The sequence below is a fragment of the Kribbella sp. NPDC050124 genome (assembly GCF_044460355.1).
In the GTDB taxonomy this organism is placed as follows: Bacteria; Actinomycetota; Actinomycetes; order Propionibacteriales; family Kribbellaceae; genus Kribbella.
In genome coordinates this window covers 1-57,126 of sequence record NZ_JBITJU010000033.1, presented here as the reverse complement: position 1 = coordinate 57,126, position 57,126 = coordinate 1, and the positions used below count along the sequence as shown (strand labels likewise).

Below are 57,126 nucleotides of genomic sequence, written 5' to 3'. Positions count from 1 at the left end.
TGGCGACGGTCATGCTGGCCGCGGTGGCCTGCGGCAGCCCGTCGTCGAACAACAACAGTGACGCCAACACGGGCGACGCGGGCACGGCCCAGGAGAAGGCCACCGACGCGACGGCCAAGGGCCCGGCGAAGGAGCTCGAGGGCGCGAAGAAGGGCGGCACCATCACGGTCCTGTCCGACGTCACGCCGGACACGCTGGACCCGACGAACATCTACTTCACCGACGGGAACCAGATCGGCAAGCTGATGTACCGCGCGCTGACGCAGTACAAGCTGGACGAGAAGACCCAGAAGCCGACCCTGGTCCCGGACCTCGCCGAGGACCTCGGCACCAAGTCCGCCGACGGCCTGACCTGGACGTTCAAGCTCAAGCCGGGCATCAAGTACATGGACGGCACGCCGGTCAAGGCGGCCGACTACGCGTACGCGATCAAGCGCTCCTTCGCGCACGACCTGTACGACGCCGGACCGACGTACCAGAACGAGTACTTCAAGGACGGCAAGACCTACAAGGGCCCGTACGCCAGCGGTGACAACTACGCCGGGGTCGAGACGCCGGACGACACCACCCTGATCATCAAGCTGGCGAAGAAGTTCGACGACCTGCCGTTCTACGCCGCCTTCCCGATGTTCACGCCGATCCCGAAGGCGAAGGACACCAAGAAGAGCTACGACCTGAAGCCGATGGCGACCGGTCCGTACATGGTGGACCTGTACAACCCGGGCACCGAGCTGAAGCTCAAGAAGAACCCGCACTGGGACCCGAACACCGACCCGGTGCGCTACGCATACCCGGACGCCTGGGACTTCAAGTTCGGCCAGGACACCCTGAAGGTGCAGCGCCAGGTGCTGGCCAGCTCCGGTCCGGACGCGAACGCGATGAACTACTCCGACCTGGACGCCAGCCTCATCCCGGAGCTCAAGGACAAGACCCAGATCGTCACCGGCGCCCAGCCGTGCACCCAGGTCTGGGGCCTGGACACCCGGAAGATCCCGATGGACGTCCGGCAGCTGATCGCCAAGGCCTACCCGTTCGACACCTACCGCAAGGTGGCCGGCCTGAGCCCGGAGAGCGCGATTCCGGCCTCGACCATCCTGCCGCCGGCGGTTCCCGGCCACGAGAAGTACGAGCTGCCGGGCCTGACCGGTAAGGGCAAGGGCGCGGAGGACCCGGCGGTCGCCGAGGAGATCAAGGCCAAGCTGAAGGAGCTCGGCAAGGAGAACTTCGAGCTCAGCTGGTACTACTCCAACGACGACAAGATCGCCACCCAGGTCAACCAGCTGCGCACCCAGGTCTACACCGCGGCCGGCTTCAAGGTGAACGCGATCGGCGTCCCGAAGGCCAAGATCCGGACCATGCGCAACGACCCGGCCGCGCCGGTGAACATCGGCCAGGGCCCGTCGGGCTGGTGCTCGGACTGGCCGTCCGGCGGTAGCTGGTTCCCGGTCCTGTTCCGTTCCGACGCCGTCGAGCTGAGCAACAGCATCGGCATGATCCAGGACAAGGCCCTGGACACCGAGATCGACCGCGTCAACGGGCTGGCTCCGGACCAGCAGCTCAAGGAGTGGCCGAAGATCGACAAGATGATCATGGAGAAGTACCTGCCGCTGATCCCGCTGTACTACGCGGCCAGCTACTACCCGATCGGCAAGAACCTCGGGCACGTCGTCAACGACCCGACCCAGGGCCTGCCGGAGTTCACCTCGATGTACCTGAAGCAGCCCTGATCCGGACTGCCGTAGTACCTGCAGTCTGATCATCTGATGGTGGGGTGGTGACCGGGCCCCGGTCCGGTCACCACCCCGATCGGTGAGGAGAAACCCTCGTGCTCTACTTCGTGGCGCGCCGGCTGGTGAGCGCGCTCAGCGTCGTGCTGGTCACGCTGATCGCGACCTTCACGCTGTTCTTCGTCGCCCCGACCGACCCGGCCGCGGCGATCTGTGGTGATCGCAACTGCACCCAGGAGCGATACAACGAAATCAAGGAAAACCTGCACCTCGACCGGCCCAAGGTGCAGCAGTTCGCCGAGTACACGGTGGGCATCGTCGCCGGGCGGACCTTCGAGACGGCCGGCGTGAAGCAGGAATGCAACGTGCCCTGCCTGGGCTTCTCCTTCAAGAACGACCGGCCGGTCACGCAGATGCTGAAGGACCGGCTGCCGGTCACGGTCTCACTGGTGCTCGGGTACGCGGTGATGGTCCTGACCATTGGTGTCTTCGTGGGCTCGATGGCTGCGAAGAGACGTGGCACCCTCGGCGACCGCGCGCTGATGAGCAGCACGCTGATCCTGAGCTCGGTGCCGTACTACATCGTCGCCCTGATGGTCTCGCTCTACCTGACGATCCTCTACCCGATCCTGCCGCGCGGCGGCTACACGCCGTTCGGCGACAACCCGGGCGCCTGGTTCGCCGGTCTGCTCACCCCCTGGCTGGTGCTCGGCGTCTACAACTGCACGCAGTACGCGCGCTACTCCCGCGGCTCGATGGTCGAGGCGCTCAGCGAGGACTACATCCGGACCGCCCGGGCCAAGGGCCTGTCGGACCGGCAGGTGACCTACAAGCACGCGCTGCGCTCCGGGATGATCCCGGTGATCACGATCTTCGGCCTGGACATCGCCGGCAGCCTGGCCGGCGCGATCTTCACCGAGCGGATCTTCGATCTGCCGGGGCTGGGCAACCTCGTGCTGGAGAGCCTGAACAACTACGACCTGCCGGTGATCATGGGCACCGTGCTGGTCGCCTCGGTCATCCTCGTCGCGATGAACTTCCTCGTCGACGTCGGCTACAGCTTGATCGACCCCCGAGTGAGGCTGTCATGAGCATGCAGGATGACCTGAAGAGGCCGTCGGTCGTCACCCGCGAACGCCGTGAGGGGTCGATCAACCCGAGCGGCGAGACGCCGTACCTGGTGGTCAAGGAGCTGACCGTGAAGTTCCCGACCGCCGACGGCGTGGTCAGCGCGGTGAACGGGTTGAGCTACTCGGTCCCGCTCGGCCGCACGCTGGCGATCGTCGGTGAGTCCGGCTCCGGCAAGTCGGTGTCGAGTATGGCCGTGATGGGCCTGCACGATCGCCGGCGGACCCAGATCACCGGTTCGATCACGCTCGGCGGCGACGAGATCGTCGGCCTGTCCGAGAGCGACCTGATGAAGGTCCGCGGCGACGCGGTCGCGATGGTCTTCCAGGACCCGCAGTCCTCGCTGCACCCGCTGTATCCGGTCGGCAACCAGATCGTCGAGGCCTACCGGGTGCACCACAAGGTGAGCAAGGAGGTCGCGAAGAAGCGCGCGATCGAGATGCTCGACCTCGTCGGCATCCCGAACCCGCAGCGCCGGTTCGCGCAGTACCCGCACGAGTTCTCCGGCGGTATGCGGCAGCGTGCGATGATCGCGATGGGCCTGGTCAACGACCCGAAGCTGGTGATCGCCGACGAGCCGACCACCGCGCTCGACGTGACCGTGCAGGCGCAGATCCTGGACCTGCTGAACAACCTGCAGAAGGAGTTCGGCTCCGCGATCGTGCTGATCACCCACGACCTGGGTGTGGTCGCCGAGATGGCCGACGACGTGCTGGTGATGTACGCCGGCCGCTGCGTCGAGTACGGCACCGCCGAGGACGTGCTGGCCCGGCCGCGGATGCCCTACACCTGGGGTCTGCTGGAGTCGATCCCGACCGTGTCGGCGGCGAACGAGCGGCTGCGCCCGATCAAGGGTCTGCCGCCGAGCCTGCTGAACCTGCCCACCGGCTGCTCGTTCAACCCGCGCTGTCCGTACAAGGACCGGGTCAAGGGCGAGCGCTGCACCACCGACCTGCCCGAGCTGATGCCGGTCGACGGCGCCGGCGCCCACACGTCCCGTTGTCATCTGCACGACAAGGCCTCGGTTTACGAGGCCGAGGTCGCGCCGAGACTGGGCTGACGGGGGCTGAGGAGAGAGATGAGCGACAACGTGCGTACGGTCGACGCCGTACCGGCAGCCGCGGGAGCACCGCTGCTGCAGGTCCGCGACCTGAAGATGCACTTCCCGATCAAGGAAGCGGCCGGGCTGGGCCGGACCAGGAAGCTGGTCCAGGCCGTCGACGGTGTCAGCTTCGACCTGAAGGCCGGCGAGAGCCTCGGCCTGGTCGGCGAGTCCGGCTGCGGCAAGTCGACCACCGGCCGGATGATCACCCGGCTGCTGACCCCGACCGCGGGGCAGATCATGTTCAAGGGCACCGACATCGCGCAGCTGAAGGAGCGGGACCTGCGCCCGTTCCGCCGCCAGCTGCAGATCGTCTTCCAGGACCCGTACAGCTCGCTGAACCCGCGGCAGACGGTCAGCAACATCATCAGCACCCCGCTGCGCGTGCACAACCTGGTCCCGCGCGGCAGGGAGCTCGACCGGGTCCAGGAGCTGCTGGAGCGGGTCGGCCTGAACCCCGAGCACCACAACCGGTACCCGAACGAGTTCTCCGGCGGCCAGCGGCAGCGGATCGGCATCGCCCGGGCGCTCGCGGTGGAGCCGGAGGTGATCATCGCCGACGAGCCGGTGTCCGCGCTGGACGTGTCCATCCAGGCCCAGGTGATGAACCTGCTGGAGGACCTGCGCCGCGACCTCGGGATCGCGTTCGTGTTCATCGCCCACGACCTCGGCGTGGTCCGGCACTTCTGTGACCAGGTCGCGGTGATGTACCTGGGCAAGATCGTGGAGCAGGGCCCACGGGAGCAGATCTACGGCGCTCCGCAGCACCCGTACACGCAGGCGCTGCTGTCCGCCGCTCCCGACCTGGGCACCATTCGCGGTGTCCCGCCGAAGGAGCGGATCCGGCTGGTCGGCGACGTACCCTCGCCGATCGACCCGCCGAGCGGCTGCCGGTTCCGGACCCGGTGCTGGAAGGCCGAGGACATCTGCGCGACCCACGAGCCGCCGCTCGAGGCGAAGCCGCAGTCCCCGGCGGGCCACACCGCCGCCTGCCACTTCGCCGAGCCGAAGGTGGACCTGACGGCCGCCACTGCCTGAAAGAGGCCCCCGCCCTGCGGGGGCCTTCTTTAGGTGTGCTGTTCGCCGTGCTTCAGTTCGTCGCGTTCCTGGGCGAAGCGGATCGACTCGAAGGCGACCAACCCGGCCAGCAGAACGGTGAGTACGGCGAGCTGCCCGAGCGCCGGCACCTTCGTGATCAGCGGTACGGCGATCAACGCGAGCGCCGCCGTGACGAGCCGGGACATGCTGAGCCGGTGCATCGTCCGCCACTTGAAGCCGACATGTCCCAGCAGATAAAGGATCACGCCGGCGAACAACGCCCAGAGGCCGATGCCCTTCAGCGGGTCGTCGAGGTGGTGATGCTCGGTGTCGCCGACGTACTCGAGGACCTTCTTCAGGCCGAGGGCGAGCAGGATGATTCCGGCGATCATCGGGAAGTGCAGGAAGGTGTACGCGTCACGGGCGAGGGCGGTCCGGCTGTCCTCCGGCTCGGATGCGAGCGCATGCTCGCCGTACAACACGGTCGCGTCGAAGTAGATCCACCACAGCGCGGACGACACCATCAGGCCGAGCACGGAGGCGATCAGGATCGGCCAGGAGATCGGCAGGTCGGTCACGCCGACACCGATCGCCACGATCGACTCGCCGAGCGCGATGATGATGATCAGCCCGTGCCGCTCGGCGAAGTGCGACGCCGAGTGGAACCGCCAGCCGTGCGCGTCGATCAGGTACGTGCCGCCGTAGTCGCCGGCCAGTGCGGCGGCCCACAGCAACGTCTGCGTGCGGCCGTCGTACTGCGAAGCGACCAAGAGCAGCGCACTGGCACCGAGCATCGACAACGAGAAGCGGACGAGGGTACGGCGTAGCTGCTGGTCGCCCTCGGCAATCAGCCAGAAGAGCACCAGATGGAGCGTGCGGAAAATGAGGTAAGCGCCGGCGATGACCACCGGGCCGGGCAGACCGCCCGGCAGGTCGTCGAACGCCTCCGGAATGGCGAGCGCGATCAGGAACAGCGCGGCCATCGAGGCCAGCAGCACCCCGCGGACCGCGCCCTCGTCCGCTTTCACCAGGTTGCACAGCCAGGAGTAACCGATCCAGCTCCACCACAGCAGCCCGGTCAGCAGGAGACCGCGCACCACGCCGTGCCAGGTGAGGTCGTGCGCCATCAGCGCGGTGATCTGGGTCAGCGCGAACACGAACACCAGGTCGAAGAACAGTTCCAGCGTCGTGACGGTGTGTCCCTCGCTGGTCTGCTCCGCCTTGATGGGTCTTCTGGACTTCATGCGGCACATCCTGCCATCACAACAGGCTGCCGGAATGGAAACGGCGGGCTCCCTCCTCGCAGGGTCAGGGGAGAGCCCGCCGTGCTCTAGGCGCGACCGTGCGCTTGCCTGCTGCGGCGGCTCAGGGAGTCGATGGTGACGGCGATCAGCAGGACGCCGGCGGTCACCATGTAGCGGACGCTGGAGTCGAGGCTGAGCAGGGCGAGACCGTTCGAGATCGACATGATCACCAGCGCCCCGAGGAGCGCGGAGTACGCCGAACCACGGCCGCCGAACAGGCTGGTGCCGCCGATCACCGCGGCCGCGATCGCGTTCAGGTTGGTGTCCGCGCCACCGCTGCTCTGGTTCACCGCGACCAGCCGGGCGGCGGCCAGCAGACCGCCGACCGCGGCGAAGGTGGAGCAGGCGGCGAACACCGACAGGTAGATCATCCGGACGTTGATACCGGCCCGCCGGGCGGCTTCCACGTTGCCGCCGACCGCGACGACCGAGCGCCCCCAGCGGGTCCGCCGTACGGCGAAGTCCGTGGCCACGACCAGGCCGAGGAAGAGCAGGAACATCGACGACACCCCGCGGTCGCCGTTCAGGATGACGACCGGGATCAGCAGTACGACGGCGAGCGCGCCGGCCTTGATCGCGATGATCGAGTTCGGCGCCGCCGACAACCCGGCCGCGACGCGGGCGCCTCTGCCGCGCAGTCTGGTCAGGACGTACACGGCGACGACCACCGCGACCAGCCCGTAGGCGAGCGCGGGGGAGAGGAAGCTGCGGGTGGCGAACCCGACGAGCGCGGAGTCGAAGGGCAGGTTCAGCGAACCCTCCTTGCCCAGCACCAGCAGTTGCAGACCGAGGAAACCGAGCAGACCGGCCAGCGTGATCACGAAACTCGGCACCCCGAACCTCGTGTAGAGCGCGCCGTAGAACAGTCCGATCGCCAGCCCGAGCGCGACCCCGACCAGCAGCGACAGCGCCAGCGGCCACCCCTTGTTCACGAACGTGACCCCGAGTACGGCGGCCGACAGCCCGCTGACCGAACCGACCGAGAGGTCGATCTCGCCCAGCAGCAGCACCAGGACGATGCCGATGGCAATCACCCCGACCGACGTGGTCTGCAGGGTGAGGTTGACCAGGTTGCGGCTGGACAGGAACGAGCTGTTCGCGATCTGGAAGACCGCCCAGATGATGATCAGGCCGACCACCACCGGGACCGAGCCGAGGTCACCGGAGCGCAGCCGCGCGGTGAAGGCCGACACGGCGCCGCTGATGCCATGGCTGGCGATCAGCCGCTCGTCCTGCAGGTCGGCGGGCAGCTCGGCGCTGCCCCCACTCCCGTTGCCGTTCCCGCTGTTGGGGCGCGGGGCGTCCTGGGGCCGGATCTCGGATCCGTGCAGCGTCATGATGCGGTCCCCTCCTCACGGGTCCGGCGCGCTGCGCGCTCGGAGACCGCGTTGTCCGTGGCGCCGGTGATGGCGGCGATGATGTCCTGGGTCTTGGTCTCGCTGACCACGAAGACGCCGTTGTTCCGGCCGAGCCGCAGGACGGCGACCCGGTCCGCGACCGCCATCACGTCGGCCATGTTGTGGCTGATCAGGATCACCGCGAGGCCCCGTTCGCGCAGCCGTTCGACCAGGTTGAGGACCTCGGCGGTCTGAGCCACGCCGAGAGCCGCGGTCGGCTCGTCCAGCATCACGACCTTGGGCTGGCCGAGCAGTGAGCGGGCGATCGCGACGGTCTGCCGCTGGCCGCCGGACAGGCTGGCCACCGGGATCCGGACCGACGGGATCTTCGCCGACAACTGCCGGAGCAGCTCCCACGACGAGCGTTCCATCTCGACCTCGTCGAGCACCTTGCCCTTGCGCAGTTCGCGGCCGAGGTACAGGTTCGCGACCACGTCGAGGTTGTCGCACAGGGCCAGGTCCTGGAAGACCGTGGCGATCCCGAGCTGCTGCGCCTCGGCCGGACTGCCGACCCGCACCTCCCGCCCGTCGAACACCATCGTGCCGTCGTCGGCGGTGTAGACGCCGGCGATCGTCTTCACCAGCGTCGACTTGCCGGCGCCGTTGTCGCCGACCAGGGCCAGCACCTCACCGGCCCGGACGTCCAGCTCGATGTTCTTCAGGGCCTGCACCGCGCCGAAGCGCTTGGAGATGCCCCGCAGGGACAGCACCGTGCTGGTGCCGACCGGGGCCGGTGTGGGGGTGAGAGTCACTCGATCAGCCTCCTGGGGCTTTGTCTTCAGGCCATGATCCCGGCGATCCGGCGGCCGGGACACCCTTTCCGGTTCCGGAACGGGTGTCCCGCGGGGGTCAGCTGAGGCCGGCGGCGGTGCAGGCGGTGGCGAACGACGCGGTGCAGATGTCGGTCACCTTGTAGATGTTGTCCTGCACCACGGTGTCCTTGATGTTGGCCTTGGTGACCGCGACCGGGTCGAGGATCGTCGACGGTACGCCGTTCTTGTCCGTCGTCGACTCGGGCTTGCCGCCGTTCGCCAGCGCCACCGCGCCCTTGGCGGCGGCCTCGGCCTGCGGCTTGACCGCCTTGTAGATGGTCATCGCCTGGTCGCCGGCGACGATCCGCTGGATCGCGGCCAGCTCGGAGTCCTGGCCGGTGACCGGCGGCAGCGGGGTGACGCCGCCACCCTTGAGCGCCGCGATCGCGCCGCCCGCCGTACCGTCGTTGGCGGCGTACACGCCGACCAGGCCGTTCTTGATCGCGCTGAGCTGACCTTCCATCCAGGCCTGCGCCTTGTCCGGGCTCCAGTCCGGGGTGTCGAACTCGGCGGCGACCTTGAAGCCGCTGGCGTCGAGCACGCTGTGCGCGCCCTTCTTGAAGTCGGCCGCGTTCGGGTCGGTCGGCGAGCCGTTGATCATGGCCAGGTTGCCGGACGTCTTGCCGGCCGCCTTCAGGGTGTCGACCAGGGTCTGGGCCTGCAGCTTGCCGACGGCCTCGTTCTCGAACGAGACGTAGTAGTCGGCGTTCTCGATGAACCGGTCGTAGGCGATCACCGGGACGTTCTGGCCCTTCGCGGAGGCGACCACCGCGGCGGCAGCCTTGCCGTCGACCGGGTCCAGCACCAGGACGTTCGCGCCCTGGGTCAGAGCCGCCTCGGCCTGCTGTTGCTGCTTGGCCGCGTCCTGGTCGGCGTTGCTGTAGATCAGCTCGCAGTTGGCGCACGCCGCCTTGAGAGCCTCGGTGAACAGCGGCCGGTCCAGTGCCTCGTAGCGGGTGGTCTTCGACTCGGGCAGCAGCAGCGCGATCTTCTTGGCCTCGCCGGAGCCTCCGGCGGCGGGTTCGTCCGACCCACAAGCCACCAGGGAGACGGCGAGGGCCGAGACGGTCAGGCCGAGCCCGACGAGACGGGATGGAGAGACGAACATGTGGCGGCTCCTTGACGTGATGGCCCGAGTAGGCCTGACCGAAGTCAAGCGGCGCCAAGCCTTGTCGTCAAGACTTGAATTCAAGAAATAGACATATTCCCGTCACAAACAGCCCCCAGCGCGCCGCAACCGGCGCCCCCGCCGCGCCGATGGCGGGTCGTTGCACGACTGGCGGGTTACAGCAGGCCATCGGCGAAACAACCTGCCAGCGAGGCGGGTTGAGGGCGGCGAGGCGGGGGGCAGGCCAGCGAGGCGGGGGTTAGGCGAAGGACTTGGTGGCTTTGGTGTGGCTTAGGACGGAGGCGAGGTGGATGGCGCCTTGGATGTCGGCTTCGTCGCCGAGTTCGGCGCGGCGGAGCTCGACGGTGGCGGCGGCGCTGGGGATGGCGCAGCGGTCCAGGGCCTCGCGGAGCGGGTTGAGGATCAGGTCGCCGGCTTCGGCCATCAGGCCGCCGACGACGATCACCTCGGGGTTGAGCAGATTCACCAGGCCTGCCACCGCGACGCCGACCCGGCGGCCCGCATCCTCGATCACCCGGCGGCAGCCGAGGTCGTTCTGCAGCGCGCGGGAGACGATGTCCTTCAGCCGGAGCGGGCCGTGCGACGCGGCCAGGCTGGTGATGAGCGCCCGCGACCCGACGAACGTGTCCAGGCAGCCGCGGTTCCCGCACCGGCAGATCGGCCCGTTCTCGTCGATGGTGACGTGCCCGATCTCGCCCGCCGTACCGGCCGAGCCCCGGAACACCTCGCCGTCCAGCACGATTCCGGCGCCGACGCCGTACGAGAACTTCAGATAGCAGCCGTGCCGGACGCCGCGCAGCGCGCCGTTGCGGAGCTCGCCGAGCGCGGCCAGGTTGGCGGTGTTGTCGAGCGCGACCGGCGCGCGCAGGTGGCCGGCCATCGCCTCGGTGACGTTGACGCCACGCCAGCCCGGCAGTACGGCGTCCGAGCCGGCCTCCCCGCTGACCGAGTCGACCGGCGCGGGCAGGCCGAACCCGATCGCGGCGATGTCCTCGACCCCGGAGCTGACCGTCTCGGCCAGGTCGGCGAGCAGCCGGGCGGCGCGTTCCATCCCGTCGTCGGCGACGTGGTCGGCCTGCAGCGGCATCAGTTGCTGGGCGAGGATCTCGCGGGACTCGTTGGCGATCGCGACCCGGACGTCCCGCTCGCCGAACGCCACCCCGGCGAGCAGCCCGCCGCCGGACGCGAGAGACACCAGTACGGCGCGACGGCCGTTGCGGATGCTGCGGGACAGGCCGACCATGCCGGCCTGGTCGAGCTCGCGGACCATGTTCGACACGGTGGCGGCGGACAGGCCGGAGGCGGCGGCGATCTCGACCTGGGTCAGGGGCCCGTGCTGCCGGACGACCCCCAGAACGCGCTCGCGGTTGGCTTCGCGCAGCGAAGCCTGCGACCCAGGCGCCGGGCGGGTTGCGTTCATTACATAAACATAACGGATCGCGAGGCCTTCGTTGCCAACCGCCGCTGAACAACCCTCAACATCGCCATCCGACCTCGCCAATCACTGCCCCACAACTGCGTCCCCGGTGACAGTAATGCACACCTCCCCACCACCACCGCCAAGACCCGCCGGGCCGGCATCTGCCTAGCTCGCCAGCGAACTGCCGGGTTTGCCACCCGTACTCACGGTGGCGAACCCATCACTTGGTGGGTCCGCCAGGCAAATGGGTCAGGCGGTGAGGGCGAGGGTGAGGAGAGTGACGGGGAGGGCCAGCTCGACGGTGGCGCCGAGGACGTCGCCGGTGACACCGCCGAGGGCTCTCCGTGCCCGGCGGGCGACAAGAATGCTGACCACGACAGCGAGCAGTACGGCGCCCGCGCTCCCGGCCAGCCGCGCGCCGTCAAACCCAGCGAGGGCGAGCGCCCCGGCCAGTACGACGACTGTCGCGACGACAGCCGCGATCGGTCGGACGGTCGCCGCGACCATCGCGCCGAGACCACCGGGGCGGGCTGACGGGATCGTCGTACGGCAGGTCCACGGGAGCGTCAGGCGGCTCGCGGTGACGGCGATGAGCGCGGCCTGCCAGCCGAAGCCGGCCTGGATGCAGGCCGTGAGGGCGGCGACGTCGAGCAGCAGGACCATCACGATCGCCACGACCCCGAACGGCCCGATGTCGCTCTGCTTCATGATCCGAAGCATCGTCTCGCGAGCCCGCCGGCTCCCCAGCGCATCCGCAAAATCCGCCAGCCCGTCCAGATGCAGCGCCCCGGACACCACCACAACCACCAGCACCCCAAGCACAGCCGCAAGCAGCTCAGCATCCGGCCGCAACGCCTGAGCCACCGCCACCACCCCAGCCGAGATCCCCCCGACCACCATGCCGACCAGCGGCGCTACCACCATGGCCCGGCCACCAACGACCCGATCCACCCGCGAAGGCATCCGCGCAGGCAACACCGTGAGCGTCCCCAGCGCCAACCAGGCGCCGTCCACCCATCCACCCCGCCCGTCCCCGGTCGGACCCTCGTCGGGGCCGGGCCGATGCCCGTCCCGGCCGATGCCCGAGCTGTCCCGGTTGGCGGGGTGGTTGTTTTCTGGTGGGGGTGTGCTCATGTGAGGGGGAGGGTTCGGCCGGCTACGGTCCAGAGGACTGTGGTGGAGTTCAGAGAGATGGTGGTGTTCAGGCGGCCCATCAGGTCGCGGAACAGGCGGGTGCCGGCGTCGGCCGGCACGACCCCGGAGCCTACGTCGTTGCTGACGGCAACCACCGGGCGGGCGGCGCTCGACCAGGCTTCGGCGAGGGTCTCGATCGCTTGCTCGACCAGCCCGGCGCGGGTCAGGTCGGACCAGATGTCGAGGGCGTCCATCGTCCGGGACAGCCACAGCGTCAGGCAGTCGATCAGCAGCGGCGGACCGGGGGCGGCGAGCAGCGGGACCAGGTCGATCGTCTCGGCCAGACCCCAGGACGCCGGCCGGCGGGCGCGGTGCTTGGTGATCCGCTCGGCCCACTCCGGGTCCGACGAGCCGTCTCCGCCGGTGGCGACGTACAGGACCTCGGGCTCGCTACTCAGCAGCCGCTCGGCGGCGATCGACTTGCCGGACCGGGCGCCACCCAGGATCAACGTGCGCTGCTCAGCCATCAGCCCTCCTCGACTCGAAAACCACCGGTACGTCGAAGGCAGCCTTGCGCGCCGTACGACGGAATGCCGCCAGCACCGGCCGACCCAGCAGCAGAACCATCACTGCGGACAGCACTCCACGCGGAATGTCCCACCCGAGCGACGTCGCCACCACGAAAAGCAGGTACCTGTGCAGGTTCTCCGCCAGCGCGTCACCAGGGACGAACGAGAAGTCGCTGCCGAACGTCGCGTACGGCCAGAACCACAGGTTCATCAGCACGCCGTACAGCACCCCGGACACCAGCGCGTACGCGCCCAGCACGAGCAACTCGAGCCGGCCGCCGACCCGTGGCAGCAACCCGGCCAGGCACCCCACCCACGCGCAAGCGAACATCTGGAACGGCATCCACGGCCCGACCCCACCACTGATCAGCGCCCCGCCCAGCAACGACACAGCCCCCAGCACGAACCCGAACCCGGCGCCGAACGCCCGGCCCGCCAGCACCAGCAGGAAGAACCCAGGCTCCAGTCCAGCCGTGCCGGGACCGAGTGCCCGCAGCGCAGCTCCTACAGCGGCCAGCATGCCGAGCAGCGAGATCACCTTGGCGTCGATGCCTGACTCGGACAGCTCCGCCAGTACGACGGCCACCAGCAACGGCAGCAGCAACACGAACAACCACGGCGCATCGGTGGTGTGCCCGATCGCCGACTCACCCGCCTGGTCGGTGATGTACAACAGCGGCCACCCAAAGGCCAACAACCCGACCAGGGAGGCGATCAGCAGGGCAGCAGTGCTGCGCGGCTTCAAACGAACAAGCTTCATGATGCCCGTTCCAGGGCTGTGGCGACCTCGCCGACTGTCAGGAACGGCAACGGTGCAAGGATCTTCGCCACCTGCGGTGCAAAGGCCGGCGATCCGGCGATCACCGTGGCCGTCTCGCCGTCACTCACCAGCTCACCCTCAGCCAGCACCAGCACCCGCGTAGCGACCTCAGCCACCATCTCGACGTCATGCGTGGACAGCACGACGGCATGACCCGCAGCAGCAAGCTCCCGCAGGATCTCCACCAACCGTCGCTTGGCCCCGTAGTCCAGTCCGCGCGTCGGCTCGTCCAACAGCAACAGCGGAGGAGCACCACACAGTACGACGGCCAGCGCAAGACACAGCCGTTGTCCCTCGGACAGGTCCCGCGGATGCATCGACTCGTCAACGTTCGGAGCCAGCCGCTTCAGCAGCGCCCGGCAGCTACCCGCCGGCACACCGAAGTCCTCGTCGGCTCCCGCGCACTCGCCGGCGACCGTCGCCGCATAGAGCAGGTCAGCCGGCTCCTGCGGGACCAGCCCAACCGCCTTCACCAGTTGGGAGGGCCGCGTACGGCGCGGGTCCGCGCCAGCCGCCACGACCGTCCCGGACCGCGGCGGCACGATCCCCACCAACGCGTTGAGCAGCGTGGACTTGCCGGCACCGTTACGGCCCATCAGCGCGACGATCTCACCGGCTTGGATGCTCAGCGACACCCCACGTAGCGCAGTGACGTTGCCGTAGCCGACCACCAGGTCCTTGCAGCGCGCCAGCTCGCTACCAGGGGCTGTGGACGATCGCTGCGGCACCGCCGAGTCCAACCGGCTGCGCAACGCGACCGCGGCCCGCCGTGCATCCCGCACCGACAGCGGCAGGGGAGACCAGCCCGCTAGTCGTCCCAGCTCCACCACAGGGGGAGCGACCGGTGCGGTGACCATCCGCTCGGCCGGAAGCCCAGTAGAGACAGCAGCCGACCCACCCGGGACCTCGATCACGCGGTCGGCGTACTGGATGACTCGCTCGAGTCGGTGCTCAGCCATCACCACAGTGACGCCCAAGTCGTGCACCAGCCGTTGCAGCGCAGCCAGCACCTCCTCAGCAGCCTGTGGATCCAGTGCCGACGTCGGCTCGTCCAGCACAAGCACAGCAGGGTGCGACGTCAGCGCAGCGCCGATAGCGGTCCGCTGCCGCTGACCGCCGGACAGAGAGGTCAACGCGCGATCCCGTACGTCGGCCAGCCCCAGCAGGTCCAGCGTCTCCTCGACGCGCCGTCGCATCACGTCCGGAGCCACCCCGAGCGACTCCATGCTGTACGCGAGCTCGTCCTCGACCGTGTCGGTGACGAACCCGGCCATCGGGTCCTGGCCGACCATGCCGACCTCGTCGGCCAGATCGCGCGGGCGGTAGTCCCTGGTGTTGCGGCCGTTGACGACCACCCGGCCGGACAGCGTGCCTCCGGTGAAGTGCGGCACCAGCCCGTTGATTGCCCGCAGCAACGTCGACTTGCCGGAGCCGGTCTGCCCGATCACCAAGGCCAGCTCACCCTCCGGCACCATGAAGCTCACGTCCCGCAGAGCGGGTGCGTCGGCGCCGTCATAGGTCACGGTCACTCGGTCGAACTCGATCATGCGGTCACCAGCTCACGTCGAGGCGCCGGCGGAGGCGCGACCACAGCCGGAGCCAACCCGAGCAGGATGCCGATCACCGGCAGCGCCGGCACCGGGGGCACGACCAGCGGACCAGCCAGCACCAGCCCTTCGACACCACGAGTCGCGGAGGCGATCATCGTCCCGGCAGCCAGTGCACCGGACGCCACCACCAGCCACTCCGGCAACGCCCACGGGTCCGGGCGATAGCGAGTACGCGTTACTCGCTGCCGTCCGACCGCCATGGCGCTCACCGCCAGCAGCAGTCCGACCAGCAGTGCCCCTGCAGCGAACGGGAACGCCATGGAGTCGGTCAGCAACGCATAGACACCGAGCAGGATGCCAAGCAACCCGAGCAGCACGCACAGCCCGGTGATCTGGCGCTGGCGTCGAGGCACGTGCGCCGTACGGCCGTAGCCGCGGCAGTCCATCGCTGCAGCGAGCTCCACCGAGCGATCCAGGGCGCCTTCCAGGACGGGCATCGCCGTCGTACGGAAGGAGCCCCGGGTGCGGCCGCGGAGCCGACGGGCGGCGCGGATTCGGCGGGCATCGGTGACCAGCTGTGGTGCGAAGGTCAGCGCGACCACGCAGGCCACACCCATCTCGTAAAGGGCCCCAGGCAACGACTTGAGCAGCCGCCGAGGACTGGCGAGTGCGTTGGCCGCGCCGATGCAGCAGAGCATGACGGCCAGCTGAAGGCCGTCGTACAGCGCGGTCAGCAACGCCTCGAGGGTGACCTCGCCGCCGAGCTTCACGCCGTTCGCCCAGGCAGGCAACGGGATGTGGGGTAACACGAACAGGACCGTGTTGCCTTGTGAGCGCGTCGACAGCAATGCCTGCAGCACCACCCGGACACCGATCACCGCCAGGCCGAGCTTGAGGAACGCGGCGTAGCTGTGGGCCCAGGGAGCGTCGCTCCGCCGGGCCGACACCACGAAGCCGGTCACCACGAGGATCAGCACCAGCAGCACCGGGTTGCGGGTCCTGCTGGCCGCCACCGCCATGCCGAGCGCCCACAACCACCAAGCCCCCGGGTGCAGAGCCCGGGGGAGCGTCAGGCGATGGACAGTACGCACCTAGCTCTGCTGACTCGCGCGCCGGCGGTTGAGGGCCAAGCCGCCACCGGCCAGCACGACGACCACTACAGCGGCGATGATGATGCCGGTCCACGGAGCGCCACCGGACGAGTCCGAAGAGCTCGCGGCGGGAGACGGCGAGGGCGCGGCGCTCGACCCGACCGCAGCGCCGATCTGCAGCGTCACCGGGGCATCGGTGGCCGGGACCTGGATGTTCTTCACCTGGTCACCACAGCCCGTAGCCGGGTAGCCCGCGATCCCGCAGGTCAGGCCCTTCTCGATGCGGACCGGAGCTACTGCCGCCAGGATCTTCGCACCGGTGGCCTGCACGTCTGTGACCACGCAGGTGCCGGTGGCCGGCCCGGGAGTCTGGCCGCTGAGCGCGTCCTCCGGCGTACCGGGGTCGACCACCAGAGCCACACGCTTCTTGCCGGACTCCGCCGGGGTGCTGCCGCAGATCGCCTGGAAGTCACCGGCTGCGCGCGGCACCCGCGGCTTGGCGCCGCCGAGGGCGTACCGCCAGCCCTCCACGGCCCCATCGGCCGGTACGACGCCGTCGGCGCCCTTCTGTGCGAAGGCCCACTGGCCTCCGCTCCACTGGTAGTAGCCCCAGAACCGGTAGCCGTCTTCGGCTTGTGCTGTGGTGGCGACGGTCCCCGCCAGCAGGAGACCCGCCAGCAGGCTGAGGACCAGTCGGGCGGTCCGGCGATATGCAGTCATGTCATGTCCTCGATCGGGCCGTGCCCGGTGGAGGAAGTCCCGCCTGCGTCGGCAGGGTGGGGCTCCACCCGCGGACCACGGCGGGTAGTTGAGCCTGTCTGCCTGCGTCACAGTGTTCCGGCTCGCCACCGGGAGGTGGCCTACGGTTGCGGGTCAGCGCCGGACTTCGACCGGCTTCCCTGAGAACGCAGGAGTGGTTCAGCGGCAGCTTAACAAGCAGGAACCCGTACGACGCCGCGCAGGACGTCGTACGGGTTCCTTGAAGGCTGCTTACTCCGGGGCGGCGAGGCTCATCGGGCCGTAGACCTCGCGGCCGTCCTCGAGCAGGAAGACCTGGCCGACGCCGCGCTCGGCCAAGTCGCGCCAGCTCTCGCCGAGCCAACTCTCCGCGTCGCCCTGGGCGGAGAAGTCGGCGCCGCCGACCTCACTCGGGTCGACGACGGCACCGGAAGCGGTCTCGAACCGCCAGCTCCAGCTCATGAGCCCGGCCGGGTCTGCGGCGCGTTCTGCTCGGTCTTGGCCGGGTCGCGCTCGACGATGCTGCCGAGCACCTCGTCGATCTGCTTCAGCACGCCCTCCTCGAGCCGGACGCCGGACGCCTTCACGTTCTCGACAACCTGCTCGGGCCGGGAGGCGCCGATGATCGCCGAGGAGACGTTCGGGTTCTGCAGCACCCAGGCGATGGCCAGCTGGGACAGCGACAGCCCGGCCGACTCCGCCACCGGCTTGAGCTCCTGCACCCGGCCGAGCACGTCGTCGTTGAGGAACCGCTTGATCATGTTCGCGCCGTTGGCGTCGGTGGCCCGGGAGCCCTCCGGCGGCTGCTGGCCGGGCAGGTACTTGCCGGTCAGCACACCCTGCGCGATCGGCGAGAACACCACCTGGCCGATGCCGAGCTCCTCCGAGGCCGGCACCACCTCGGCCTCGATCACCCGCCAGAGCATGCTGTACTGCGGCTGGTTGGAGACGAACGGGATGCGCAGCTCACGGGCCAGCCGGTGGCCCTCCTGCAGCTGCTCCGCGGTCCACTCCGACACCCCGATGTAGAGCGCCTTGCCGGACCGGACGACGTCGGCGAAGGCCTCCATCGTCTCCTCCAGCGGCGTCTCGGAGTCGTACCGGTGCGCCTGGTAGAGGTCGACGTAGTCGGTCTTGAGCCGCTTCAGCGACGCGTTGATCGACTCGTGGATGTGCTTGCGGGACAGGCCGACGTCGTTCGGTCCGCCCGGGCCCGTCGGCCAGTACACCTTGGTGAAGATCTCCAGCGACTCGCGCCGCTCACCCTCCAGGGCCTCGCCGAGCACCGACTCGGCCTTGGTGTTGGCGTAGACGTCGGCCGTGTCGAACGTGGTGATACCGGCGTCCAGCGCCGCCCGCACACACGCCTTGGCCTGATCGTTCTCCACCTGGGAACCGTGCGTGAGCCAGTTCCCGTACGAGATCTCGCTGACCTTCAAACCACTGTTGCCGAGATAGCGGAAGTCCATACCCCGACCCTACTGCCCGTGCCCGCGCCGTACCCGTCCAGTCTCAGCTGGGCTTCTCGCCGCGCTTCACCATCGGCTTGGGCAGCCGCCAGCGGCGCATCTGCATGGTCCGGCGGACGGCGTAGAAGCCGATGCCCTTGGCCGACTCGTTCGGGAACTTCACCCCGACTGCCTTCTTCAGGCCCGCGGTGAGCAGGAACCAGTCCGCCGCGATCAGCAGGATCATCGCCAGGAAGAGCAGGTTGACCGTGCCGGCCAGCCAGGGGAAGGCCGGCGAGAAGACCACGCCGAGCAGCGACACCACCAGCAGGATCGGCAGCGCGAACTCCATCACCGAATACCGGGCGTCGACGTAGTCGCGGGCGAACCGCCGGACCGGCCCCTTGTCGGCGGCCGGCAGGTACCGGTCGTCGCCGGTCTGCATGGCCGACTGCATCTTGGCGCGCTCGGTCCGCATCTTCTCCCGCCGGAGCGCGGACGCCTCCTTGCGGTTGCGCGGCTTCTTGAACGATGCCTTCCGGGCCGCCTCGGCGTCGCGGCGGCTCGGGGTGGGACGTCCCTTACCGCCCGGCTTGCTCTGGGGCTCGGCGGGTACGGTGGTATCTGTCTCAGACTTGGTACGACGGAACACGGGGTCTGAACCTCATTCGGCAGGGCAGGTCGCGACTCGGGGGAGTCCCCGGAGCTCACCACCACTTTATCCGGGCCGGTCCTGATGGTGTGGTGACCCGTGGGGACATAGGGTGGTTGACACGCACGCCGGGTCGACTGTCGCCGGCACAGAAGGGGTACGGATATCGATGAGCATCTTCAAGAGGATGTCGACGATCTTCAAGGCCAAGGCGAATTCCGCCCTGGACAAGGCCGAGGATCCTCGCGAAACCCTTGACTACTCGTATCAGAAGCAGCTGGAGCTGTTGCAGAAGGTGCGGCGCGGAGTGGCCGACGTGGCCACCAGCCGCAAGCGGGTGGAACTGCAGGCCTCGCAGCTGCAGTCCCAGTCGGCCAAGCTGCAGGAGCAGGCCCAGAAGGCGCTCTCGATGGGCCGTGAGGACCTGGCCCGGGAGGCTCTGACCCGGAAGTCCGGCCTGCAGGGCCAGATCGACGACCTGCAGACCCAGCACGCCCAGTTGCAGGGCGAGGAGGAGAAGCTGACGCTCGCCTCCCAGCGGCTGCAGGCCAAGGTCGAGTCGTTCCGGACCCGCAAGGAGACCATCAAGGCCACCTACACCGCGGCCGAGGCGCAGACCCGGATCAACGAGGCGTTCTCCGGCATCTCCGAGGAGATGAGCGACGTCGGCCTCGCGGTCCAGCGGGCCGAGGACCGGACCCAGCAGATGCAGGCCCGGGCCGGCGCGATCGACGAGCTGCTCGCCTCCGGCGCGCTCGACGACGCCACCGGCACCAGCAAGGACAGCATCACCTTGGAGCTGGAGCGGATGTCGTCCAACTCCGACGTCGAGAACGAGCTGGCCGCGATGAAGGCTCAGATCTCCGGCGGCGGCGCCCCGAAGGAACTGTCCGGTGACGCCACACCGGGAACCGCCCAGGCCCAGCAGCCCACGCAGCGGCCGGCCGCCGAGCCGGTGCGACCGCAGGACGGAGACGCCCGATGATCGTTCGGATCATGAGTGAGGGCCAGTGGCGACTGGCCGACGAGAAGCTGGACGAGCTCAACAAGGTGGACGGCGAGCTCGAGAAGGCGGTCTCGGCCGGCGACGAGGAGGCCTTCAAGGTCGCCTTCGCCGCCCTGCTCGACTTCGTCCGGGCCGGCGACAAGCTGCCGGACGACGAACTGCACGACTCCGACGCGATCCTGCCGCCGAGCGACAGCTCGCTGGCCGAGATGCGCGAGCTGATCAGCGGCGACGGGCTGATCGCCGGCTGACCGGCCACCCCGATCGGCGCCCCGACCCGGCGGCCGGTCACGAGCAGTAGCCGAAACGAGACCCCCGGGACCCACAATTGGGTCCCGGGGGCCTTTCTTTTGCCTTCCGGATTGCGCGCGGGTAAACAGTCGCGATTGCTACTGTGCGGCACCGCTTTGACGTAGTACTGTCTGGATCACGCCGTTGTGGGGGCGGCGTTTCATCGAAGTTCGTGACGGGGTGTGGGTTGGTCACGTGCTTCGGATTCACCTGTGGGGGGTGACTGTGCGTGACTGAATTTGTCATGTCCGAGGAAGGGTTGGCCGATTCGGCTGCCCTTCGGCCGGCGCCGTCGGGGGAACGACGCCGGCCGGTCTGGGTGGTACCGGACGAAGTCCCGGCGATCGTGCCGCGGGCGGCCCGGCTCACCGAGGCGCGCTGGGTGTCGAAGTACCGGTGGGCCGCGCTCGCCGGGGACCTCGCCGCCGCGCTGATCGGTGGGTCGCTGGCCCTCGTCGCCCGCTTCGGCGGCCAGATCAACCTCGGCTATTTCATCCTCGGCGCCGTACTTCCGATCGCCTGGCTGGCCTGCGTGGCGCTCGAGCGCGGTTACGAGAGCCGGTACTTCGGCACCGGTCCGGAGGAGTTCCGCTCGATCATCCGGGCGGCAGTGGCTTTGACCGCGCTGGTGGCGATCACGTCGTACGCCATCAAGCTCGAGGTCGCCCGTGGTTTCGTCGTGGTGGCGGTGCCGATCACCTGCCTGGCCGCGATGTACGTCCGCTGGCTGCTGCACCGTGCGATCTCGCGGCGGCGGTTCGCCGGCCGCTGCATGCGCCACGTCCTCGTTGTCGGACGCAACGACCAGGTGACCACGCTGCGGCGGCACCTGGAGGCACGCCCGGCCGACGGGTACGTCGTGGTGGCGAACTGCCTGCCACGCGGTGACGCGTTCGAGGAGCCCGAGCCCGAGCAGCTGGGCCGGACCGAGATGGACATCCTGGCCGCGGTCGACCAGTTCGAGGTCGATGTGGTCGCGGTGGCCGCCGACCCGGAGCTGGCCGGGCACTCGCTGCGCAAGCTGTCCTGGGCGCTCGAGCAGCGCGGGGTCGAGCTGATCGTCTCGCCCGGCATCGTCGAGGTCGCCGGTCCGCGGATCTCGATCCGCCCGGTCGCCGGCCTGTCGCTGCTGCACCTGGAGCGGCCGTCGGTGAGCGGCGGGCCGCACCTGCTGAAGAGCATCTTCGACCGCGTCGTCGGCGGCCTGATCCTGGTCGGCGTGCTGCCGATCCTGCTGGTCACCGCGTTCCTGGTGAAGATCACCAGCCGCGGCCCGGTGCTGTTCAAGCAGACCCGGGTCGGCCACGCCGGCGAGCGGTTCCAGATGCTCAAGTTCCGCACCATGGTGGTCGACGCCGAGGAACGCAAGGCCGAGCTCCAGGCGCTGAACGATGGCAACGGGGTGCTGTTCAAGCTCCGTGACGATCCGCGCGTGACGAGGGTCGGCAAGTACCTGCGCCGGTTCTCGATCGACGAACTGCCGCAACTGGTGAACGTGCTCCGGGGGGACATGTCACTGGTCGGGCCTCGGCCGCCGCTACCGGCCGAGGTGGCGCGCTACGCCATCGAGGACGAGCGGCGGATGCTCGTGAAGCCCGGACTGACCGGCCTGTGGCAGGTCAGCGGGCGCAGCGACCTCACCTGGGAGGAGTCCATGCGGCTCGACCTGAGGTACGCCGACAACTGGTCGATCGCGCTGGACCTGCTGATCTTGTGGAAGACCGCCCGCGCCGTCCTCGGACGCGACGGCGCCTACTGACAACCGCCCCCGGCCTTCTGCCGGCCGGGCGGCATCACAAGCACCACATCTCTCAGTACGACAGCGGTGCGTTCCCGAGGGGGGAATCCAATGTTGCAGCAACTCAGTGCCCCGTCCGGCACTGATCAACCTCTGCCCGGCGACCCGTCCGGCCGGTCCGAGGCCGCGAACCTGGTGATCCAGGCCGCGTCCGGCGACCAGGGCGCGTGGAGCCGGTTGGTCGACCACTACGCCCGGCTGGTCTGGGCCGTCACCCGCAGCTTCCGGCTCAGCGACAGCGACGCCGCCGACGTCTCCCAGATGGTCTGGCTACGGTTGCTCGAGCACATCCACCGGGTCGACCCCGAGCGGGTCGGCGCCTGGTTGGTCGTCACCACCCGCCGGGAGTGCCTGCGGGTGCTGGCGTTCCGCAAGCGGGTGCTGCTGACCTACGAGTCGGCCGCGTTCGAAGGCGTGGCGGGCGACCAGCCGGACCTGGACGCCGACCTGCTGGCCGGTGAACGGGCGGACGACGTACGGCGGGCGTTGCAGAGCTTGCCGGATCGGTGGCAGCAGCTGATGGGCATGCTGATGGCCGACCCGCCGGCGCCGTACGCCGAGATCTCCGCGACGATCGGGATCCCGATCGGCAGCATCGGCCCGATCCGGGGCCGGTGCCTGCAGAAGCTCCGGATGCTGCTTGCCTCCTGAAGCAGCAGACGGGCCGGGTCCGGCACGCCCCTGCGGAGTGCCGGGCTCGGCCAGGCCGGCGGCCGGTTCGGGACCACGGAGTCAGAGCATGACCCACGCGGTCCGGACCGGCCGCTGTGCCGTGCCCGGCCAGCGGAGCAGGAAGCTCACCAGCCGGGCGTTCGTCGGGCCGCCCTCGGATCCCCGCGACTCGACCACGACCGGACCAGCGGGGGAGACCCGCAGCTCGATGGTCAGGTCGCCGCGGCCCCGGACGTCGACGTCGAGGGTGATGCCGTGCCCGGCGAAGCGCAGCGCCCGTACCTCGTCGCGGCAGCTCTCCGGGGCGTCCACCAGGCTGTCGAAGACCAGGTCGAGGACATCGAGGTTACGCTCGTGCCGCCCGAACGCGGCGTAGCCGACCGAGCGCAGCAGTGCGATCTGCTCGCCGGCGGCACGCTCAGGAGGCCCGATCATCGCGCTCAGCGCTCCCCCTGCACCTTGATCACGCTGTCCGGGTCCTGCCCGTACGGCGCGCCCTGCCAGGCGGCCCAGTTCACCCGGTTGCCCTGCTCGTGCACGATGAAGTTCCACGGCCCCGCGTAGGTGTTGTCGTAGAACTTGTTGCCCTGCTTGAAGGTGATCGCGTCCTGCACAGTGGCCTTCTCGTACGGCGACCAGGCCGGGAACGTGCCCCAGTTGGAGAACAAGCCGTTGTACCCGCAGCCGGCCCGGGAGGCGCAGGTCGTGCCGATCTTGTCCGGGTCGAGGGCGAACACGTTGTCGTGCACCTTCACGTTCTGCGTCTTCCACCGGCAGTCGCTCAGGTACGGCTCGTTCTCGATGTTCTTGGCGTTGCAGGTCTCGGCGGTGACCACGGTCGGGTTGACCAGGGTGCCGGCGCCGGTGCTGGTGTTGGCCGCCGACCCGGAGAACCGGTCGGCGTTCTCCCACAGGATCACGCCGGCCCAGTTGTCGGTGAAGACGTTGCCGCTGATCTCGAAGGTCTGGTTGAACACGCTCTGCACCCGGGCGTCGCTGCCGGACTCGGAGATGTACACGGCGGGGGTCGGGAAGCCCTGATTGAGCGGGCCCTTGCCCAGGCCGTTGCGGACGAACGTGTTGCCCCGGATGCCGGCGTTGTAGCTGGTCTCGTAGACGATGCCCTCGGCCAGGTTGTTCGAGATGTAGTTGCCCTCGATCACGAAGCCGGTGTTGTTGGTGTCCGCCCACAGCCCGGCGCTGAGGTTGTCGTGCACCCAGTTGTTCCGGATCACCGCGCCGGTGACCTCCCAGAACTTGCCGCCGCCGGTGCAGCCGCAGCCGACCTTGGCCTTCTCCCAGTCGTCGGTGTTGTTCCCGGCGATCTCGTTGCCCTCGATGGTGATGCCGTTGACCTTGTCCGGGTGGTAGGCGTTGAAGCCGTACTGGCCGTTCTGCTGCAGACAGTTGCCCTTGACAACGTTGTGGTCGCCGACCATCACCCCGGCGCCGGCGTTCAGCCGGATCGTGTTGGCCTGGATCGTCCAGCGGCCGGAGGCGTTGTGGTTGACCACGCCCTCGTCGTTGTTGCCCCGCCGCGGGCCGAAGTTCTGGATGGTCAGGTTCTTCACCGTGACGCCGGTGGCGTAGCCGGTGAAGGCGTACCGGTTGTGCTTGCGGCCGTCCAGAACCGCGCCCGGCGCACCGATGTAGGTGTTGCCCTCCTTCGGGATCACCTGGGCGTACGGTCCGGCGCCGAGAGTGTGCGTGCCGGCGGTGAGCCAGAACGTCGTACCGGGTGGGCTCGCCTCGGTGAGCTCGTTGAGGTTCTGCGTCGGGCTGACCACGACCGCGCCGGCCGGTGCCTGAGTCGGCCCGGCCAGTGCCTTGGTGTTGCCGCAGATCCTCGCCGGCGGTGCGGTCGGCGCGGGCGGCGCCGGCAACAGCTGCGGGGCGGTCGCCGTCGCCGGACTGGCCTGCGCCTCTTCCTGTGCCGGATCACCGCCGGTGACGGCGAAGCCGATTGCCACCAGTGCGGCGACGACGATCACCGCCACGGCGCCGAGGATCCGGCGGTCGCGGTACCACGCGGTGCGCCCCCCGGGGACCGGAGGGGGCGGGTCGCGATGCTCCATGACACTTCCTTCAGGGGCAGTTGTTCCGGGGACTCAGCGGTGCGCGGAGGCCGGGTGGCGGATGGCGAAGCGGTAGATCTCGAGCAGTTGCCCGAGGTTGTGCGCGGTCTGGTGCTTGTCTTCGTAGGTCTTGCGGGCCTGGCGGCCGAGCTCGTCGTACCGGTCCGGCGTGCTGTCGACGTCCAGCAGCAGCTTGGCCAGCGCGTCCGGCCGACCCGGCTCGAACAACATGCCGTCGACCTCGTGGTCGACCAGGTCCGGGAACGAACCGTGACCGGACGCCAGCACCGGTACGCCGACCGCCATCGCCTCGACCACGACGAGCCCGAACGTCTCCTCCCACTCCGACGGCAGGACGACGGCCCGGGACCGGCCGATCAGCTCGAAGACCTCCTGCTTGCTCATCAGGCCGTGCAGCGAGACCGACGGCCGCTCGGCGGCCCAGGCGGTCACCTCGTCCAGCAGCGGCCCGCCACCGGCGACGACGAGTTGCAGGGCGTCGTCTCCCGCGATCGCGCGGTACGCGTCCCAGCCCTTCATCAGCAGCGGCGCTCCCTTGGCCGCGTCCAGGCGGCCGACGTAGCTGACCTGCCGCTGCCGGGTGCCGCCGAGTGGTCCGTCGTACGGGACGAGGTTGTGCTTGACGAACGAGCGGTGCGGGTCGAAGTCCATCCCGGCCAGCAACTGGCGCTGGGACTCGGAGATGAACACGTACGCCGAGACCAGGTTGCGCCAGGTCCGCCGATGACCGCGGGTGTTGAGCACGGTGGTCGCGGTCGCGAGCTTGGAGCCGCGGTAGCAACCGTGCTTCACCCCTGGAAGCGGGTTGCCGCCGGCGCAGTCGTGGCAGACCGCGCCGTCGCGGAAGAAGTCGCCGCTGGCGCAGAGCAGCTTGTAGTTGTGCAGCGTGATCACGACCGGCACACCCGCGTCGCGGCAGGCGTAGAGCACCGACGGGCTGAGCAGCGGGAAGGTGTTGTGAAGGTGTACGACGTCCGGCCGGAAGCGCTCGAGCTCCGCGGCGAGGTCGCGTTTGCTGGCCGGGTTCCACACCACCCGGGCCGGCAGCGTGGCCTTCTGCCAGGCCGGCCAGTCCTCGATCACGTCGCTGTGTCGCTCGAAGTGCCGGACCTCGTGGCCGAGCTCGGCCAGCGCCGCGCTCTCCTGGTCGACCACCCGGTTCTCCCCGCTCGGAGCGGTCGACCGGTACCTGTTGTGCACCAGCAGGATCTTCATCGGGCTCCCTCACGGGTGGTCACGTTGTACACCAGCGACGCCGCCAGCGTCAGTTCGAGCAGGTACGGCGACGCCTCGCTCAGGCCGCTCTCGGTGAAGGACGCGACCACGCAGTAGGCGACCAGGAAGAGCGCGAGTGCGCGCTGCGGTCCCTGTGGGCGGAACCACGCGGCAGTCAGGACGAACAGCACGAGCATGATCGTGATCGCCACGCCGACCAGGCCCACGTCGTAGTACGTGCCGAGCCAGTTGCTGTCGATCGGCAGTCCGTTGAACGACTTGTTGGACAGGCCGAAACCGAAGAAGGTCTCGAAGGTCGAGCGCGGCGCGGCCAGGATCGACTCCCAGACCGCGCGCCGCCCGGTCAGCTCGGTCACCTCTTCGGAGTCCTGCCCACGGGCCAGCCAGGTGGCCACCACCGAGCCGACCGTCAGCGCTCCGACCGTGAAGACGACGACACCGATCGCCAGGAACCGGCGGGCCCGGGTGCGTGCGGTGAACAGACTGAGCCCGGCGATCAGCACCCCGGCCAGCATCGCGATCAGCGCCGTCCGCGTGTGTGTCAGCAGCAACACCGGGACGGACACCAGCACACTGACGGCCGCGACACTGCGTTTCAGCAGGCCGGAGAACCACAGTACGGCGGTCAGGCCGGTGGCGACCGCCGCGTAGTGCCCGACCTGGGTCGGCGGGATCGGCCAGATGATGCCGTTCAGCCGGTCCTGGAACATCGCGGTGCCGGGCGCGACCATGAGCCCGAGGGCGACCGAGCCGAGGATGAACCACAGCACGATCAGGTGCGTTCGCACCAGCAACAGGTCGCGACGGGTCCACCATGGCGTCAGCAGCCACAGCACCAACGCGAACGTGAACAGTCGGCCGGCCCGGAACAGCGCACCGAACAGGAACTCCGCCCGGATGCTGGCCAGCAACGCCTCCGACGCCAGCGTGATCAGCAGGAAGATGTAGACGCTCGGCCGGAGCCGGACCGGCCGGTTGACGGACAGGACCAGCACCAGCGCCGCGACCAGTGACGCCTGCGCGATCAGCTTGCCGATGATCCCGGGGATCGGGACCAGGATCGGCGCGCCGGGGAAGAACGTCATCACGTTCAGCACCAGCAGGGCCCACACCAGTTGGACGCGACGACGCCGGCGAACCTCGGGTGCGATCACCCGCCGGGTCGGCCGCCGGCCGATCCGGGTCGCCAGTCGTTCCGTCAGCGCAGTATTCATCGGCCGAACATCTCGACGTCCACGGTGCGGGCCTGACCGGCCTCGGTCTCCGCGACGCCGACGCTCTCGTCGGTGTGGTCCGGCCGCAGCACGACGGCGGTGTCGATCTCGAGTCCGGCCAGCCGCAGCATCTCGCCGGTGGCCTGGATCTTCGCAGTCGTCGAGCGGCCGGCGGTCACCACGACCGCGGCGTGCGAGGCCCAGGTGCCCAGGTGGTCCGCGCCCAGCTCCGGCGACAGCGTGGCCAGGGCGAGCACCACGTCGGCGACCTCCCAGGCGGCGTCGAGCGCGATGTCACCGCTGCTCTCCGGCCGGCTCGACTCACTGAGCCGCAGGTAGCAACCCTGGGCCGGGCCGCCGTCCGGATCGGGCAGGTGTACGTCGATCCGCCGCCCCGGCTCGCTGAACCGGGACTCGCGCGTCCCCGGCGCCTTGACGCCGAGCATCATCGCCAGCAGCCGCGTCTCGCTGAGGTCGGCCACCAGGACGTGCTTACCCTCCTCGGCGAGTGAGACCGCCAGGGCGGCGACGACCAGCGCGGAGGTGCGGACGTCGTCGACGCTGACGACAGCGGTCGCCGGGGTCGGCCGTTCACCCCAGAAGATGCGCTGGCCGAAGTGCTGGACCATCAACCGGACTTCCGGGTTCCGTCGCTGGGACGCGCGCAGGTAGCGCGGGAACGGCAGCAACTGCAACCGGGACGGCCGTGGACTGCTCAGCCGGACCCGCGCGCCCAGGGCGCCGGCGATGTCCTGCCGCTTCCACAGCCGGTCGGAGATCAGCGCCCGGACGATCACGAAGGCGACGCCGATGAACAGGCCGGCGAGCAGGCCGGTGCCGGCGTTGATCGCCATCGTCCGCTTGGCCGAGCTCGGCACCGGCGCGGCCACGTCGAGGATCCGGCTGCTGTTCATCCGGGAGGCCTGAACCTCCTGGTCCAGCATCTGCTGGCGGACGTACTGCTCGCGGTCCCGGGCGACGCCGAGCCGGACCATCTGTGTGCTGTTCGGACGGGCCGGATCGTCCGGGTTGTCGCCGGCCGCCCGGACCGCCGCCTCGGCCACGGAGACCGCGGCGCTCGCGGCGGTCAGGTCGCGGCGCAGCGGACCGTCCTGCAGGGCGATCTGCTCCTTCCGGAAGATCAGGAACACCTGAGCGATGACCGTCGCCTGCTTGGTGGCTTGGTCGGTGGTCTTGGCCTGTACGGCGATCTCCATCACCCGGTCGGTCTTGCTGGTCGCGGTGTACCGCTTCAGCAGGTCGTCCGGCGTCTCCGGCAGCTTGAGCAGATCGATCACCCGCTGCGCCACCGTGTGCGTGGTCGCGAGGCTGACGTCCGTGGCCATCGCCTTGGCCGGGTCCTCACCGTCCTTGTGCGTCAGCACCAACCGGGTCGCGGACACGTGCGGCTGCGGCAGGACGTACGTCGACGCCACGCCGCCCACCAGGCCGACGAGGGCCAGGATCAGCCAGATCCGCAGATGCCGGCGCAGGGCGTCGCGCAGGAAGCGGAAGGTGACCAGGCTGTCCGGCGGGAAGGCGTTCGTCGGTTCGGCGGCGAACAGACCGTCGTCGTCGGCCCAGCCGGGATCGGTGGCGACGGGTTCGTTGTAAGGCTGGTTGCTCACTTGGTCCTCCTCGCAGTGGTGCCGGTGAGGAGAGTGGGCAGCCGCGACCCGGAGCGGCGGGTGGACTGCGAGACGCGGCCGATGGTGCGGTCGGACGGGTCGGGATCGGTCACGACCAGGCCGTCGATGGTGCGGTCGTCGGCAGCGGCCGCGACGGCCAGCCGGGCCAGTTCCTCGGCCGTCACGATGCCCGACGACAGCGCGACGATCGTGCGCGTGGTCCGGGTGGTGCCGGCCAGGTGCGGTGCCTCCCGGTCGACCACGACCAGGTGGATGTCCAGGGCAACCTTGCCGGCCGGCTCCTGGTGCGTGTCGACCACGATCGAGGTGGTGATACCGATCGAGTTCGCCAGCGCGGCCAGCTGCGGGCCGAGCGGCAGCGCCTTCTCGTCGCCGGCGAACGAGATGACCGTCAGCGACTGCTGGGAGCCGCCCTTCAGGTCCAGGTCGAGGTGGTGCAGCGTCTTGCGCAGGCTCCACGCCTCGACCGCGGTCGGCGAGTAATGCTCCAGCAGATAGGCCCAGTCGGACACGTCAGTCGCCCGGTAGGACGAGACGGATGCCAGCACCGGCAGTCCGACCGCGTCGGCGAACTCGTCGCGCAACCGCAGCCGGCGGTCGCCGCGCACCTTGGCCAGTACTCCGATCGAGCCTGCGACGGCGCCGATCAGCGCGCCGAGCAGTCCCCAGATCCCCAGATGGACCGCGAGGTTGCCACCTCGTGCGGTCGTCGCTTGCTCCAGCACCCGTGCCCCCGTTTTCTTCCCCAGGTCGCCGGGCAGCACCTGGTCGGTGGTGATGAAGACCAGGTAGACCTCGGAGACCGCGTTCGCCAGCCGCATCGCCTGCGCTGCCGACACGCCCTTGGCGTCGATCTTGATGACGTCGTCGGTCAGCGCCGTCACCTTGACCCGTTCCCGGACCACCTTGGTGGGCAGCGCCGGGCTCAGGTTCTGGCCGGCGCTCTTCAGCACCGGCTCGCTCCCGGCGATGAACACCTGGGTCTCGATACTCTGCGTGCCCTCGGCCTTCTCGGTGTCCGTCGCGGGCGGTGGCGGCAGCACGACGAGCGAGGTGGCCGTGTGCAACGGCGGCACCAGCAGGCCGTAGCCCAGTCCCACGAGCAAGCCGACGGCTGCTACGGCGGCGACAACGAGGCGGTGCCGCCGGATGGCCCGCCAGGACTTCTTGACGTCGAGCTGCTGTGAACTCACAGGCCCCGCCCCTCCAGTCGAACGTCACGATCGGTTCGGAGTAATAGAGGGACGGAAAACGGGGGTGATACAGCAAGACTCCGGTCAGGACCGGAACTGGAACCTGCTGATCGCGGGGGAGTCCGGTCCGAGCCGCCCGGCGCCGACCAGCGTGGTGATCGGCACCTTGCGGCCGAATCGCGGTGAGTACCAGCCGAGCAACGGATCGTCACCGCCACAGTGCGCGGTCCAGCTCAGCCCGGCCGGCAACTCGACGACCGCGGACCCGTTCGGCCACTTCAGCCGCCCGGTCGCACCGTCCAGCTCGACCGTCACGTCCGGCCCGAGATGCCAGGCGATCCGGACGTCGGCCGCCGCGTCCAGCTGATCCTCGACCCGCAGCACGCCCCCGTCGAGTACGGCGGTCCGCCGGTGCGTGATCGGGGTGTCGCCGGACTGATAGCCGTCGTGCTCGGCGTCCCAGGTCATCACGTCACCGTCGGCGGCGTACCGCCGTACCTTGCCTGTTGCACCTCGCAGCCAGAGGAACGGGCCGCCCCAGACGGACTGCTCGGCGCCGGCGACCTCGACGGTGTTGTGGGCGATCGTGGAGCGGAAGTAGTTCCGCCACTCCTCCTCGCCGTGGTAGCAGTACGTCCCCGGGTCGGCCAGGATGTCCACACCGCCGACCCGGACCTCGAGCGAGAGCGCGTCGCAGTGCGCATGGGCCGCGATGGACAAGAACCCGTGCGGTCCCGCATCACCGCGGCACCAGATCTCCGGGCCTTCGTCGCGACTGCGCAGGATCGTGATCCCGGCGTCGGCGAAGTGGTCCGGACGCTGTGCCGGTCGATGCGGCTGCGGGCCGTTGACCAGACTCCCAGCGAGTACGGCGGTCGCCGTCCGCGGACTGTCCGGCCACCAGTCGGCGCGGCCGACTACCGCTGCACAGAGGGAGAGGTACGCCGACCAGTTGTGGACGTCGGGCGGGTCGAGAACGAGCACCATGCCCTCGTCGTCGTCGCCCTGACGTGGCGGGCGCAGCGTGCTGTCGACGATCGCCGCGGCCACGTCGACGGTCCGGGTCAGCAGCGCCCACGTCTGCCCACTCAACGGATGACCGGCCTTGTCCGCCTCCAGAGCGGCGTACAGGCCGAGCTCGGAGACGAAGCGGTGGTAGTCGGTCGCGAGCTCGCGGTTGACGCCGGACGGGAAGGTGTTGGCGTCGAGCTCGCGCTCCAACAGCTCTGCCGCGTTCGTGCGCCACTTGTCGCTCTGGGCGAACCAGGGGAACGCGCAGGCGCCCACCAGTTGGCCGGCTGCCTCGGCGATCACGTGGTTGTTCGCCGACGAGCCACGGCTCTCGAAGGCCGCCAGGTAGCGCTGGTGCCAGTACAGCTGCCGCAAGGCCAGCTCGTTGTGCTCGAACAGGTCGGTGACCTCGGGCCAGTCGTCGAGCAGCCGCCGGATCCAGGCCCAGCTGATCAGCCGGATCCCGATCTCGATCCCGCTGGCCCAGTGCACCCCGGACAGGAACGGGTTCGACCGCCACCAGTCGTTCAGGTGGTCGGCGACGCGGTCCGCGTACTTGTCGTCGTGGGTCAGGTACCACGCTGCCGCGAGCTGGGTCAGGTGGTGGTGCCGGGACAACTCCCAGACCTGCTTGATGTTCCCGACCAGGTCCTCGTTGCGGTGGTTGAGCTTGAACGTGTACTCCGCCGGATCGGACCGGCGCCCGGTGGTCGGGTCGCGGAACCAGTCCGGCGCCTTCAGGTCGGTCCGGTCGACGCCGAGCACCTCGAGCTTCCCGGCCAGGATCGCGTCTGCGGTCTGGATGATCGTCGTACGCGCCTCGTCGGGTACGCCGTCGGCTGCGTGCGGAGGCAGGACCGCCGGGAACGTCAGGTCCCTGCGCAGCGGCAGCTGGATGTCGGCGTCCTGCCCGGGACGGACCTGTTGGTAGGCCCAGGCAGTACGCCGTACGTGGTCACGCGTTCGCCAGGCCAGCTCGGTGGGGGACATCCGGCGCAGGCGGCGGACGTACCAGCCCAGGGGCTGGCGGCTCATACGGTTCCCTGACCGGGGCGGTGGGGTGGGGAAAGAATTTGCTCAGCCTTGCCGCTCGCGAGGCTGCGGTCCACTGCGATGGTCGCGCGGGTGGTGGCGACCAGCGAGTCGAACGAGATCGGCATCGGTCCACCGGACTTCACCGCGTGGACGAAGCGTTCCAGTTCGACTCGCTGGCCCTTGTCGGTGCCGCGAACCTTGCGGGTCGACGGCTTCCGGCCCGCCCACACCGACGCGCTCTGGAAGTTGTCCAGCCGGCCGTTGCGGCCGCCACCGGTGATGTCCAGCGTCTCCTTCGGGAACCGCGAGTTGCCGCCGCCGACGTAGCTGATCGTGGCGGCCGACCCGTTCCCGAACCGGAGGCTGACGATCACGTCGCCGGCGTCCGGCCCGGGGACGGCGTACACCTCGGTGGGCGGGCTGTCGAGCCACCAGCTCACCGTGTCGATGAAGTGGCCGCCCTCGCCGCCGAACCGGCTGCCTTCCTTGTCCTGGTCCAGGTACCAGCTGGACGGGTCCAGCCGGCCGGCGTTGACCAGGTAGCGCAGGGAGGAACCGCCGCCGGGGGTGCCGAAGCGCTCCCGCAGGTCGGTCAGCAGCGGCGCGAACCGCCGGTTGAACCCGACCATCAACCGGTCGTTGCCGGTCGCGTCCACGGTCGCGACGATCCGGTCCAGGTCCTCGTCGGTCAAGGCCAGCGGCTTCTCGACGAACACGGCCTTCCCGGTCTCGAGCGCCTTGCACGCCAGGTCGGCATGCGTGCTATGCCGAGTCACCACGAAGATCGCGTCCAGCGACTCGTCCGCCAAGACAGCAGTCGCATCGGTCGAGATCTGCTCGAAGCCAAACCGCCGCTGCGCATTCGCCGCAGACAACGACTTGTTGGTCGCGACATGTGCCAGCGCAACATCCTCGTTCTTCTGCAAATGCGGAAGAAGCATCGAAGAGGCGTAGTTGCCCGCACCGATGAACCCAAGTCGCGCCGTACCAGCTGTGGCCTGAGCTGAACGTGCGATCCTCGTGGTCGTCTCCTGCTTTTCGTCCCGTGGAACATCTGGGTACTCGAACAAGAAGCCGACGCCTTGGAACGCACCCGACGACAGTTGCTGGTAGACCTCCGTCGCCTCGGCGATCGGAAAGACTCTGGCTACCAGCGAACCTACGTCGATCTGTTCGCGGGCGATCAGGTCGATGAAGCACTCGAGGTTGCGGCGTTCGGTCCAGCGGACGTAGCCGGCGGGGTAGTCGATGCCTTCGAGCTCGTAGCGGTCGTCGTAGCGGCCCGGGCCGTAGGAGCGCGAGAAGCGGACGTCGAGCTCTTTGTCGTAGTAAGCGTTCCACGGCAGGTCGAGCTTGGTCTTGCCGATGTCGACGACCCGGGCGCGGTCGCGGGCCAGCCGAGCCGCGGTCTCGACCGGGCCGTTGGTGTGACCGCCGGCGGCGAGCAGGATGTGGTCCGCGCCGAGTCCGTTCGACGCCTCCAGCAACGACCGCTCGAGCGCGGCGATCCCGGCCTCGTCGGCCGACGAGCAGTGCAGGGCGCCGGCCTTCTCCGCCATCCGGCACCGGTCCTCGACCGTGTCGATGCCGAACACCCGGACGCCGGCCGCGACCAGCAGCCGCACCACGAGCTGCCCGACCAGACCGAGCCCGATCACGACCGCGGTGTCGCCGAGCTGCACCTCCGACTGCCGTACGCCGTGCATCGCGATCGCACCGACAGTCGAGAAGGCGGCCTGCTCCGGCGGCACCCCGTCCGGCACCGGAACGCACAGGTTGACCGGCACCCAGTTGTACTCGGCGTGCAAGGCGAACTCGTTGCCCGCGGCAGCGACCAGCTGACCGACGCTGAACTCCTCGGCTCCGGCGCCGACCTCGACGACCACGCCGCACAGCGAGTAACCCAGCGGCGTGTACGAGTCGAGCTTGTTCATCACCTTCTTGTAGGTGTTCAACGCACCTTGCTGGGCGACCGAGTCCAGGACCTTCTTCACCTGGTCGGGTCGGGCCCGCGCCTTGCCGAGCATCGACAGCTTGGCCTCGCCGACCTTCATCAGCTCGGTGCCGGTCGAGATCAGCGAGTACAGCGAGCGGACCAGCACGCCACCGGGCGCACAGGTGGGCGGCGGCACGTCGAGCACCGCCAGCTCACCGGACTTGTAGTTCTGTGCAACCTGTTTCATGCCAGTCCTTCAGAGAGAGAAAGTCTTCACAAGGAGGTGATGGTCACGCCCAGGGAGCGCATGTGCCGGGTCCAGGTCTCGAGCGTCAGCAACTGCCAGATCTGCTTGGAGTAGTCCTGCCGCCCGGCCCGCTCGTCGTCGACCAGGCGCTGTACGGCGGACTGCTGCAGGAAACCGCTGCCGACCAGCTCGCCGCGCAGCAGCACGTCGTCCACGAGCTCACGCAGGTCATTGCGGACCCAGGCCCGCAGCGGCGCGCTGAACGACGCCTTCGGCCGGTAGATGATCTCCTTCGGCAACCAGGCTTCGGCCGCCTTCTTCAGCGCGAGCTTGCCCTGCCGCCGGTGGATCTTCTCGATGCCCGGGATGGAGAACGCGGCCCGCACCACGACCGGATCCACGAACGGCACCCGGACCTCGGTCGACGCGGCCATGCTGGACCGGTCGGTGTATGCCAGGTTCAGGCCGGGCAGGAACATCCGTGCGTCGGCCAGGCACATCCGGTTCACGTGGTCGTCGAGCGTGGTGTCGTGGTAGATGTCGCTGTGCTCGGAGATCAGCTTCCCGACGTACGGCTCCAGGTCCGGACTGAGCAGGCCGGCGAGCTCGTCGGCGTCGTACATCGTGTAGCTGCGCCGGAACGCGGCCTCCTCGGGCAGGTCGGCGAAGGTCAGGAACCGCTTCGCCCACCGCGCGTACCGCAGGCCGCGCCCGTTCGCCGTGACCGGCAGCCGCCGTACGGCGGGACCGACAAGATCGTTGCGCAGGACGCCGGGGAGTCGTTGGTACTGCGCTCCCATCGCGCAGGCGAGGTGTTTGCGGTAGCCGCCGAACAACTCGTCGGCGCCCATCCCGGACAGCAGCACCTTGACGCCGGCGTCGCGGGCGGCGTCGCACATCAGCAGCGTGTTGATCGCGGCCGGGTCGCCGACCGGCTCGTCAAGCACGTCGACGATCCGGGGGAGCAGGTTCACCACGTCGGGCGCGATCTCGATCTCGTGCAGGTCGATGCCGAACTGCTGGGCCACCTTGCGGGCGTAGATCGCGTCGTCCGGCATCGCCTCGAGCCGCTGGTCCTGGGCCCGGAAGGTGATCGTGTACGAGTCGATCCCCGGGTCGAGCCGCTTGGCCAGCACCGTGACCAGGCTGGAGTCCAGACCGCCGCTGAGGAACGTCGACACCCCGACGTCGGCGACCAGGTGCGCGGCCACCGACTCCTCGATGATTGTCCGCAGGTCGGCGCGCGGGCCGGCGGCCGCCTCGGTGGCGACGTCGGTCACCCGCCAGTACGTCTCGTGCCGGCTGCTGCCGTCCGGCCGGAACTCTGCCCACGAGCCCGGCGGGAGTTTGTCCACGCCGTCGATCGCGCAGCGCTGTTCGGGTAGCCAGTAGTAGAGCATCGAGGAGATCAGCGCGCCGGGATCGGTGCGCAGTTCCGGGCCGATCGCGGCAACCAGGGCCTTCAGCTCGGAGGCGAAGATGACGCCGCCGTGCCGGCGCAGGAAGTACAACGGCTTGATGCCGAGCGGGTCGCGGGCCAGGAACAGGCTGCCGCTGTCCTCGTCGAGCATCGCGAACGCGAACATGCCGCGAAACCGCGACAGCGCGGCCGGACCCCAGCGCCGCCAGGCCTCCAGCACCACCTCGGTGTCGGAGTGCGTCCGGAACGCCACCCCGCCCCGGACCAGCTCGGCGCGCAACTCCTTGTAGTTGTAGAGCTCGCCGTTGTAGCTGATCGTCAGGCCGCGCTTGGTGAACGGCTGGTCCGCCCCCGAGGACAGGTCGATGATCGACAACCTGCGGTGCGCCAGGTACGCGCGGATGTCACCGTCCTCGAACCGGTAGACCCCGTCGGCGTCCGGACCGCGGTGCGCGATCCGGTCGTTCATGGTCTGCGCGAGGGTGAGACCGTCGTGCTGCTGGTAGCAGCCGGCGATGCCGCACATCAGGACCCCGCAGCCTTCGGGAACTCACCGACGACGCTCGAGTGCCCGGTGAGCCGGTCGTACACCTCGAGGTAGGCCTTCTGCTGGTGCTTCCAGGCGAGCACCTGCTCGACCCGCTCCCGACCGAACCGGCCCATCCGGCGGCGCCGTACCTCGTCGTCGAGCAGGTCGACGATCGCCTGGCCGTACTTGGTCACGTCGTTCGGCTCGACGTACACCGCGGCGTCGGCGGCCGAGACCTTGGTCTCGATCAGGTCGAAGGCGACGACCGGCAGCTCGAACGCCATGTACTCCATCGTCTTGTTCATCGTGGAGACGTCGTTGAGCGGGTTCTTCGGGTCCGGCGACAGACCGAGGTCGGCGGTCGACATCACCGTGCGGACCGTCTCGTCCGGCACCCGGCCGGTGAACTCGACGTGCTCCTGCAGCCCCAGCTGGTCCCGCAGCGCGACCACGTCGTCGAACGCGTCGCCGCCGCCCATCAGCGTGAACGCGATGTCGGTCCGGCCGAGCTTGTTGACGACTACGTCGGCCGCCCGGACGACGATGTCGACGCCGTCCTGCGGGCCCATCACGCCGATGTAGGTGACCAGGTACCGGTGCCCGCGGCGCACCGACTCGTCCGGTGCGCCGCGGCGCAACCGCTCCGGATCGGGCCCGGTCCGCACGACGGTGACGTCGTGGTTGGCCTTGCCGCTCCGGGTGATCGCGATGTGCCGGTAGGAATCGTTGGTCGAGGTGACGTGGTCCGCCGTCCGGTGCGTCCGCCGCTCCAGCCAGCGCAGTCCCTTGTACGCCGGGCTCGTCGTACCGCCGAACCTGGACTGGAACAGCTCCGGGCACAGGTCGTGGTGGTCGAAGACGAACTTGGTCCGGTCCAGCCGGCGGAGCAGGATCGCGATCGGCCAGAAGATGTCGGGCGGGTTGCACGCCTGCAGGACCTGGAACTTGCCGGCCTTGCGCGCCCGCAGCACCAGCAGCAGCGTCATCAGGAACGAGTACGCGTACTCCGCCACGAAGCTGAGCTTGCTGCCACCGGGAGCGTACGCCTTGTACTTGTGCACGGTGACGCCCTCGAGGACCTGGTACGACGGATCACCCGGGCCTTTGGGGCAGACCACGGTCACGTCGTACCCGGACGCCGTCAGGGCCTTGCACTCCAGCCAGACCCGGCGGTCGAACGGTACCCACAGGTTCTGGATGATGATCAGGACGCGCGGACCGCTCACCAGCCCACTCCTTCGTATCCGGCCAGCGCCTCGACCTCGGCGCCCAGCCGGCCGCTCAGGTCGATGGTGCGGGCCGGCGGCGTGGTGAGCAGCGCGCTGATCGCCGCGGGGTCGGTCGCCGAGACCAGGGCGACGTCGGCGCCGTGGAGCGCCTCGACCGGGTCGGCGGTGAGCACCCGCTGCAGGTGCGGCAGCTTGGACCTCACGTGCCGCAGGTTGGCGCCGACCAGCCGGCTCGGGTTCACGATCGCGTCGTAGATGCGCAGGTTGTAGCCCTTGCCGATCAGTCGCTCGGCCAGCTCGACACTCGGGCTCTCCCGCAGGTCGTCGGTCGCGGTCTTGAAGCTCAGGCCGAGTAGCGCGACCTCCCGGCCCGGTCCGGCCACCACCCGGTCCACCACGTCGCGGACGGTCAGCTCGTTGGTCGTGAGCGTGCCGGCCAGCAGCGGCAGGTCGGTGTCGTTGACCCGGGCCAGGTGCAGCACCGAGCGCAGGTCCTTCGGCAGGCACGAGCCGCCGAACGCGAACCCGGGGCGCAGGTAGTACGGCGAGATGTTGAGGCTGGTGTCCTGGACGAAGAGCCGCATGACCTCCCGCGAGTCCACGCCGTAGTGCCGAAAGATCCGCCCCATCTCGTTCGCGAACGAGACCTTGGTCGCGTGGAACGCGTTGCAGGCGTACTTGAGCGCCTCGGCGGTGCGGACGTCGACCACCTGCACCTCGGCGGGGAGGAAGGAGAACAGGTCGGTCAGAGCGGTACCGACCCGCGGGTTCCGGGTGCCGACCACGACGAACGGCGGGTCGTAGAAGTCCGCGAGTCCCGATCCCTCCCGCAGGAACTCCGGGCACATCGCCGTACCGAAGGTGAAGTCATCGGACCCGGGCACCTCGGCCAGGACGTGCTCGACGACCTCGTCGACGGTGCCCGGCGGGACGGTGCTGCGGACGACGATGCTGTGGAAACCCGACGCCGGCGGCGCGACCACACCGGCTGCCTCCGCGATGTCGCGGACCGCGCGCCGGATGTAGGTGAGGTCGGTGCTGCCGGCCGGTGTCGACGGCGTCCCCACACAGATCAGGGAGACGTCCGCGCCGTCCAGTGCCAGTTGCGGGTCGGTCGTCGCGTGCAGTCTGCCCGCGGTGACGCCGGCCGCCACGAGCTCGTCCAGACCGGGTTCGACCACCGGGCTGTGCCCCTCGGTGATCGGTCCGACCTTGGCGGTGTCGACGTCGACCCCCCAGACATCGTGGCCGGCAGCAGCCAGGCAGGCCGCCGTCACCGACCCCACGTAGCCCAAGCCGAATACGGCAACCTTCATAACGCCCCCCAAATGAGCGTGGATCTCCCCTTGCTGGTCTCAGCCCTCTATGGAGCAGCCACCCTGAGGCGCTGATACACCAGATCTGCACAGACCGGCGGCGAGGAGCCGACAAGGCAGGTTGAGTGGTGAGCCGTGTTCAGTAGTCGGTCGACTCTTGGTCACCGACGTACGCACAAGAAGCGGCCGGTAGGCGGCCTTGAAGCCCGGTCGGAGCCAGGCGCACGAGCGTTGTGGGGCGTCGTACCTCTGCGCAGCGCCCGTCAGGCCGCGTCGGTCTTGTGGGCGGTGAACGAGACGTGGGTCTTGTCGTCGTCGAGGGCGATGGTGAGTGAGGAGTCCAACGCCTGAGCAAGTCTCGACAGCAACGGCAGCGTGGGCACGGTGTCCGAGCCTTCGATTCGGGAGACCTTGGCCTGAGTCAGACCGGCCCGGGCGGCCAGTTCGCTCTGCGTGAGGCCGAGCTCGGTGCGTCGTTCGAAGACAGCTCGCGCGAGTGCCATCGACAGCCGGATCTCCTGGCGGGCCTCCGCCACGTCTTCGGGCTCGGTGAAGCCGGCGGTGAGCTTCCGCTCACGCAGCGACTTCCAGCGGCTGTGGCTCATCGCTCGATCTCTCCTTCCTCGACGATCCGCACGAACTCGTCGTGCGCCGGTCCATGCTCGGCCTCACAGACCTGCTTGGCCAGTATGGCGCGTTTGACCTCGGTCTCCTCGCGCATCCGCGTCTTCCGAAAGACCGTCAGCAGAATGACGGTCCGGCCGGGCGCAATCCAGTACGTGATCCGCATCGCCGCCCCATCGAGAGTCGGACGCAACTCTCGTACGCCGTCGCCGAGGTACCGCGCGTACGGTTCGCCGAGCGAAGGAGCATGCTCCGCGAGCAGCCCCACGTACTCGTCGATCTTGAGGAACTGTTTGGCAGGCAGACCCTCCAACCATGTCCGGACCTCCGGCTCGAGCTCGATCACGAAGAGCGGATCCACTGAACCATCCTATATGTCGTTAACGACATATGCATCTCTCTCGTGAACCGCCTGACGGTCGAATCTGCGGGCGATGTATCACGGGGCTTGCTCGGTGATCTGTTGTAGCGACGACGGAGACGAGTGAGGAGCGGGCGGATGAGAGTTCTGGTCACCGGGGATCGCGGGTACATCGGTGCGGTGCTGGTGCCGTTCCTGCGGGACGCCGGGCACCAGGTCGACGGGCTGGACACCGGGCTGTACGAGGGCTGCGACCTGCTCGGCGGGCCGGACCCGATCGGCTCCCGCAAGCCGCGCGACATGCGTGACGTCACCTCCACCGAGCTCCAGGGGTACGACGCCGTCGTCTGCCTGGCCGCGTTGTCCAACGACCCGCTCGGCCACCTGAACCGGGACGCGACCTACTCGGTCAACCTGGACGGCACCCTGAACGTCGCGCAGGCGGCCAAGGAGGCCGGCATCCAGCGGTTCCTGTTCGCCTCGTCCTGCAGCCTGTACGGCGCGGCCGGCTCCGAGGCGGTCGCCGAGGACGCCGAGATGTTCCCGGTCACGCCGTACGGCGAGACCAAGGCGCTGGCCGAGAAGGAGCTGTCCAAGCTCGCCGACGACAACTTCAGCCCGACGTACCTGCGCAACGCGACCGCGTACGGCGCCTCCACCCGGCTGCGGCTGGACATCGTGGTGAACAACCTGACCGCGATCGCGATGACGAGTGGCCAGGTCCGGCTGGAGAGCGACGGCACGCCGTGGCGGCCGCTGGTGCACATCGAGGACATCAGCCGGGCGTTCCTGAGGGTGCTGGAGTCGCCTCGCGAGGTGATCCACGACGAGGCGTTCAACGTCGGCCGGTCCGAGGACGTGGTCCAGGTCCGCGACATCGCCGAGATGGTCCGCGAGGCCGTACCGGGCTCGACGCTGTCGATCGCCGAGGGCGCCGGACCGGACCTGCGCAACTACAAGGTCGACTTCGCCAAGCTCAACGACACCTTCCCGGACCTGCAGCTGCAGTGGACCGTGCGCAAGGGTGTCGACGAGCTCGCCGCCGCGTACGCGCGGCACGGCCTGACCCAGGCGGACTTCGACTCCGCCCAGTTCGTCCGGCTGCGCCGGATCCAGCAACTGCTGTCGGCAGGTCTGGTCGACGACCAGCTGCGCCGGCAGACCGATGACCAGTTCCCGGGACCGGGGGCAGCAGTGTTCACCAAGAATGACGCAGCCGAGGAGAAGCACTGATGGGGGAACCAGTCGCCTGCCGCCTCTGTGGCGAGCCTTTGATGCGCACGTTCGTCGACTTGGGGATGTCGCCGCCGTGCGAGAGCTACCTGCGGGCCGACCAGCTCGACAGCGGTGAGACGTTCTACCCGCTGCACGTCCGGATCTGTGACAACTGCCTGCTCGTCCAGCTGCCGGCATACGTCGCGGCCGACGACGTGTTCAGCGACTACCTGTACTTCTCGTCGTACTCGACCAGCTGGGTGGAGCACGCCCGCCGGTTCGTCGTGGACATGCAGGAGCGGCTCGACCTCGGCGCCGAGAGCCTGATCGTCGAGGCGGCCAGCAACGACGGCTACCTGCTGCAGCACGCGGTGGCGCTCGGCATCCCGGTCCTCGGCATCGAGCCGGCCGCGAACATCGCCGAGATCGCCAACGAGAAGGGCATCCGGACCGAGAGCTACTTCCTCGGCGAGGAGACCGGCCGGGACGCGGCCGCCCGGCACGGCCAGGCGGACCTTGTCGTCGGCAACAACGTGTTCGCGCACGTGCCGGACATCGTCGACTTCGCCAAGGGCCTGCGGGCATTGGTCAAGGACGACGGCCTGGTGTCGCTGGAGTTCCCGCACCTGCTCCGGCTGATCGAGGGCCGCCAGTACGACACGATCTACCACGAGCACTACCAGTACCTCACCCTGAAGACCGCCGCGGCCGCGCTGGAGAAGGCCGGCCTGAAGGTCGTCGACGTCCAGGAGCTCGTCAGCCACGGTGGTTCGCTGCGGCTGATGTCGCAGCCGGCCGAGACGGCGGGGGAGCCGTCGGAGCTGGTGCTGAAAGTCCTGAAGGACGAGGAGGACGCCGGGCTGCACACGGTCGAGGGACACGCCGGCTTCGCCAAGGACGTGTTCGCGATCAAGGCCGACCTGGTCAGCTTCCTGGTCGGCGCCGCCCGGGACGGCAAGTCGGTCGCCGGGTACGGCGCTCCCGGCAAGGGCAACACGCTGCTGAACCACTGTGGCATCCGTGAGGACCTGCTGCCGTTCACGGTCGACCGCAGCCCGCACAAGCACGGCATGTTCCTGCCCGGCACCCACATCCCGATCCACGCGCCCGAGCGGCTGGCCGAGGTGAGGCCGGACTACATCGTGATCCTGCCGTGGAACCTGCGCGAGGAGATCGTCCACCAGTTGGCCTACGCACGGGAGTGGGGCGCGCAGTTCGTCGTGCCGATCCCGCGCCTCACTGTGCTCTGAATCGTCTTTGGGCTCTGAAACGCGTTGGGGGGAAGGGAAACTCAGATGAAGGTCGTGATCTTCTGTGGGGGGTTCGGGCTGCGGATGCGCAGCGGGGTGGACTCCGCACCGAAACCGATGATGACGATCGGCGACCGGCCGGTCCTGTGGCACGTGATGCGCTACTACGCGCACTTCGGGCACACCGAGTTCATCCTCTGCCTGGGCTTCGGCGGCTCGGCGGTCAAGGAGTACTTCCTGCGGTACGACGAGACCGTCTCGAACGACTTCGTGATGACCAAGGGCGGGCAGCGGATCGAGCTGCTCGACTCCGACATCAGCGAGTGGAAGATCACCTTCGTCGACACCGGGATCGACACCTCGATCGGTGAGCGGTTGCGCCGGGTCCGCCCGTACCTGGAGGACGACGACGCGTTCCTGGCCAACTACGGCGACGTGCTGACCGACGCGCCGATGGACAAGATCGTCGACCACGTGATGACCAGCGACATCACCGCCAGCCTGCTCGCGGTCCCGCCGCAGGCGTCCTTCCACGTGGTCGAGTTCGGCACCGACTCCCGGATCACCGGGCTGCGCTCGGCCGCCGACCTGAACCTGTGGATCAACGGCGGCTACTTCGTGATCAAGAAGGAGATCTTCGACGTCCTGCACGAGGACGAGGACCTGGTCGGGGACGCGTTCCCGCGGCTGGCCGCGATGAGCAAACTGGAGGCGATCCCGCACCACGGGTTCTGGGCGCCGATGGACACGCTCAAGGAGCGCAGCCAGCTCGAGGAGCTGTACCGGACCGGCAAGAAGCCGTGGGCGCTGTGGAGCCACGAGACCCGCGAGCAGCGGTCCCGGGTGCTGGAGAAGCCGGAGCTGCTGTCCGACGACTCGCCCATGGTGGTGGCGATCTGATGCTGCCGTTCCAGCTCGGCCTGATCGAGCGCCCGGTGCACCTGGTTGCCCTGGGCGCGCATCCGGACGACATCGAGATCGGCTGCGGCGGCACGCTGCTCAAGCTGGCCGAGTCGGTGCCGGAGCTGACCGCCGAGTTCGTGATCGCGACCGGCAGTGAGCTGCGGCTCGACGAGGCGCGGCGGGCGGCGGAGCTGTTCCTGCCCGAGTGCGAGGTGACCGTGACCTCGGCCGGGCTGCCGGACGGCCGGCTGCCGGCGTTCTGGAACGAGACCAAGGAGTTGCTCGAGGCAACGGCTCGGGGGAGCAGGAGCCCGGACCTGGTGCTGGCGCCGAGCCGCACCGACGCGCACCAGGACCACCGCCTGATCGCGGAGCTCGCTCCGACGGTGTGGCGCAGCCACCTGGTGCTGCACTACGAGATCCCCAAGTGGGACGGCGACATCGGCCGGCCGTGGCTGTACGTCGACCTGACCGAGGAGCAGCTGCGGGAGAAGATCACCCGGCTGCACAAGGCCTACCCGTCCCAGGTTCCGCACGACTGGTTCGACGAAGAGGTCTTCGCCGGGCTGGCCAGGCTGCGCGGCATGGAGTGCCGGGCGCCGTACGCGGAGGCGTTCACAACGGCCAAGGCGACATTGACATGGTGACGGCATGGTGACGGCATGGTGACCGGAGGGGGCGCAGTGAGTTTCAAGTGTCGTGGGTGCGCGGGGGAGAACGTCGTACCCGTGGTGGATCTCGGGGCGCAGCCGTGTGCCGACTACTTCCCGCCCGCGGAGACGCCCGGCCCGGATCCGCGCTGGCCGCTCGAGCTGTGGCTGTGCCGGGACTGCACGCTGGTCCAGCTCGGCCCGGTCGAGCCGCAGCTGCCGGAGGAGCCGCTGGCGGTCGAGTCGGCGACCAGCATCGCGCACGCGGAGAAGTCGGTGAAGGAGATCCTGGCCGAGTACCCGGAGCTGAACGGCGGCGTGGTGTTCGAGTTCGCCAGCCACCACGGTGGTTCCTGGCTGCAGCACCTGTACGCCGCCGGGTGCCGACTGGCCGGCGACGGCGAGCAGGCTGACCTGGTGGTCGACGTACACGGCATCGTGCACGAGCCCGCGTTCGGCGAGCTGCTGAAGCTGCGGGCGGACCGCCTCGCGCCGGGCGGGCTGCTGGTGATGGAGTTCCACCACCTGTTGCCGTTGTTCATCGGCAACCAGTTCGACACCATCCGGCACGGCCACTGGTCGTACATCTCCCTGCGGGCATTGCAGCGCGTCGCCGCACTGCACGGCCTGACCGTCGAGTCCGTGAAGCAGGTCGAGATGTTCGGCGGCAGCCTGATGGTGATGCTGCGGCACGCCGCGGTTGCCAAGCCGGATCCGTCGGTCGACGTCGTGCTGGAGGACGAGGACGCGGCCGGACTCGCCGACGAGGTCCAGCTCGGCAGCCTGCAGGAGGCCGCGTGGCATGCGGCCGGCGTACTGCACGAGGAGCTCGCCCGCCACAAGGCCGCCGGCCGGACCGTGCTCGGGTACGGCGCTCCCTCGAAGGCGCCCGTGCTCCTCGACCTCAGCAAGATCACCACGGACCTGCTGCCGTTCACGGTCGACCTGGCCCCCGGCAAGCACGGCCGCCGGATCCCGGGTGGCTGTGGTGTCCCGATCCGGCCCATCGACGAACTCCGGGCCGCGAAGCCGGACGTCGTCCTGGTGCTCACCTGGGACATCGCCGACGAAGTGATCTCACAGCTCGAATCCGCCGGCGGCTGGGGCGCCACGTACCTGGTCCCGCTGCCCGAACCGCACGAAGTCGTGGGCTGACCCATGCGAGGGGTGCTGCGCCGCGTTACCTGGGGACTTGCTGACCAGGCTGTCACCAGCCTGGTCAGCTTCGTGGTCGGCATCGTCGTCGCGCGGTCGCTGGGCGCCGCGGAGTTCGGCGCCTTCAGCCTTGCCTGGGTGACCTACGGGCTGGTGGTCAACATCTCCCGCGGTCTCGCCACCGATCCGCTGGCGGTGCGGTTCAGCGGGGTGCCGCACGCGGACTGGAAGAAGGCCGTGGCGAGCTCGTCCGGGATGGCGATCGCGGTCGGTCTGGTGACCGGCGCGATCTGCGCCGCGGTCGGCGTGCTGATCGGCGGCCGGCCGGGCGCCGCGTTCATCGCGCTGGGCATCGTGCTGCCCGGCCTGATGCTGCAGGACAGCTGGCGGTTCGCGTTCTTCGCTTCCGGTCAAGGCGGCAAGGCGTTCCTCAGCGACATCACTTGGGCGTTCGCGCTGGTGCCACTGCTCTACCTGGCCAAGCACGACGGTCCGAGCGTGACCAAGTTCGTCCTGGCCTGGGGTGCGGCGGGCATCTTCGCGGCGCTGGTCAGCGGGGTGCAGGCCGGCGTCGTACCCCGGCTGTTCCAGGCTCTGCACTGGCTGCGGAACCACCGCGACCTCAGCCTGCGGTACCTGGCGGAGAACGTGACCATCAGCAGCGCCTACCAGCTCAAGATGTACGGCCTCGGCGCGTTCGCCGGAGTGGCCGCGGTCGGCACCGTTCGCGGCGCCGAGATGATGCTCGGACCGTTCTTCATCGTGCTGTCCGGTATCGGTCTGGTGGCGGTCCCGGAGGCGGCCCGGATGTTGCGCCGATCGCTGCGTGCGCTGGAGAAGTTCTGCCTGCTGCTCGGCGGCTCCCAGGCGGTCGCCGCGCTGATGTGGGGCTCGGTTCTGGTGCTCTTCCTGCCGCACGCCTGGGGGCACGCCGTGCTCGGCGAGGTCTGGGACAGCACGGAGCCATTGTTGGTACCGGCAACTTTGTCGGTGATGTTCGCCAGCTTCTACACCGGCGCGTCGGCCGGCCTGCGCGCGCTCGGGGTGGCTCGGCGGAGCCTGAAGGCCCAGCTGTACGCCTCGACCGCGTACCTGGTGGGCGGGGTCGGCGGCGGGATTGTGGCCGGCGCCCTGGGGTCTGCCTGGGGCGCGGCGGGCGCGACGTTCGTCGGGGCGATCGTCTGGTGGTGGAGTCTCGGGGTGGGGATCCGCGAGCGGCGGCATGAGACGGAACCGGAACCGGCTGGGGCGGCGGACCGGGAACAGATGCCAGAAATGAGGAGCACATGAACGCGGTACCAAGGCTGAGTATCGGCTTGCCGGTCTACAACGGGGAGAAGTACCTGGCCGAGTCCCTGGACGCCCTGCTGGGACAGAGCTACGGCGACTTCGAGCTGGTCATCTCGGACAACGCCTCCACCGACGGCACGGAGGAGATCTGCCGCGAGTACCTGGCCAAGGACTCGCGGATCAGCTACTTCAAGCAGCCGGTGAACATCGGCGCGACACCGAACCACAACTGGACCTTCGAGCACTCCCACGGCGAGCTGTTCAAGTGGGCGTCGTACGACGACCTCTACGGCCGCGACCTGCTGGTGCGCTGCATCCAGGCGCTCGACGACGACCCGGCGCTCGTGCTGGCGCACGCGCACCAGGCGATCATCGACGGGAACGGCGACATCGTGCTGAAGGTCGACTACCCGCTGGCCACCGACGACCCGCGGGCGCCGGAGCGGTTCAAGAGCCTGCTGTTCGGGGTCGGCGGTGACGACTTCTACGGCGTGATGCGCTCGGACATCCTGCGCCGGACGCCGCTGAACGGCAGCTACCACCACTCCGACCGCACGATCATGGCCGAGCTGTGCCTGTACGGCCGGTTCCACCAGGTACCCGAGCTGCTGTTCTTCCGCCGGGACCACCCGGACCGGGCCGAGCGGGCCAAGCCGACCATCCGGTCCCGGTCGGCGAACATGGAGCCCCGCCGGGCCAGCCGGCTCAAGCATCCGACCGCCCGGCTGCTGGCCGAGTACGTCGGCGGCTTTGTCGGCGGGATCCGCCGGGCGCCGCTGTCGTCGTCGGACCGGCGCAAGTGCTACGGCCACCTGGCGCACTGGCTCACCGACCGGGCCATGCCCGGCTCGTCGTCGCGCCGGATCGAGGACAGCGCATCGCCCAGCGCCCCAACCGCGATCCCGGAGAGCTCCGCGGTCGCCGGTCAGCGGAGGGCTTCCTAGGAATGACTACTGCGGGGACGAGCAGGCCGCTACGGATCGCCATCTTCGGCCTGCTGGGATCGGGCAACCTGGGCAACCACGGGTCGCTCGACGCGATGCTGCGGTTCCTCCGGACCAGTCACCCGGATGCCGAGATCAGCTGTGTGTGCTCCGGCCCTGAGGAGCTCGAACGGCAGTACGGCATTCCGGCGACGGCGATGACCTGGTACGCCGCCCACGGTCCGGGCCGGTCCCGGATCACGACGGCCGTCCGCAAGCTGTTCGGCAAGGTGGCCGACCTGGTCCGGATGCCGCGGCTGCTCCGCCGGTACGACGTGGTGATCGTGCCCGGCATGGGTGTGCTGGAGACGACCCTGGAGCTCAACCCCTGGGGCTGGCCGTACGCGCTGTTCCTGATGTGCGTCTCGGCCCGCATGGGCGGCGCCAAGGTCGCCCTCGTCAGCGTCGGCGCGAACGTGGCCCGGGAGCGGTCGATCCGGTGGCTCTACACCACCGCGGCACGACTGGCGACGTACCGCTCGTACCGGGACAACCTGTCGCGCGACTCGATGCGGGCGATGGGGCTCGACGTCAGCCAGGACGAGGTCTACCCGGACCTCGCCTTCGCGCTGCCCGAACCGATTCCGCTCGAGCCGTCGCTGCGGCCGCGCAAGACCGTCGGGCTCGGGCTGATGGAGTACCACGGCACCAGCGCCGACCGGGGCCGGTCCGACGAGATCTACGCCGAGTACGAGGCCAAGATCGTCGAGTTCGCCCGCTGGCTGGTCGACGACGGCTATCGGATCCGGATCGTCACCGGCGACCCGGTCGACGAGGTCGTGGTGGCCGCCGTGTACGACGACCTGCGCAAGACCCGGCCGGAGCTGGCCGAGTCCCGGCTGGTCCGGGAACCGGCCGACTCGCTCGGCGAGCTGATGAGCCAGCTGGCCGGGACCGACCTGGTCGTGGCCTCGCGGTACCACAACGTGCAGTCCGCGCTGCGGTTGTCGAAGCCGACCATCTCGATCAGCTACGCGACCAAGAACGACATCCTGATGGAGGACATGAGGCTGGCCGAGTTCCGCCAGTCCATCCGCAACCTCAGCGTGTCGCGACTGATCGAGCAGTTCCGCGCCCTGGAGGCGCGGGCGGGCCGGCTCGAGCCCGCGATGCGCGAGAAGAACACCGAGTACGCCGTCCTGCTCGAGCAGCAGTTCGCCGTGTTGTCCAAGACCCTGTTCGACACCGGCTCGTCGGTCCGGGTGAGCAGGCACTAGGAGGATCGATGGACGTCATCCAGGTACCGAGGATCGCCGGCGGGCTGATGTTCCTGCCGACCCCGCACCGCGACGAGCGTGGCTTCTTCTCGCGGACGTACGACCGCGACGTGGTCGCCGCGGCCGGCCTCGACCCGGACGCGTTCGTGCAGGACAGCATCTCCCGGTCGGTGCAGGGTGTCGTCCGCGGCATGCACGTCCGCGCGGGCGCCGGCGAGGCGAAGCTGGTCCGCTGCTCGTACGGCGCCGTCCTGGACGTCGTCGTCGACCTGCGGCCGGACTCGCCGACGTACCGCAACGTCGAGTACTTCGAGCTGACCGGGGACAACCAGGTCACCGTCTACGTCCCGGCCGGGTGTGCGCACGGATTCCAGGCGCTCACCGACCCGGCCGACGTCTCGTACCGGATCGACCGCGCGCACGACCCGAGCGAGGACGTCTCGATCGCCTTCGACGATCCCGGTCTGGCGATCGAGTGGCCGTTGCCGGTCACGTTGATGTCCGAGCGGGACAAGGCCGCGCCTTCGCTGGCCGAAGCAACCAGGAGACTGTCATGACCAAGTCGTTCGGCAAGTCGGTCCGGGCCAACGCCCGGTTGCACGAGCTCGTCCCCGGCGGCGCGCACACCTACGCCAAGGGCGACGACCAGTACCCGCAGAACATGGCGCCGGTCATCTCGCACGGACTCGGCGCACACGTCTGGGACATCGATGGCAACGAGTACGTCGAGTACGGCTCCGGGCTGCGCGCGGTCAGCCTGGGCCACGCCCACCCGAAGGTGCTGGAGGCGGTCCGGCGGGAGCTCGGCCGCGGTAGCAACTTCGTCCGGCCGAGCATCGTCGAGCTCGAGGCGGCCGAACGGTTCCTGGCCTCGGTGCCGACCGCGGACATGGTGAAGTTCGCCAAGAACGGCTCGGACGCCACCACCGCCGCGGTGAAGCTGGCCCGCTCGGTCACCGGGAAGCCGCTGGTCGCGATCTGCTCCGACCACGCCTTCTTCTCGATCGACGACTGGTTCATCACCCGGACCCCGATGGCGGCCGGCATCCCGGACGAGATCGGCGGCCTGACGGTGGCCTTCCCGTACGGCGACCTGGCCGCGACCGAGGAACTGCTGATCCGTCACGAGGGCCAGATCGCCTGCCTGATCCTGGAAGCGGCCACCCAGCACGACCCGCCGGCGGGCTACCTCGAAGCACTCCGCGACCTCGCCCACCGCTACGGCGCGCTGCTGATCTTCGACGAGATGATCACCGGCTTCCGCTTCTCCGAAGCCGGCGCCCAGGGCGTGTACGGCGTGACGCCCGACCTCTCCACCTTCGGCAAGGCGCTGGGCAACGGGTTCGCGGTGTCTGCCCTGGCCGGCAAGCGGGAGTTCATGGAGCGCGGCGGTCTGCGCGACGACCACGAGCGAGTGTTCCTGCTGTCCACCACGCACGGCGCCGAGACGCACGCGCTCGCGGCTGCGATCGCCGTGATGGACATCTACCAAGAGGAAGGCATCGCGGCCCGCCTGCACGAATTGGGCGACAAGCTGGCCGCCGGAGTCCGGGAGGTCGCCGCGGCGGCCGGGGTCGAGGACCACGTCGTCGTCCGGGGGCGGCCCAGCAACATGGTCTTCGCGACGCTCGACCTGGACGGGCAGCCGTCGCAGGAGTTCCGCACGCTGTTCCTGCGCGAGCTGATCCTCGGCGGGGTGATCGGGCCGTCGTTCGTGGTCAGCGCGGCGTTGACCGACGCGGACATCGCGCACACTGTCGACGTGGTCGGCCAGGCTTGTGTCGTTTACCGCAAGGCACTGGACGGCGACGATCCGACACCGTGGATGGGCGGACGTTCGGTCAAGCCCGTCTTCCGCCGGTTCGCCTGAGCACGGCGTCGGTCAGCAGCGCGGTCACCGGGACCACGACCAGGGCCAGGCCGAGCCCACCGACCGTGTCGGTGGGGTAGTGGGCGTCGAGGATGATCTGCGCCCACGAGGTGACGGCGGCTCCGGCCACGGTGACGCCGAGCATGACCGCCGTACCCGCGATCGGGCCGAGACCGAGCACGTCGGCCAGGAGGATGCCGACGATCAGCGCCGCGGCGGTGAGCGCCGCGGTGTGCCCGCTGGGGTAGGACAGGAAGCCGGCGTGGATCCGCCTGTCCACGAACGGTTTGATCGCGGTCGCGAGCCCGGTGACCAGGATCATGCTGACCACGGCGGCGGCCGCCAGCGCACGTCGTCCGGCCAGCCAGCAGGCCAAGGTGACGGCGACCAGCAGCAGCGCGCGGCCGACCGGTTCGCCGAGCCAGTCGATGCCGCGGATCACGTCGTACGAGCCACCCGGTGCGTTCTCGACGACGGCCTTCTCCACGCGGAGGTCCAAGCGGCTGGGACCGGTGTCGCCGGCGAAGACCAGCGCGGGCACGACCAGCGCTACCAGCCCGAGCAGCGCCAAGGCCGCGACCGGTCGGCGCGCCGCCGGAGCCAGTGCCGGCCGGCGCACGGACACGCGTGTCCGATCGATGTCGTCCACTGCCATTTCCCCCACTTCACCCCCGCGCAAATTCTAGCCAAGCATTCCGGCGTCATCGTCGTCGGCGGCCCTCACGCGTAGTACGCTGCGATGTCCCGTCGCTGACCGGCGGGTGAATTCTGGGGATTTCAGGCAACGCAGTTGTGCCGTCACCTTCGGCGGCGATCTCCGTTTGACAGTGGGTAGGGCAGACTGCAGACTGCGGCGAGCACATACCGTGATTCAGCGGTCGCAGCGTGAGACGAGAGGCCGGAGTGAGCGGAGCAGAGGCGCCGGACGCGGTCGATGGCCGCCGTCCGCTCTGGGTGGTGCCGCACGAGGTTCCCGCGATCGTTCCGCTGCCGTCCCGTTCGACCGAGCCCCGCTGGGTCGGGGTCTACCGCTGGGCCGCGGTCGGTGGCGATCTGCTGGCCGCCATGGTCGGTGTCTCGGTCGCCCTGCTGACCCGGTTCGGGTACCACGTCGGCAGCGGTTACCTGATCGTGAGCAGCATTCTGCCGCTCGCCTGGGTGGGTGCGGTCGCCCTGTCGAAGGGGTACGACCCCCGCTACTTCGGCGCCGGTCCGGACGAGTTCCGGTCGCTGCTGCGGTCCGGTGTCGGGCTGACGGCGGCTGTCGCGATGGCGTCGTACGTGACCAAGACCGAGATCGCTCGCGGCTTCGTCGTACTGGCGATTCCGGTGATGGTGGGAACGGCGCTGGTGCTGCGGTACGCACTGCGGAAGGACCTGCACCGGCACCGGGTCCGAGGCCGCTGCATGCATCGGGTTCTCGTGGTCGGGCGTAGCGGTCCGGCCGCGACCTTGTGTGAGCACCTCGAGAGCCGTCCGACCGACGGGTTCCGGGTGGTCGCCACCTGCCGGCCGCGCGGCGACGGCCACTCGACCGGGCCGATGCAGCCGGAGGAGCTGGACGAACCGGACATCCTGGCCGCGGCCGACCGGCACGCGGTGGACGTGGTCGCGATCGCGACCGATCCCGAGCTGGCCGGGCAGTCGCTGCGCCGGCTGTCCTGGGCGTTGGAGCAGCGTGGCATCGAGCTGATCGTGTCCCCGGGCATCATCGAGGTGGCCGGCCCGCGGATCTCGGTCCGCCCGGTCGCCGGCCTGTCGCTGCTGCACCTGGAGCGGCCGTCGGTCAGTGGCGGACCGCACCTGATGAAGGCCGTCTTCGACCGGGTGATCGCGCTCGGTCTCATCACCTTGCTGTCGCCGGTGCTGCTCGGCCTGGCGATCGCCGTACGGCTGTCGAGCCCCGGTCCCGTGCTCTTCCGGCAGCAGCGGGTCGGCCGCGCGGGGGTCGAGTTCACGATGATGAAGTTCCGCAGTATGTACTCCGACGCCGAGCACCGACTCGGTGACCTGTACGCGCTCAGCGACGGCAACGGCGTGCACTTCAAGATGCGCGACGACCCGCGGATGACCCCGCTCGGCCGGTGGATCCGGCGGTTCTCGCTCGACGAGTTGCCGCAGCTGTTCAACGTGCTGCGCGGCGACATGTCCCTGGTCGGCCCGCGGCCGCCGCTGTCGGAGGAGGTCGCCCTGTATGCCGCCGACGACTCCCGCCGGATGCTGGTCAAGCCCGGCATCACCGGCCTCTGGCAGGTCAGCGGCCGCAGCGACCTGTCCTGGGACGAGTCGGTCCGGCTCGATCTGCGGTACGTCGACAACTGGTCGATGACTCTCGACCTGCTGATTCTCTGGAAGACCGTGCGCGCGGTCATTTACGGCGCAGGAGCGTACTGATGGACCTTCATGCCCCTGTCTACGTGGCCGGCCACCGTGGCCTGGTCGGCTCGGCGATCTGGCGCCGGCTGGAGGGCGCCGGGTACCAGCACCTGATCGGCGCCTCGTCGTCCGACCTGGATCTGCGGGACCGGGCGGCGACGTTCGCGTTCCTGCGCGAGCACCGGCCTGCCGTGGTGATCGACGCCGCGGCCCGGGTCGGCGGCATCCTGGCCAACCGGGACCACCCGACCGAGTTCCTCAGCGACAACCTGCGGATCCAGGTCAACCTGATGGACGCGGCGCTCGAGGTGCGCACGCCGCGGCTGCTGTTCCTCGGCTCGTCGTGCATCTACCCGAAGTTCGCGGAGCAGCCGATCCGCGAGTCGAGCCTGCTGACCGGTGCGCTCGAGCCGACCAACGACGCGTACGCGATCGCGAAGATCGCCGGCATCATGCAGGTGCAGGCGGTCCGGCGGCAGTACGGGCTGCGCTGGATCTCGGCGATGCCGACGAATCTCTACGGTCCTCATGACAACTTCGACCCGGCGACGTCGCACGTGCTGCCGGCGTTGATCCGGCGGTTCCATGAGGCGCGGGAGGCTGATGCACCCGAGGTCGTGCTGTGGGGGAGCGGTACGCCGCGGCGCGAGTTCCTGCACGTGGACGACCTGGCCGACGCGTGTCTGCACCTGCTCGAGCACTACGACGAGCCGGAGCCGATCAACGTCGGGGTCGGCGCGGACGTGACGATTCGTGAGCTGGCCGAGCTGGTCGCGACGGTGGTCGGCTACACAGGTGCCATCAGCAACGATCTGTCCAAGCCGGACGGGACCCCGCGCAAACTGCTCGACGTGAGCCGGCTGAACGCGCTGGGCTGGAAGCCGTCCGTGTCCCTCGAGGACGGCGTCGCCGCCACGTACGCGTGGTTCGTCGCGGAGCAGCAATCGTGAAGAAGGCGTTCGTCACCGGGATCACCGGCCAGGACGGGTCGTACCTGGCCGAGCTGCTGCTGGCCAAGGGGTACGAGGTGCACGGCCTGATCCGGCGTGCGTCGACGTTCAACACCCGCCGGATCGACCACCTGTACGAGGGCCCGCAGGCCGAGGACAAGCGGCTGTTCCTGCACTACGGCGACCTGACCGACGGGTCGCGGCTGGTGACGCTGCTGGCCTCGATCCAGCCGGCCGAGGTGTACCACCTGGCCGCGCAGAGCCATGTCCGGGTGTCGTTCGACGAGCCGGAGTACACCGGTGACACCACCGGGATGGGGACCACGCGGCTGCTCGAGGCGATCCGGATGATCGGGCTGGACTGCCGGTTCTACCAGGCGTCGTCGTCGGAGATGTTCGGCGCGACGCCGCCGCCGCAGAACGAGGAGACCCCGTTCTACCCGCGGTCACCGTACGGCGCGGCGAAGCTCTACGGCTACTGGATGACCCGGAACTACCGCGAGGCGTACGACATGTTCGCGGTCAACGGGATCCTGTTCAACCACGAGAGCCCGCGGCGCGGCGAGACGTTCGTGACCCGGAAGATCACCCGCGCGGTGGCCCGGATCAAGCTCGGCCTGGACCAGCGGCTGTACCTGGGCAACCTGGACGCCTGCCGGGACTGGGGGTACGCGCCGGAGTACGTCGAAGCGATGTGGCGGATGCTGCAGCACGACACCCCGGCGGACTACGTGATCGCGACCGGGACGTCGTACTCGGTCAAGGACTTCGTCACGCTCGCCTTCTCCCACGCCGGGATGGACTGGGAGGACTACGTCGACTACGACGCGCGGTACGAGCGTCCGACCGAGGTGGACTCGCTGATCGGCGACGCGTCCAAAGCCAACACCGAGCTCGGGTGGAAAGCCCAGGTGCACGTCCCCGAGCTGGTCCGGATCATGGTCGACGCGGACCTGGCCGCACTGACCGAAGAGGACTGACATGCAGACGGCCACCGAAACCGCAGCCCGCGTCGACGTACTCGGCATCCACGTCAGCGTCACGAACCCGGACGACACGGTCGAGACGTTCGGCCGCTGGATCGACCGTGACGAGCGACACCTGGTCTGCGTGACCGACATGAACTCGTTGCTGCATGCGCGCGCCGACGAGCACCTCACCGAGGTGTTCAACACCTCCGGCCTGACCGTGCCGGACGGGATGCCGCTGGTGTGGGCGGGCAAGCGGGCCGGGTTCGAGCAGATGGCGCGGGTCGCCGGGCCGGACCTGCTCGAGCGGGTGATGGCGGCGGCGGCCGAGCGTGGCTGGACGCAGTACTTCTACGGCGGCGCCGAGGGGGTCGCCGAGGAACTGCGGTACACGTTCCAGGAGCGGTACCCGGCGCTGAAGGTGGTCGGCGTCGAGTGCCCGCCGTACCGGCCGCTCACCGAGGCCGAGGACGCCGAGATGGTGGCGCGGCTGAACGACGTCCGGCCGGACATCGTCTGGGTCGGGCTCGGCGCGCCGAAGCAGGAGCGCTGGATGGCCGAGCACCGGGACCGGCTGAACGCCGCGATCCTGATCGGGGTCGGCGCCGCGTTCGACTTCCACACCGGCCGGCTGGACCGGGCGCCGCTGTGGATGCAGCGAGCCGGCCTCGAGTGGAGCTACCGGCTCTACAAGGAGCCCCGCCGCCTCTGGAAGCGGTACGTCCTCGGCATCCCACGCTTCCTGTACGGCGTCCTGCGCAAGCCACCGACGCCAGTCTCATAGAGTGCTGTCGTGAAGTTCCCCCGGCGGCCGAAGCTCCGGCGACTGGCCGGACCGGCCGGCCGGGCGAGTTGGGGGTTGGCCGACCAGGCCCTGTCCAGCCTGAGCAACCTCGCGGTCGGCGTTGTGGTCGCGCGCTCCAGCACGGTCGCCGACTTCGGTGTCTACGCCCTCGCCTTCGGCGGGTACACGATCGCCCTGAACGTCTCCCGGGCCATCGCCACCGAGCCGTTGGCCGTCCGCTACTCCGGTGAACGGAACCCGGCCTGGGAGCGGGCGGTTCGGGCCAGTACGGCGACCGCGCTGCTGATGGGGTTCGCCGGACTGCTCGTCGGCCTGGCGATCGCGGCGTTCCCGGGAGTGCCGTCGAAGGGTGTGCTGATCGCGTTCGCGGTGACGATGCCTGGGTTGCTGCTGCAGGACGCGTGGCGGTGGGCGTTCTTCGTGGTCGGTGAGGGCCGCCGGGCCTTCGTGAACGACTTGATCTGGTTGCTGGCGATGCTCGCGATCTTCGGCGGTCTCTACCTGACCGGTACGGCGACCGCGTTCTCGCTCACGCTCGGGTGGGGCCTCGGCGCGGTGATCGCGGCGGTAGCGGGCCGGTTCCAGGCGGGCGTGTCACCTCGGCGGCAGTTGATCCGGGAGTGGGTGAAGGCGCACTGGGACCTCACGCCGAAGTACATGGGGGAGATGCTCGCGGTGTCCGGCACGATCCAGGTCTACATGCTCGGCATCACTGCCGCGGCGGGGCTGGCCGCGACCGCGGGCATCCGTGGCGCACAGGTCCTGCTCGGCCCGGTGAACGTGCTCAACCAGGGCATCCGAATGATCTCCGTCCCCGAAGCCGCGCGGGCGCTCCGGCACTCGTACCGCCGACTCTGGCTGGTCGGCCTGGCGATCTCTTTCGGTGTCGGGGCTGGGGCGCTGGCGTGGGGCGCCGTGTTCCTCCTGCTGCCGCCGGTCGTCGGTCGTGAGCTGCTGGGTCCCGGCGTTTGGAACCAGGCACACAACGTCCTGGTCCCCGTCATCCTGCTGCAGGCCTTCGGCGCCTCGAACGCCGGCGCCTTCGCCATCATGCGAGCCCTCACCGCAGCCACCCGAGGCCTCCGCGTCCGCCTGATCTCCTCAGTCATCCTCATCCTCTGCGGCGTAGGCGGCGCCTACCTCTGGGGCGCCCGCGGAGCCGCCTGGGGCCTGGCCGCAGCCTCCTTCTGCACCCTCCTCCTCTGGTGGAACGAAGCCCACCAAGCCATAGCAGCCCACCGCCGCACCTGAACAACACCACCTCCGGCGGCTGAGCTCCGTGGGACGCGAAACGACACGCCTTCGGCGGCGCCTGTCTGTTGGCGCCTCCGGCGCGCCGCGTAGCGGGGAGCGGCCGGGGGCGGTCGGCGGAGCCACCGGCGTACTGTCAGCCAGCTGATCCATCTCTCACGGGCGGAGGTGATGGGGCCGGTGTGGGGGGCGCGGCTCCGGGCTGCGGGAGTTTGCTAGTCGTGGGGGGGGGGGGGGGGGGGGGGGGGGGGGGGGGGGGGGGGGGGGGGGGGGGCGGGGGGGGGGGCGGGGGGGGGCCCCCCCCCCCCCCCCGGGGCGGGG

51 protein-coding genes and 1 riboswitch (1 of these 52 only partly in view) are annotated in these 57,126 nt (G+C 69.3%); of the genes, 23 read left to right on the top strand and 28 right to left on the bottom strand.

Going from position 1 to position 57,126, the window contains the following annotated elements:
- The 4 genes from ACIBL3_RS42560 to ACIBL3_RS42545 all read left to right on the top strand — a co-directional run.
- Positions 1-1,727, top strand: the 3' portion of a protein-coding gene (locus tag ACIBL3_RS42560; protein ID WP_396359703.1) for an ABC transporter substrate-binding protein. It extends 28 nt beyond the left edge of the window; the window shows 1,727 of its 1,755 coding nt (coding positions 29-1,755); the start codon falls outside the window, past its left edge; it ends in the stop codon at positions 1,725-1,727.
- A 98-nt stretch (positions 1,728-1,825) separates the two neighbouring features.
- Positions 1,826-2,818: an ABC transporter permease gene (locus tag ACIBL3_RS42555; RefSeq protein ID WP_396359702.1), complete on the top strand. Its 993-nt coding sequence runs from the start codon at positions 1,826-1,828 to the stop codon at positions 2,816-2,818.
- Positions 2,815-3,915 carry an ABC transporter ATP-binding protein gene (locus ACIBL3_RS42550; protein WP_396359701.1) on the top strand — a complete coding sequence of 367 codons (1,101 nt, stop codon included), beginning with the start codon at positions 2,815-2,817 and terminating at the stop codon, positions 3,913-3,915. The genes ACIBL3_RS42555 and ACIBL3_RS42550 overlap by 4 nt, the downstream gene beginning before the upstream one ends.
- Before the next feature lie 18 nt (positions 3,916-3,933).
- On the top strand, positions 3,934-4,995 hold the full coding sequence (locus tag ACIBL3_RS42545; RefSeq protein ID WP_396359700.1) for an ABC transporter ATP-binding protein: 1,062 nt from the start codon (positions 3,934-3,936) through the stop codon (positions 4,993-4,995).
- A 29-nt stretch (positions 4,996-5,024) separates the two neighbouring features.
- On the opposite strand, the gene ACIBL3_RS42540 is transcribed toward ACIBL3_RS42545, so the two are convergent.
- The 14 genes from ACIBL3_RS42540 to ACIBL3_RS42475 all read right to left on the bottom strand — a co-directional run bounded on the left by ACIBL3_RS42540 (position 5,025) and on the right by ACIBL3_RS42475 (position 19,059).
- Positions 5,025-6,239 carry a low temperature requirement protein A gene (locus ACIBL3_RS42540; protein ID WP_396359699.1) on the bottom strand — a complete coding sequence of 405 codons (1,215 nt, stop codon included), beginning with the start codon at positions 6,237-6,239 and terminating at the stop codon, positions 5,025-5,027.
- Between the two features lie 86 nt (positions 6,240-6,325).
- Positions 6,326-7,636, bottom strand: a complete 1,311-nt coding sequence (locus tag ACIBL3_RS42535) for a sugar ABC transporter permease (RefSeq protein WP_396359698.1) — start codon at positions 7,634-7,636, stop codon at positions 6,326-6,328.
- The gene (locus ACIBL3_RS42530; protein WP_396359697.1) at positions 7,633-8,448 is read right to left on the bottom strand and encodes an ATP-binding cassette domain-containing protein; all 816 of its coding nucleotides are present in this window, start codon (positions 8,446-8,448) and stop codon (positions 7,633-7,635) included. The genes ACIBL3_RS42535 and ACIBL3_RS42530 overlap by 4 nt, the downstream gene beginning before the upstream one ends.
- Before the next feature lie 97 nt (positions 8,449-8,545).
- Positions 8,546-9,616, bottom strand: coding sequence for a substrate-binding domain-containing protein (locus ACIBL3_RS42525; RefSeq protein WP_396359696.1), 1,071 nt, complete (start codon positions 9,614-9,616; stop codon positions 8,546-8,548).
- Between the two features lie 259 nt (positions 9,617-9,875).
- Entirely contained in the window at positions 9,876-11,057 is a 1,182-nt protein-coding gene (locus ACIBL3_RS42520; protein WP_396359695.1) for an ROK family protein, read from the bottom strand.
- 249 nt (positions 11,058-11,306) lie between these two features.
- Positions 11,307-12,191 (bottom strand): adenosylcobinamide-GDP ribazoletransferase, encoded by an 885-nt coding sequence (gene cobS, locus ACIBL3_RS42515; protein ID WP_396359694.1) that lies wholly within the window; start codon positions 12,189-12,191, stop codon positions 11,307-11,309.
- On the bottom strand, positions 12,188-12,718 hold the full coding sequence (locus tag ACIBL3_RS42510; protein ID WP_396359693.1) for a bifunctional adenosylcobinamide kinase/adenosylcobinamide-phosphate guanylyltransferase: 531 nt from the start codon (positions 12,716-12,718) through the stop codon (positions 12,188-12,190). Before ACIBL3_RS42510 ends, cobS begins: the two co-directional genes overlap by 4 nt.
- Positions 12,711-13,520 carry an ECF transporter S component gene (locus ACIBL3_RS42505; protein WP_396359692.1) on the bottom strand — a complete coding sequence of 270 codons (810 nt, stop codon included), beginning with the start codon at positions 13,518-13,520 and terminating at the stop codon, positions 12,711-12,713. The genes ACIBL3_RS42510 and ACIBL3_RS42505 overlap by 8 nt, the downstream gene beginning before the upstream one ends.
- Positions 13,517-15,127 carry an ABC transporter ATP-binding protein gene (locus ACIBL3_RS42500; protein WP_396359691.1) on the bottom strand — a complete coding sequence of 537 codons (1,611 nt, stop codon included), beginning with the start codon at positions 15,125-15,127 and terminating at the stop codon, positions 13,517-13,519. The genes ACIBL3_RS42505 and ACIBL3_RS42500 overlap by 4 nt, the downstream gene beginning before the upstream one ends.
- Entirely contained in the window at positions 15,124-16,221 is a 1,098-nt protein-coding gene (locus tag ACIBL3_RS42495; RefSeq protein ID WP_396359690.1) for an energy-coupling factor transporter transmembrane protein EcfT, read from the bottom strand. Before ACIBL3_RS42495 ends, ACIBL3_RS42500 begins: the two co-directional genes overlap by 4 nt.
- The gene (locus tag ACIBL3_RS42490) at positions 16,222-16,941 is read right to left on the bottom strand and encodes an SCO2322 family protein (protein ID WP_396359689.1); all 720 of its coding nucleotides are present in this window, start codon (positions 16,939-16,941) and stop codon (positions 16,222-16,224) included.
- A 112-nt stretch (positions 16,942-17,053) separates the two neighbouring features.
- Positions 17,054-17,120, bottom strand: a riboswitch (cobalamin riboswitch).
- Between the two features lie 91 nt (positions 17,121-17,211).
- Positions 17,212-17,421: a hypothetical protein gene (locus tag ACIBL3_RS42485; protein ID WP_396359688.1), complete on the bottom strand. Its 210-nt coding sequence runs from the start codon at positions 17,419-17,421 to the stop codon at positions 17,212-17,214.
- The gene (locus ACIBL3_RS42480; protein WP_396359687.1) at positions 17,418-18,428 is read right to left on the bottom strand and encodes an aldo/keto reductase family protein; all 1,011 of its coding nucleotides are present in this window, start codon (positions 18,426-18,428) and stop codon (positions 17,418-17,420) included. The genes ACIBL3_RS42485 and ACIBL3_RS42480 overlap by 4 nt, the downstream gene beginning before the upstream one ends.
- Before the next feature lie 43 nt (positions 18,429-18,471).
- Entirely contained in the window at positions 18,472-19,059 is a 588-nt protein-coding gene (locus tag ACIBL3_RS42475; RefSeq protein WP_396359686.1) for a DUF3043 domain-containing protein, read from the bottom strand.
- A 169-nt stretch (positions 19,060-19,228) separates the two neighbouring features.
- Here ACIBL3_RS42475 and ACIBL3_RS42470 point away from each other — a divergent pair, with 169 nt between their 5' ends.
- The 4 genes from ACIBL3_RS42470 to ACIBL3_RS42455 all read left to right on the top strand — a co-directional run bounded on the left by ACIBL3_RS42470 (position 19,229) and on the right by ACIBL3_RS42455 (position 22,805).
- On the top strand, positions 19,229-20,044 hold the full coding sequence (locus ACIBL3_RS42470; RefSeq protein ID WP_396359685.1) for a PspA/IM30 family protein: 816 nt from the start codon (positions 19,229-19,231) through the stop codon (positions 20,042-20,044).
- Positions 20,041-20,316, top strand: coding sequence for a hypothetical protein (locus tag ACIBL3_RS42465; protein ID WP_396359684.1), 276 nt, complete (start codon positions 20,041-20,043; stop codon positions 20,314-20,316). The genes ACIBL3_RS42470 and ACIBL3_RS42465 overlap by 4 nt, the downstream gene beginning before the upstream one ends.
- A 269-nt stretch (positions 20,317-20,585) precedes the next feature.
- Positions 20,586-22,115: a sugar transferase gene (locus tag ACIBL3_RS42460; RefSeq protein ID WP_396359683.1), complete on the top strand. Its 1,530-nt coding sequence runs from the start codon at positions 20,586-20,588 to the stop codon at positions 22,113-22,115.
- Between the two features lie 90 nt (positions 22,116-22,205).
- The gene (locus ACIBL3_RS42455) at positions 22,206-22,805 is read left to right on the top strand and encodes an RNA polymerase sigma factor (RefSeq protein WP_396359682.1); all 600 of its coding nucleotides are present in this window, start codon (positions 22,206-22,208) and stop codon (positions 22,803-22,805) included.
- Positions 22,806-22,886: 81 nt separating this feature from the next.
- Here ACIBL3_RS42455 and ACIBL3_RS42450 read toward each other — a convergent pair whose 3' ends face one another.
- The 13 genes from ACIBL3_RS42450 to ACIBL3_RS42390 form a co-directional block, all read right to left on the bottom strand.
- Positions 22,887-23,261, bottom strand: a complete 375-nt coding sequence (locus ACIBL3_RS42450; protein ID WP_396359681.1) for a hypothetical protein — start codon at positions 23,259-23,261, stop codon at positions 22,887-22,889.
- 5 nt (positions 23,262-23,266) lie between these two features.
- Positions 23,267-24,901 (bottom strand): right-handed parallel beta-helix repeat-containing protein, encoded by a 1,635-nt coding sequence (locus ACIBL3_RS42445; protein WP_396359680.1) that lies wholly within the window; start codon positions 24,899-24,901, stop codon positions 23,267-23,269.
- Positions 24,902-24,934: 33 nt separating this feature from the next.
- On the bottom strand, positions 24,935-26,137 hold the full coding sequence (locus ACIBL3_RS42440; protein ID WP_396359679.1) for a glycosyltransferase: 1,203 nt from the start codon (positions 26,135-26,137) through the stop codon (positions 24,935-24,937).
- On the bottom strand, positions 26,134-27,372 hold the full coding sequence (locus tag ACIBL3_RS42435) for a hypothetical protein (RefSeq protein ID WP_396359678.1): 1,239 nt from the start codon (positions 27,370-27,372) through the stop codon (positions 26,134-26,136). Before ACIBL3_RS42435 ends, ACIBL3_RS42440 begins: the two co-directional genes overlap by 4 nt.
- Positions 27,369-29,000 carry a YveK family protein gene (locus ACIBL3_RS42430; protein WP_396359677.1) on the bottom strand — a complete coding sequence of 544 codons (1,632 nt, stop codon included), beginning with the start codon at positions 28,998-29,000 and terminating at the stop codon, positions 27,369-27,371. The genes ACIBL3_RS42435 and ACIBL3_RS42430 overlap by 4 nt, the downstream gene beginning before the upstream one ends.
- The gene (locus tag ACIBL3_RS42425; protein ID WP_396359676.1) at positions 28,997-30,214 is read right to left on the bottom strand and encodes a Wzz/FepE/Etk N-terminal domain-containing protein; all 1,218 of its coding nucleotides are present in this window, start codon (positions 30,212-30,214) and stop codon (positions 28,997-28,999) included. Before ACIBL3_RS42425 ends, ACIBL3_RS42430 begins: the two co-directional genes overlap by 4 nt.
- Before the next feature lie 84 nt (positions 30,215-30,298).
- The gene (locus ACIBL3_RS42420) at positions 30,299-32,260 is read right to left on the bottom strand and encodes an alginate lyase family protein (RefSeq protein WP_396359675.1); all 1,962 of its coding nucleotides are present in this window, start codon (positions 32,258-32,260) and stop codon (positions 30,299-30,301) included.
- Positions 32,257-34,443 carry a bi-domain-containing oxidoreductase gene (locus tag ACIBL3_RS42415; protein ID WP_396359674.1) on the bottom strand — a complete coding sequence of 729 codons (2,187 nt, stop codon included), beginning with the start codon at positions 34,441-34,443 and terminating at the stop codon, positions 32,257-32,259. Before ACIBL3_RS42415 ends, ACIBL3_RS42420 begins: the two co-directional genes overlap by 4 nt.
- A gap of 26 nt (positions 34,444-34,469) precedes the next feature.
- Positions 34,470-36,389: an asparagine synthase (glutamine-hydrolyzing) gene (asnB, locus tag ACIBL3_RS42410; protein WP_396359673.1), complete on the bottom strand. Its 1,920-nt coding sequence runs from the start codon at positions 36,387-36,389 to the stop codon at positions 34,470-34,472.
- The gene (locus ACIBL3_RS42405; RefSeq protein ID WP_396359672.1) at positions 36,389-37,618 is read right to left on the bottom strand and encodes a glycosyltransferase family 4 protein; all 1,230 of its coding nucleotides are present in this window, start codon (positions 37,616-37,618) and stop codon (positions 36,389-36,391) included. Before ACIBL3_RS42405 ends, asnB begins: the two co-directional genes overlap by 1 nt.
- Positions 37,615-38,937, bottom strand: a complete 1,323-nt coding sequence (locus ACIBL3_RS42400) for a UDP-glucose dehydrogenase family protein (RefSeq protein ID WP_396359671.1) — start codon at positions 38,935-38,937, stop codon at positions 37,615-37,617. The genes ACIBL3_RS42405 and ACIBL3_RS42400 overlap by 4 nt, the downstream gene beginning before the upstream one ends.
- 263 nt (positions 38,938-39,200) lie before the next feature.
- Positions 39,201-39,542 (bottom strand): helix-turn-helix domain-containing protein, encoded by a 342-nt coding sequence (locus tag ACIBL3_RS42395; RefSeq protein ID WP_396359670.1) that lies wholly within the window; start codon positions 39,540-39,542, stop codon positions 39,201-39,203.
- Positions 39,539-39,922, bottom strand: a complete 384-nt coding sequence (locus ACIBL3_RS42390) for a type II toxin-antitoxin system RelE/ParE family toxin (protein ID WP_396359669.1) — start codon at positions 39,920-39,922, stop codon at positions 39,539-39,541. Before ACIBL3_RS42390 ends, ACIBL3_RS42395 begins: the two co-directional genes overlap by 4 nt.
- 138 nt (positions 39,923-40,060) lie before the next feature.
- Here ACIBL3_RS42390 and ACIBL3_RS42385 point away from each other — a divergent pair, with 138 nt between their 5' ends.
- From ACIBL3_RS42385 to ACIBL3_RS42340, 10 genes are read left to right on the top strand one after another with little or no spacing between them, the layout of a single operon-like run.
- Positions 40,061-41,155, top strand: coding sequence for an NAD-dependent epimerase/dehydratase family protein (locus tag ACIBL3_RS42385; RefSeq protein WP_396359668.1), 1,095 nt, complete (start codon positions 40,061-40,063; stop codon positions 41,153-41,155).
- A complete protein-coding gene (locus tag ACIBL3_RS42380; protein ID WP_396359667.1) occupies positions 41,155-42,387 on the top strand; it encodes a methyltransferase domain-containing protein in 1,233 nt (410 codons plus the stop codon). The genes ACIBL3_RS42385 and ACIBL3_RS42380 overlap by 1 nt, the downstream gene beginning before the upstream one ends.
- Before the next feature lie 45 nt (positions 42,388-42,432).
- A complete protein-coding gene (locus tag ACIBL3_RS42375) occupies positions 42,433-43,287 on the top strand; it encodes a glucose-1-phosphate cytidylyltransferase (RefSeq protein WP_396359666.1) in 855 nt (284 codons plus the stop codon).
- On the top strand, positions 43,287-43,937 hold the full coding sequence (locus ACIBL3_RS42370; protein WP_396359665.1) for a PIG-L deacetylase family protein: 651 nt from the start codon (positions 43,287-43,289) through the stop codon (positions 43,935-43,937). The genes ACIBL3_RS42375 and ACIBL3_RS42370 overlap by 1 nt, the downstream gene beginning before the upstream one ends.
- Before the next feature lie 36 nt (positions 43,938-43,973).
- On the top strand, positions 43,974-45,095 hold the full coding sequence (locus tag ACIBL3_RS42365) for a class I SAM-dependent methyltransferase (protein ID WP_396359664.1): 1,122 nt from the start codon (positions 43,974-43,976) through the stop codon (positions 45,093-45,095).
- A gap of 12 nt (positions 45,096-45,107) precedes the next feature.
- Positions 45,108-46,385: an oligosaccharide flippase family protein gene (locus tag ACIBL3_RS42360; protein WP_396359663.1), complete on the top strand. Its 1,278-nt coding sequence runs from the start codon at positions 45,108-45,110 to the stop codon at positions 46,383-46,385.
- A complete protein-coding gene (locus ACIBL3_RS42355; RefSeq protein WP_396359662.1) occupies positions 46,382-47,329 on the top strand; it encodes a glycosyltransferase family 2 protein in 948 nt (315 codons plus the stop codon). The genes ACIBL3_RS42360 and ACIBL3_RS42355 overlap by 4 nt, the downstream gene beginning before the upstream one ends.
- A 2-nt stretch (positions 47,330-47,331) precedes the next feature.
- The gene (locus ACIBL3_RS42350) at positions 47,332-48,585 is read left to right on the top strand and encodes a polysaccharide pyruvyl transferase family protein (protein ID WP_396359661.1); all 1,254 of its coding nucleotides are present in this window, start codon (positions 47,332-47,334) and stop codon (positions 48,583-48,585) included.
- A gap of 8 nt (positions 48,586-48,593) precedes the next feature.
- Complete coding sequence (locus ACIBL3_RS42345; protein WP_396359660.1) at positions 48,594-49,142, top strand: dTDP-4-dehydrorhamnose 3,5-epimerase family protein; 549 nt, start codon at positions 48,594-48,596, stop codon at positions 49,140-49,142.
- A complete protein-coding gene (locus tag ACIBL3_RS42340; protein WP_396359659.1) occupies positions 49,139-50,455 on the top strand; it encodes a glutamate-1-semialdehyde 2,1-aminomutase in 1,317 nt (438 codons plus the stop codon). Before ACIBL3_RS42345 ends, ACIBL3_RS42340 begins: the two co-directional genes overlap by 4 nt.
- On the opposite strand, the gene ACIBL3_RS42335 is transcribed toward ACIBL3_RS42340, so the two are convergent.
- Positions 50,427-51,110, bottom strand: a complete 684-nt coding sequence (locus ACIBL3_RS42335) for a phosphatase PAP2 family protein (protein WP_396359658.1) — start codon at positions 51,108-51,110, stop codon at positions 50,427-50,429. The two genes, ACIBL3_RS42340 and ACIBL3_RS42335, sit on opposite strands and share 29 nt — an antisense overlap.
- A 248-nt stretch (positions 51,111-51,358) precedes the next feature.
- On the opposite strand from ACIBL3_RS42335, the gene ACIBL3_RS42330 reads away from it, so the two are divergent.
- The 5 genes from ACIBL3_RS42330 to ACIBL3_RS42310 are packed head-to-tail and all read left to right on the top strand — an operon-like array spanning position 51,359 to position 56,805.
- Complete coding sequence (locus ACIBL3_RS42330) at positions 51,359-52,849, top strand: sugar transferase (RefSeq protein ID WP_396359657.1); 1,491 nt, start codon at positions 51,359-51,361, stop codon at positions 52,847-52,849.
- On the top strand, positions 52,849-53,781 hold the full coding sequence (locus tag ACIBL3_RS42325) for a GDP-L-fucose synthase family protein (RefSeq protein ID WP_396359656.1): 933 nt from the start codon (positions 52,849-52,851) through the stop codon (positions 53,779-53,781). Before ACIBL3_RS42330 ends, ACIBL3_RS42325 begins: the two co-directional genes overlap by 1 nt.
- The gene (gmd, locus tag ACIBL3_RS42320) at positions 53,778-54,761 is read left to right on the top strand and encodes a GDP-mannose 4,6-dehydratase (RefSeq protein ID WP_396359655.1); all 984 of its coding nucleotides are present in this window, start codon (positions 53,778-53,780) and stop codon (positions 54,759-54,761) included. Before ACIBL3_RS42325 ends, gmd begins: the two co-directional genes overlap by 4 nt.
- Position 54,762: 1 nt before the next feature.
- Positions 54,763-55,533, top strand: coding sequence for a WecB/TagA/CpsF family glycosyltransferase (locus ACIBL3_RS42315; protein WP_396359654.1), 771 nt, complete (start codon positions 54,763-54,765; stop codon positions 55,531-55,533).
- Between the two features lie 9 nt (positions 55,534-55,542).
- Complete coding sequence (locus ACIBL3_RS42310) at positions 55,543-56,805, top strand: hypothetical protein (protein WP_396359653.1); 1,263 nt, start codon at positions 55,543-55,545, stop codon at positions 56,803-56,805.
- Positions 56,806-57,126: the final 321 nt, after the last annotated feature.

Excerpts from the sequence above, each read along its gene's own strand:
- ACIBL3_RS42550 (WP_396359701.1), top strand. The coding sequence starts at position 2,815 with ATGAGCATGCAGGATGACCTGAAGAGGCCGTCGGTCGTCACCCGCGAA.
- ACIBL3_RS42545 (WP_396359700.1), top strand. The coding sequence starts at position 3,934 with ATGAGCGACAACGTGCGTACGGTCGACGCCGTACCGGCAGCCGCGGGA.
- ACIBL3_RS42540 (WP_396359699.1), bottom strand. The coding sequence starts at position 6,239 with ATGAAGTCCAGAAGACCCATCAAGGCGGAGCAGACCAGCGAGGGACAC.
- ACIBL3_RS42535 (WP_396359698.1), bottom strand. The coding sequence starts at position 7,636 with ATGACGCTGCACGGATCCGAGATCCGGCCCCAGGACGCCCCGCGCCCC.
- ACIBL3_RS42525 (WP_396359696.1), bottom strand. The coding sequence starts at position 9,616 with ATGTTCGTCTCTCCATCCCGTCTCGTCGGGCTCGGCCTGACCGTCTCG.
- ACIBL3_RS42520 (WP_396359695.1), bottom strand. The coding sequence starts at position 11,057 with ATGAACGCAACCCGCCCGGCGCCTGGGTCGCAGGCTTCGCTGCGCGAA.
- cobS (WP_396359694.1), bottom strand. The coding sequence starts at position 12,191 with ATGAGCACACCCCCACCAGAAAACAACCACCCCGCCAACCGGGACAGC.
- ACIBL3_RS42510 (WP_396359693.1), bottom strand. The coding sequence starts at position 12,718 with ATGGCTGAGCAGCGCACGTTGATCCTGGGTGGCGCCCGGTCCGGCAAG.
- ACIBL3_RS42505 (WP_396359692.1), bottom strand. The coding sequence starts at position 13,520 with ATGAAGCTTGTTCGTTTGAAGCCGCGCAGCACTGCTGCCCTGCTGATC.
- ACIBL3_RS42500 (WP_396359691.1), bottom strand. The coding sequence starts at position 15,127 with ATGATCGAGTTCGACCGAGTGACCGTGACCTATGACGGCGCCGACGCA.
- ACIBL3_RS42490 (WP_396359689.1), bottom strand. The coding sequence starts at position 16,941 with ATGACTGCATATCGCCGGACCGCCCGACTGGTCCTCAGCCTGCTGGCG.
- ACIBL3_RS42485 (WP_396359688.1), bottom strand. The coding sequence starts at position 17,421 with ATGAGCTGGAGCTGGCGGTTCGAGACCGCTTCCGGTGCCGTCGTCGAC.
- ACIBL3_RS42480 (WP_396359687.1), bottom strand. The coding sequence starts at position 18,428 with ATGGACTTCCGCTATCTCGGCAACAGTGGTTTGAAGGTCAGCGAGATC.
- ACIBL3_RS42470 (WP_396359685.1), top strand. The coding sequence starts at position 19,229 with ATGAGCATCTTCAAGAGGATGTCGACGATCTTCAAGGCCAAGGCGAAT.
- ACIBL3_RS42465 (WP_396359684.1), top strand. The coding sequence starts at position 20,041 with ATGATCGTTCGGATCATGAGTGAGGGCCAGTGGCGACTGGCCGACGAG.
- ACIBL3_RS42455 (WP_396359682.1), top strand. The coding sequence starts at position 22,206 with ATGTTGCAGCAACTCAGTGCCCCGTCCGGCACTGATCAACCTCTGCCC.
- ACIBL3_RS42450 (WP_396359681.1), bottom strand. The coding sequence starts at position 23,261 with ATGATCGGGCCTCCTGAGCGTGCCGCCGGCGAGCAGATCGCACTGCTG.
- ACIBL3_RS42445 (WP_396359680.1), bottom strand. The coding sequence starts at position 24,901 with ATGGAGCATCGCGACCCGCCCCCTCCGGTCCCCGGGGGGCGCACCGCG.
- ACIBL3_RS42440 (WP_396359679.1), bottom strand. The coding sequence starts at position 26,137 with ATGAAGATCCTGCTGGTGCACAACAGGTACCGGTCGACCGCTCCGAGC.
- ACIBL3_RS42435 (WP_396359678.1), bottom strand. The coding sequence starts at position 27,372 with ATGAATACTGCGCTGACGGAACGACTGGCGACCCGGATCGGCCGGCGG.
- ACIBL3_RS42420 (WP_396359675.1), bottom strand. The coding sequence starts at position 32,260 with ATGAGCCGCCAGCCCCTGGGCTGGTACGTCCGCCGCCTGCGCCGGATG.
- ACIBL3_RS42415 (WP_396359674.1), bottom strand. The coding sequence starts at position 34,443 with ATGAAACAGGTTGCACAGAACTACAAGTCCGGTGAGCTGGCGGTGCTC.
- asnB (WP_396359673.1), bottom strand. The coding sequence starts at position 36,389 with ATGTGCGGCATCGCCGGCTGCTACCAGCAGCACGACGGTCTCACCCTC.
- ACIBL3_RS42400 (WP_396359671.1), bottom strand. The coding sequence starts at position 38,937 with ATGAAGGTTGCCGTATTCGGCTTGGGCTACGTGGGGTCGGTGACGGCG.
- ACIBL3_RS42395 (WP_396359670.1), bottom strand. The coding sequence starts at position 39,542 with ATGAGCCACAGCCGCTGGAAGTCGCTGCGTGAGCGGAAGCTCACCGCC.
- ACIBL3_RS42385 (WP_396359668.1), top strand. The coding sequence starts at position 40,061 with ATGAGAGTTCTGGTCACCGGGGATCGCGGGTACATCGGTGCGGTGCTG.
- ACIBL3_RS42380 (WP_396359667.1), top strand. The coding sequence starts at position 41,155 with ATGGGGGAACCAGTCGCCTGCCGCCTCTGTGGCGAGCCTTTGATGCGC.
- ACIBL3_RS42375 (WP_396359666.1), top strand. The coding sequence starts at position 42,433 with ATGAAGGTCGTGATCTTCTGTGGGGGGTTCGGGCTGCGGATGCGCAGC.
- ACIBL3_RS42370 (WP_396359665.1), top strand. The coding sequence starts at position 43,287 with ATGCTGCCGTTCCAGCTCGGCCTGATCGAGCGCCCGGTGCACCTGGTT.
- ACIBL3_RS42355 (WP_396359662.1), top strand. The coding sequence starts at position 46,382 with ATGAACGCGGTACCAAGGCTGAGTATCGGCTTGCCGGTCTACAACGGG.
- ACIBL3_RS42350 (WP_396359661.1), top strand. The coding sequence starts at position 47,332 with ATGACTACTGCGGGGACGAGCAGGCCGCTACGGATCGCCATCTTCGGC.
- ACIBL3_RS42345 (WP_396359660.1), top strand. The coding sequence starts at position 48,594 with ATGGACGTCATCCAGGTACCGAGGATCGCCGGCGGGCTGATGTTCCTG.
- ACIBL3_RS42340 (WP_396359659.1), top strand. The coding sequence starts at position 49,139 with ATGACCAAGTCGTTCGGCAAGTCGGTCCGGGCCAACGCCCGGTTGCAC.
- ACIBL3_RS42335 (WP_396359658.1), bottom strand. The coding sequence starts at position 51,110 with ATGGCAGTGGACGACATCGATCGGACACGCGTGTCCGTGCGCCGGCCG.
- ACIBL3_RS42325 (WP_396359656.1), top strand. The coding sequence starts at position 52,849 with ATGGACCTTCATGCCCCTGTCTACGTGGCCGGCCACCGTGGCCTGGTC.
- ACIBL3_RS42315 (WP_396359654.1), top strand. The coding sequence starts at position 54,763 with ATGCAGACGGCCACCGAAACCGCAGCCCGCGTCGACGTACTCGGCATC.